The organism is Stenotrophomonas sp. 107298_Sma (genome assembly GCF_056480345.1).
Genome location: NZ_CM151094.1, coordinates 836493 through 891479, shown reverse-complemented (window position 1 = coordinate 891479; position 54987 = coordinate 836493). Strand labels below are relative to the sequence as shown.

The following is a 54987-nucleotide window of genomic DNA, read 5'->3' as shown; positions in this document are numbered from 1 at the left end:
CCGACCCACATCAGGAACATGGTGCCGGCGGTCAGCGCGACCACGGCGGTGAGCACGAAGCCCATGCCTGGTGCGTACACGACCGGAGCGCCCGACGGCGAGACCTGGCCCTGCAGGGCCAGCGCGATCGAACCGCCCTGCACCACTGCCAGCAGCACGGCGCCGATGCGCGAATACTGGGTGATCTTGCGGCGACCGGACTCACCCTCCTTCTGCATCGCCTTCAGGGCGGGGAAGATGTGCACGGCCAACTGCATCACGATCGATGCCGAGATGTACGGCATCACGTTCAGCGCGAAGATGCTGAAACGGTGCAGGGCGCCGCCCGAGAACATGTTGAACATGTCCACGATGCCGCCGCCCTGCTGTTGCATCATGGCAAGCATGGCATCGGGATTGACGCCCGGCACCGGCACATAGCAGCCGATGCGATAGACGATCAAAGCCCCGACGACGAACAGCAAACGTTGGCGAAGTTCAGTGAACTTGCCCATTCCGCCCGCGAGGTTACCGATGCCAGCTTGCGCCATGATTTTCTTACTCCGTTACGCTGCCGCCGGCAGCTTCGATCGCGGCCTTGGCACCAGCCGTGGCAGCGATACCCTTCAGGGTGAACGCCTTGGTCACTTCGCCCTTGACGACGACCTTGGCCTTCTTTGCAGTGCTCGGGACCAGCTTGGCAGCACGCAGGGCGGCGAAGTCGATCTCACCGGCCGGCAGCTTGTCCAGCGCGTACAGCAGCACTTCAGCGGTGTCCTTGGCGATCGGCGAACGGAAGCCGATCTTCGGCAGACGACGCTGCATGGGGGTCTGGCCGCCTTCGAAGCCAGCCTTGATCTTGCCGCCACCCTTACGGGCGAACGAACCCTTGTGGCCGCGGCCGGCAGTCTTGCCCAGGCCCGAGCCAATACCGCGACCGACGCGGGTGCGCTCGGTGCGGGCGCCCGGTGCCGGGCTCAGTTCATTGAGACGCAGAGTCATGATCGATTACTCCTCAACCTTGACGAGGTAGTGAACGGTGTTGATCAGGCCGCGAACCTGCGGGCTGTCCTTCAGTTCACGCACATCGTTCAGCTTGTTCAGGCCCAGAGCACGCACCGACAGGCGGTGACGCGACTGAGCACCACGCAGGCCACGCACCAGGCGCACCTTCACAGTCTTGTTGGACTCATTAGCCATGGTTGAGTTCCTCCACCTTCTTGCCGCGCTTGGCCGCGATGCGAGCCGGCGACTGCGCAGCAGACAGGCCCTTCACGGTGGCACGCACCAGGTTGATCGGGTTGCGCGAACCGGTGGCCTTGGCCAGCACGTTCTTCACGCCAACCGCTTCCAGCACGGCGCGCATGGCACCGCCGGCGATGACGCCGGTACCTTCGGAAGCCGGCTGCATGAACACGCGGGCTGCGCCGTGACCATCCTTGATGGTGTGCCACAGGGTGCCGTTGTTCAGGTCAACGCTGACCAGGTTCTTGCGAGCCTGCTCCATCGACTTCTGGATGGCGACCGGCACTTCGCGGGCCTTGCCATAACCGAAACCGACCTTGCCTTCGCCGTCGCCGACAACAGTCAGGGCGGTGAAGGTGAACTGGCGGCCACCCTTGACGGTCTTGCTGACGCGGTTGACCGCGACCAGCTTTTCGATCATGCCGTCGTCGACTTTCTCTTCGCGGTTACGGTCGCGATCGCGACCCCGCTGCTGACGTTCTTCTGCCATCTTGATTCCTTGGTTGTTTGGGTATGTACGGCTCGAGGCCGCTTATGGTTGTGGAGTGGCGCGTTGTACCGGTGGACCGCTGCAGAAGAGCGGCGCCGTCCAGCCTCACTCAGGCTGGCGAGCAGGCGGGCAGGAGACCAGAGGCCCCCTGCCCTTGTCCCTTAGAACTGCAGGCCGGCTTCGCGGGCGGCTTCTGCCAGGGCCTTGATGCGGCCGTGGTAGCGGTAGCCCGAACGATCGAAGGCAACCTTCTCGACGCCGGCGGCCTTGGCGCGCTCGGCAACGATACGGCCAACCTTGGCAGCAGCATCAGCGTTCTTGCCGTTCTTCAGGCCGTCCTTGATGTCGGCCTGGGTGGTGTTGGCAGCAGCCAGCACCTTGGAGCCGTCGGCGGTGAAGACCTGGGCGTACAGGTGCTGACCGGTGCGCAGCACCGACAGGCGGGCGACACCGAGCTCACGGATGTGGGCGCGGGTCGACTTGGCGCGACGCAGGCGGGCGATGTTCTTGTTCATTTTGATTATTCCTTGAAAGCTGAAGGATGGGCTTTTCCCTGAGGAGTCCGCACAGGGATGTGCGGGCTCTTGCGAGGGACTCGCACTTACGCCTTCTTGGCTTCCTTACGGATGATGACTTCGTCGGAGTACTTCACGCCCTTGCCCTTGTACGGTTCCGGCTTGCGGAACGCACGGATCTTGGCGGCAACTTCACCGACGACCTGCTTGTCAGCGCCCTGCACCAGGATTTCGGTCTGGGTCGGGGTGGTGATGGTGATGCCTTCCGGCGCCACGAACACGATCGGGTGCGAGAAGCCCAGCGACAGGCTGAGGTCCTTGCCCTGCATGGCGGCACGGTAACCCACGCCGACCAGCTCCAGCTTGCGCTCGAAGCCTTCGGAAACACCCTTGACCATGTTGGACAGGATGGCGCGGACGGTACCGGTCAGCGGGATCAGATCGACGCTTTCGGTGCTCAGGGTGGCAACGCCGTTCTCGACGTTGATGGCAATACCAGCCGGCTTGGCCAGCGACAGGGTGCCCTTCGGGCCCTTGGCGGTGACGTTGTCGTTCTGGACGTTCAGTTCAACCTTACCCAGGTCGATCGGCTTCTTGGCTACGCGGGACATAGTTCTACTCCTTTCGCCTTAGGCCACGAAGCACAGGACTTCGCCGCCGACGCCCAGCTGGCGCGCCTGCGCATCAGTCATGATGCCCTTGGAGGTGGAAATGATGGAGATACCCAGGCCGTTCATGACCTTCGGCAGCTCGCTCTTGCCGCGGTACTGGCGCAGGCCCGAACGCGAGAAGCGCTTCAGGGTCGCGATGACCGGCTTGCCTTCGAAATACTTCAGCACGATTTCCAGCTCGGACTTGTTGTTCTCGAGCGCGGTCACGCGCAGGTCGGTGATGTAACCCTCGTCCTTCAGGACCTGGGCGATCGCAACCTTGATCTTGGACGACGGGGCTTTCACCGTCTGCTTGCCAACCGCGGCCGCATTCTTGATGCGGACCAGCAGGTCGGCGATGGGATCAGTCATGCTCATATGAGTACCTTTGAGTGCACCGATATCCGCTTTCGCGAAAATCTGTTGTCTCCTGGAAACGGGCCAGGTCCCTTCATGCAGTGGGCCGGAAGCCCACCCCTACATCCCCGTTTGCGCAGGGCAAGACGCGGGATTATACGCCAAAAGAGCCCGACTTGCGTCGGGCTCTTCGGGTTTTTTCGCAGAGGGAAAGCTGAACGCCTTCCCTTCCCGGTTCAGGAGCCCCCGAGGGGGCCCCTGATCGCAGGACCGGCTGGGATTACCAGCTGGCCTTGCGCAGGCCCGGAACGTCGCCACGCATGGTGGCTTCGCGCAGCTTGTTGCGACCCAGGCCGAACTTGCTGTACACGCCACGCGGGCGGCCAGACAGTTCGCAACGGCTGCGGTGGCGGCTCGGCGACGAATCGCGCGGCAGCTTCGACAGCTTGGTGGCGGCCTCGATCTTCTCTTCGTAGGTCGCGTCCTGCGAGGACACGATCTTCTTCAGAGCCGCACGCTTGACAGCGTACTTTTCAGCCAGCTTCTTCCGCTTGATGTCGCGGTTGACCATGGAGGTCTTTGCCATTTCGGTTTCCTCGACGGATCAGTTACGGAACGGGAACTTGAACGCTGCCAGCAGCGCCTTCGCTTCCGCGTCGGTCTTCGCAGTGGTGGTGATGGCGATATCCATGCCGCGGATCGCGTCGACAGCGTCGAAGTCGATTTCCGGGAAGATGATCTGTTCCTTCACACCCATGTTGAAGTTGCCGCGACCGTCGAAGGAACGACCGGAAACACCACGGAAGTCGCGCACGCGCGGCAGCGAGATGTTGATCAGGCGGTCCAGGAACTCGTACATCTTGTGGCGACGCAGCGTGGTCTTGCAGCCGATCGGCCAACCATCACGGATCTTGAACGACGCAACCGAGATACGCGACTTGGTGACAACCGGCTTCTGGCCGGAAATCTTGGTCATGTCGCCGACGGCGTTTTCCAGGATCTTCTTGTTGGTGGCCGCTTCGCCGACACCCATGTTCAGGGTGACCTTGACCAGCTTCGGCACTTCCATCGGATTGGTGTAGCCGAACTGCTTCATCAGCGCCGGCACCACTTCTTCCTTGTAAAACTTTTCGAGACGGGAAGTCATCTTCACATTCCTCAGGCGTCGAGCGCCTCACCGCTGGAGCGGAACACACGCAGTTTGCGTCCATCCTCCAGCACCTTGAAGCCAACGCGTTCGCCCTTGCCCGAAGCCGGGTTCAGCACATTCACGTTGGAGATATGGATCGACGCTTCACGCTCGACCACGCCGCCGGCAACACCTGCCTGCGGGTTCGGCTTGGTGTGGCGCTTGACGATGTTCACGTTGGCGACGACCACACGGTCGCCGTCGACGCGGACGATTTCGCCCTGCTTGCCCTTGTCCTTGCCGGCGTTGACGACAACCTGGTCGCCCTTCTTGATACGGTTAGCCATGATTATCTCCTGTCGCTCACAGCACTTCGGGAGCGAGCGAGACGATCTTCATGAACTTCTCCGAACGAAGTTCACGCGTCACCGGCCCGAAGATACGGGTACCGATCGGCTCCTGCTTGCTGTTCAGCAGAACGGCAGCGTTGCCGTCGAAGCGGATCAGCGAGCCATCGGCGCGACGCACACCCTTGCGGGTACGCACCACGACGGCGTCATACACTTCACCCTTCTTGACCTTGCCGCGCGGAATTGCATCCTTCACGGTGACCTTGATGATGTCGCCGATACCGGCGTAACGGCGCTTGGAACCACCCAGCACCTTGAAGCACATCACCTGCTTGGCACCCGAATTGTCCGCGACGTCAAGGTAGCTCTGCATCTGGATCATGATTCAGACTCCTTATTCAGCCGCACGCGTGATGACTTCCACCACGCGCCAGTTCTTGGTCTTGGACATCGGAGCAATCTCGGTCACGCGGACGACATCGCCTTCCTTGCAGGCGTTGTCGGCATCGTGGGCGTGCAGCTTGGTCGAGCGCTTGATGTACTTGCCGTACAGCGCGTGCTTGACCTGACGCTCAACCAGGACGGTAACCGTCTTGTCCATCTTGTTGCTGACGACACGGCCTTCGACCGTGCGCAGCGCCTTGTTTTCAGTATTGTCGCTCATAGCGGCCATCCTTACTTCGTGCTGCCGAGCAGGGTCTTGACGCGAGCAATCTCGCGACGGACCCGGCGGATGTCGTGTGTCTTCGGCAGCTGGCCGGTGACCTGCTGCATACGGACAGAGAACTGTTCCTTACGCAGGTCGATCAGGTGGGCCTTGAGTTCGTCAGCCGACTTTTCACGGAGAGTTTTGAGTTCCATCAGCGCACCGTCCGGGTCACGAAAGTGGTGGTGACCGAGAGCTTGGCGGCGGCCAGGCGGAATGCCTCGCGTGCCACGTCTTCGGTAACACCCTCGATTTCATAGATCATGCGGCCGGGCTGGATCTGGGCCACCCAGTATTCCACGTTGCCCTTACCCGAACCCATTCGAACTTCGATGGGCTTCTTGGTGATGGGCTTGTCGGGGAACACGCGGATCCACATCTTGCCGCCGCGCTTCACGTAGCGGCTGATCGAGCGGCGGGCCGCTTCGATCTGACGCGCGGTCAGCTGACCGTGGGCGGTTGCCTTCAGGCCGTATTCGCCGAAGCTGACAGCGTTGGCGCTCCAGCTCAGGCCTTCGTTACGGCCCTTGTGTACCTTGCGGTACTTGGTTCGCTTGGGTTGCAACATTGTCGTTACCTCGCTTCACGGGCCGGGCGCTGACGGTCACCACGGTCGCCGCGATCGTGACGATCGTTGCGCGACGGGGTGTCGTCCTGCTTTTCCTGGCCAACCTGGGAGAAATCGAAGACTTCGCCCTTGTAGATCCAGACCTTGATGCCGATGATGCCGTAGGTCGTCTTGGCTTCAGCGAAGCCATAGTCGATGTCGGCACGCAGGGTGTGCAGCGGCACGCGGCCTTCGCGGTACCACTCCGAACGGGCGATTTCTGCACCGTTGAGGCGGCCACCAACGTTGACCTTGATGCCCAGGGCACCCAGGCGCATCGCGTTGCCCACCGAGCGCTTCATGGCGCGGCGGAACATGATGCGACGCTCCAGCTGCTGCGCGATCGATTCGGCAACCAGCTGTGCGTCCAGCTCCGGCTTGCGCACTTCGGTGACGTTGATGTGCGCCGGGACGCCCATCATCTCGCTCACTTCCTTGCGCAGCTTCTCGATGTCCTCACCGCGCTTGCCGATCACCACGCCCGGACGGGCGGTGTGGATCGTCACGCGAGCGGTCTTGGCCGGACGCTCGATCAGGATCTTGCTGATGCCGGCCTGAGCCAGCTTCTTGCGCAGCATTTCGCGAACTTTCAGGTCGGCTGCCAGGTAACCAGCGAACTCGGCCTTGTTGGCGTACCACTTGGAGTTCCAGTCCTTGGAAATGCCGAGGCGGATACCAATCGGATGAACTTTATGACCCATGGTCTTTTCCTTATCCGCTTACTTGGCGGCGCCCACAACCACAGTGATGTGGCTGGTGCGCTTGAGGATGCGGGTACCGCGGCCTTTCGCCCGCGCCATGAAACGCTTCAGGGTCGGACCTTCATCAACCATGATGGTCTGAACCTTCAGCTCGTCGACGTCGGCGCCCTGGTTGTTCTCGGCATTTGCAATAGCCGACTCCACCACCTTCTTGATCAGGTGGGCAGCCTTCTTGTCCGAGAACTTCAGCAGGTTGACCGCACGCTCGGCCGGCAGACCGCGCACCTGGTCAGCGACCAGACGAGCCTTCTGCGGGGAGATGCGCGCAGTGCGCAGGATGGCTTTCGCTTCCATTGTCATCTCTCCTTACTTGCCCGACTTCTTGTCACCACCGTGACCCTTGAAGGTCCGGGTGATGGCAAATTCGCCGAGCTTGTGGCCGACCATGTTCTCGTTGACGAGAACCGGGATGTGGTTCTTGCCGTTATGCACGGCAATGGTGACGCCTACCATGTCAGGCAGGATCATCGAACGACGCGACCAGGTCTTGATCGGACGCTTGCTACCCGCAGCGGCAGCCACCTTAGCAACCAGGTGGTGATCGACAAACGGGCCCTTCTTGAGTGAACGTGCCATGGTCGATTAGCCCCTACGATCGCGGACGATGAACTGCTGAGTGCGCTTGTTATGGCGCGTCTTGTAACCCTTGGTCGGGACACCCCACGGGGTGACCGGATGCGGGTTACCCTGGCCGGCCTTCGCCTCACCACCACCGTGCGGGTGGTCAACCGGGTTCATGGCTGCACCACGAACGGTCGGGCGGACGCCGCGCCAGCGCTTGGCACCGGCCTTGCCCAGCTTTTCCAGGCTGTGCTCGTCGTTGCCGACTTCGCCGATGGTTGCGCAGCACTCGACCGGAACCTTGCGCATTTCACCCGAGCGCAGGCGCAGGGTGGCGTAGATGCCTTCACGAGCCACCAGCTGCACGGCCGCACCAGCGGCGCGAGCGATCTGAGCGCCCTTGCCGGGCTTCAGTTCGATGCAGTGGATGGTGGTACCCACCGGGATGTTGCGCAGCGGCAGGGTGTTGCCCGCCTTGATCGGGGCGTCCGAACCGGCGATCACCTGATCACCCGCCTTCAGACCCTTCGGGGCGATGATGTAGCGACGCTCGCCGTCGACGTAGCACAGCAGGGCGATGTGGGCGGTGCGGTTCGGATCGTATTCGATGCGTTCCACACGCGCCGGGATGCCCAGCTTGTTGCGCTTGAAGTCGATGATGCGGTAGTGCTGCTTGGCACCACCACCGACGTGACGCACGGTGATGCGGCCATGGTGGTTACGACCACCCGAGCGGCTCTGCGACTCGACCAGCGCGGCGTGCGGAGCACCCTTGTGCAGGTCGGGAGTGACCACGCGCACGGCCGAACGGCGGCCGGGGGAAGTGGGCTTGAATTTCATCAATGGCATGGGATGTACCTCAGGCCTTGGCCGTTACATCGATCGACTGGCCGTCGGCCAGGCGAACGTACGCCTTGCGCCAATCGCCGCGGCGGCCAGCACGGTTACGGAAGGACTTGTTCTTGCCCTTGACGTTGACCACGTTGACTGCTTCGACCTTGACGTCGAACAGCTGCTCAACCGCGGCCTTTACATCGGCCTTGGTGGCTTCGTTCGAAACTTCGAAGACATACTGGTTGGAGAGTTCCTGCAGGCGCGCGGTCTTTTCGGAGACACGCGGGGCACGCAGCACGCTGAAGATTTTTTCGTTGCTGTTCATGCCAGCCACTCCTCGACCTTCTTGACCGCGTCAGCGGTGATGACGACCGTGTCGGCACCGACCAGCGACACCGGATCCAGGCCCTGGACGTCACGCACCTGCACGTACGGCAGATTGCGGGCGGACAGGTACAGGTGCTCGGAGGCTTCTTCAGTGACGATCAGCGGGCGCTTGCCCACTTCCAGGCCGGCCAGCTTGGCGATCAGACCCTTCGTGTTGGTCACTTCGACATCGAAGGACTCCACGATGGTCAGACGGCCTTGACGGTTCAGCTCGGACAGGATCGCGCACATGGCGGCACGGTACTGCTTACGATTGACCTTCTGCTCGAAGCTGCGCGGCTTTGCCGCGAAGGTGACACCGCCGCCGACGAAGATCGGAGCCGTCAGTGCGCCATGACGCGCGCCGCCGCCCTTCTGCTTCTTCGACTTCTTGGTGGTACCTGCCACTTCGGAGCGAGTCTTCTGCGCCTTGGTGCCGGCGCGACCGGCGTTGCGGTAGGCAACGACGACCTGGTGGACCAGATCTTCGCTGAAATCGCGACCGAACACGGCGTCGGAGACCGAGACCTTGTTGTTGCTACCCGTGATAACGAGTTCCATCGTCATCTCTCCTTATGCCTTGCTCGCCGGACGGACGATCACATCGCCACCCGCCGCGCCCGGAACGGCGCCGCGAACCGCGATCAGACCGCGCTCCACGTCGACCTTGACCACTTCCAGGTTCTGGGTGCTCTGCTGCACCGCGCCCATGTGGCCCGACATCTTCTTGCCCGGGAAAACGCGACCCGGGGTCTGGCGCTGACCCAGCGAACCCGGCGCGCGATGCGACAGCGAGTTACCGTGGGTTGCATCGCCCATACGGAAGTTGTGGCGCTTGATGGTGCCCTGGAAACCCTTACCCTTGGTGACACCCTGGACGTCGACGATCTGGCCGACTTCGAAGATGTCCGCCTTGACTTCGCCGCCAACGGCGAAATCGCCGAGCTGCGCGTCTTCAACGCGGAATTCCCACAGGCCACGGCCCGCTTCCACTTTCGCCTTGGCGAAGTGGCCGGCTTCCGGCTTGTTGACCAGGGCAGCGCGACGCGCGCCGACGGTCACCTGCACGGCGCTGTAGCCGTCGGTTTCGACGGTCTTGATCTGCGCGATGCGGTTCGGGGTTGCTTCGATCAGGGTCACCGGGATGGAACGACCATCTTCGGTGAACACGCGGCTCATGCCAGCCTTGCGGCCCACGAAGCCCAACGAATACTTCTTCGTCATGGTCGTAGTCCTCAGGTCAGCTTGATCTGAACGTCGACGCCGGCAGCCAGTTCGAGCTTCATCAGCGCGTCCACGGTCTTGTCATTCGGGTCAACGATATCGAGCACGCGCTTGTGCGTGCGGGTCTCGTACTGGTCACGCGCGTCCTTGTCGACGTGCGGGGAGACGAGAACGGTATAACGCTCGATCTTGGTCGGCAGCGGGATCGGGCCACGCACTTGCGCGCCGGTCCGCTTGGCCGTCTCAACGATCTCGCTGGCCGAACGGTCGATCAGACGATGATCGAACGCTTTCAGCCGGATCCGGATCTTTTGGTCCGCCATGGCGGTAGGTTCCTTCGTTAAAAGAGCGACAGACAAAGCCTCTGGGTTGCTTTGTCCCATGAAATTCCTGAATACAGACGGCCCGCACTCCTGCAGGCCGACAAGGTCAATCCATGGACCTCAAAAACGTAGGCAGACCCGTTTCCCGGTCTGCCCAGACGTAGAAGCATAATGGCACGCAAGGCAGCTGTCAACAGTCTCCTGTTGACGCCGCCTGAATGGCATTGACCCTTCCTGGTCCGGGGAACACAAGGCACATCCTGTGCCTGCTTTCCCATTTTGATACGCCCCGATGCCCTACCCAGGCAACATCGGGGCGCAGATACTACCAGATTACTCGATGATCTTCGAGACCACGCCGGCGCCGACGGTACGGCCGCCTTCGCGGATGGCGAAGCGCAGGCCTTCGTCCATTGCCACCGGGTTGATCAGGGTGACGACCATCTTGACGTTGTCACCCGGCATCACCATTTCGACGCCTTCCGGCAGCTGGGCTGCACCGGTGATGTCGGTGGTGCGGAAGTAGAACTGCGGACGGTAGCCGTTGAAGAACGGGGTGTGACGGCCGCCCTCATCCTTCGACAGCACGTACACTTCGCCTTCGAACTTGGTGTGCGGCTTGATCGAACCCGGCTTGGCCAGAACCTGGCCACGCTCGACGTCGTCACGCTTGGTGCCGCGCAGCAGCAGGCCAGCGTTGTCGCCTGCCTGACCCTGGTCCAGCAGCTTGCGGAACATTTCAACGCCGGTCACGGTGGTCTTCTGCACCGGACGGATACCGACGATTTCGATTTCGTCGCCGACCTTGATGATGCCGCGCTCGATACGACCGGTCACCACGGTGCCGCGGCCCGAGATCGAGAACACGTCTTCCACCGGCATCAGGAACGGCTTGTCGATCGCACGCTCCGGCTCCGGAATCCAGCTGTCCAGGGCGTCGACCAGCTTCAGGATGGCCGGCACGCCGATGTCGCTCTGGTCGCCTTCCAGCGCCAGACGGGCCGAACCCGCGATGATCGGGGTGTCGTCGCCCGGGAAGTCGTACTTGCTCAGCAGCTCGCGCACTTCCATTTCGACCAGCTCGAGCAGCTCGGCGTCGTCGACCATGTCGGCCTTGTTCAGGAACACGACGATGTACGGCACGCCGACCTGACGCGACAGCAGGATGTGCTCGCGGGTCTGCGGCATCGGGCCGTCAGCGGCCGAGCAGACCAGGATCGCGCCGTCCATCTGGGCAGCACCGGTGATCATGTTCTTGACGTAGTCAGCGTGGCCCGGGCAATCGACGTGGGCGTAGTGACGCTTCTCGGATTCGTATTCGACGTGCGCGGTCGAGATCGTGATACCACGAGCCTTTTCTTCCGGCGCGGCGTCGATCGAGGAGTAGTCCTTGAACTCGCCACCGAAGCGCTCGGCACCGATCTTGGTCAGTGCGGCGGTCAGCGTGGTCTTGCCGTGATCGACGTGACCGATGGTGCCGACGTTGACGTGCGGCTTGGTGCGCTCGAACTTACCCTTTGCCATTGTTGTATACCTTGATTTTGTAAGTGGTTTTCAGGAGAGGCTGAGCGAGGCTCAGCCCTTCTTCATGACGGCTTCGGCGATGTTGTTCGGCGCCGGCTCGTAGTGATCGAATTCCATGGTGAAGGTGGCACGGCCCTGGGTCTGCGAACGCAGCGCAGTGGCGTAGCCGAACATTTCACCCAGCGGGATCATCGCGTTGATGATGCTGGCCGAACCGTCACCGGTGGTGTCGGAACCCTGCAGCACGCCGCGACGACGGCTGACGTCGCCCATCACGTCACCCTGGTAATCCTCCGGGGTCACGATCTCGACCTTCATGATCGGCTCCAGCAGAACCGGCTTGGCCTTGGCGAAGCCCTGCTTGAAGGCCATCGACGAAGCGAGCTTGAACGCCATTTCCGAGGAGTCGACGTCGTGGTACGAGCCGAACACCAGCTTGACCTTGACATCCACCACCGGGAAGCCAGCCAGCGGACCGCTGGTGATGGTTTCGCGCAGGCCCTTTTCGATCGAAGGAATGAATTCCTTCGGGATCACGCCGCCGGTGATGTCATTGACGAACAGGAAGTCATCCTTGATCGCCGGGGCCAGCTTGGCATCGGCACGGTCTGCAGCGGTCAGCGGCGACAGCTCGATCACGACGTGACCGTACTGACCCTTACCACCGGACTGCTTGGCGTGCTTGTAGTCCGACTTGACGTCGGCCAGGGTGATGGTTTCGCGGTAGGCCACCTGCGGCGCGCCGACGTTGGCTTCAACGTTGAACTCGCGCTTCAGGCGGTCGACGATGATGTCCAGGTGCAGCTCGCCCATGCCCGAGATGATGGTCTGGCCGGATTCTTCGTCGGTCTTGACGCGGAACGACGGATCTTCCTGCGCCAGGCGACCCAGAGCCAGACCCATCTTTTCCTGGTCCGACTTGGTCTTCGGCTCGACAGCCATCGAGATCACCGGCTCCGGGAACGTCATGCGCTCCAGGATGATCGGCTGGTCGATCGAGCACAGGGTGTCACCGGTGGTGGTGTCCTTCAGGCCCACGGCAGCGGCGATGTCACCGGCCAGAACTTCCTTGATCTCTTCGCGGTTGTTCGAATGCATCTGCAGGATGCGGCCGATGCGCTCCTTCTTGCCCTTCACCGAGTTCAGCACGGTGTCGCCACCGTTCAGGGTGCCCGAGTAGACGCGGAAGAAGGTCAGCGCGCCGACGAACGGATCGGTGATGATCTTGAAGGCCAGCGACGAGAACGGAGCCTTGTCGTCCGACTTGCGGCTCATGGCGACGTTTTCGTCGTCCACGTCGGTACCGGTCACGTCCGGCACGTCGACCGGCGACGGCAGCAGCTGGATCACGCCGTCGAGCATGGCCTGCACGCCCTTGTTCTTGAACGCCGAGCCGCAGTACATCGGCACGATCTCGGTGGCCAGGGTGCGGGTACGCAGCGCGTTGATGATTTCAGCCTCGGCCAGCTCTTCGCCGCCCAGGTACTTTTCCATCAGCTCTTCGTTGGCTTCAGCCGCGGCTTCGATCATGAAGGTACGGGCTTCTTCAGCCTTTTCCTGCAGGTCGGCCGGGATGTCGCCGTATTCGAACTTCATGCCCTGCGAGGCTTCATCCCAATGGATGGCCTTCATCTTCAGCAGGTCGACAACGCCCTTGAAGCCCTCTTCAGCGCCGATCGGCAGCTGCATCGGCACGGCGACGGCGCCGAGCTTTGCCTTCAGCTGGTCACGGACCTTGTAGAAGTTGGCACCGGTGCGGTCCATCTTGTTGACGAACGCGATGCGCGGCACCTTGTAACGGTTGGCCTGGCGCCACACGGTTTCCGACTGCGGCTGCACGCCACCGACGGCACACAGCACGAACACCGCACCGTCGAGCACGCGCAGCGAACGCTCGACTTCGATGGTGAAGTCAACGTGCCCGGGGGTGTCGATGATGTTGAAACGGTGCTCCGGCAGGGACTTGTCCATGCCCTTCCAGAACGCGGTGGTCGCAGCGGACTGGATCGTGATGCCACGCTCCTGCTCCTGCTCCATCCAGTCCATGGTGGCGGCGCCGTCGTGCACTTCACCGATCTTGTGGCTCTTGCCGGTGTAGAACAGGATGCGCTCGGACGTGGTGGTCTTGCCGGCATCGATGTGGGCCATGATGCCGAAGTTACGGTAACGCTCGATGGGAGTGGAACGGGCCACGGGGAGCCTCTCAGATTTCTTGGATTTCGGATGGCCGAACGCCGCCTTGCGGCGGCCTTCGGATTGGCGCAGTCCTTCCGGGACCGCGAGGCAGCACCGTAATGGTGCTGCCCTGCCTGTTTTACAAGGCCGTCAAACTCACCAGCGGTAGTGGGCGAATGCCTTGTTGGCTTCGGCCATGCGGTGGGTTTCTTCGCGCTTCTTGATGGCGCCACCACGGTTTTCCGAGGCGTCGATCAGTTCAGCAGCCAGCTTCTTCGGCATGGTGTTCTCACCACGCTTGCGCGCGGAGTCGATCAGCCAGCGCATGGCCAGGGCCATCTTGCGCGACGAACGCACTTCGACCGGCACCTGGTAGGTGGCGCCGCCGACGCGACGCGACTTCACTTCGACCGCCGGAGCAACGTTGTCCAGCGCCTTCTGCACCAGTTCAATGGCGTTGGCGCTGCTGTTCTTCTCGGTGATCACGTCCATGGCGCCGTACACGATCTTTTCGGCGACGGACTTCTTGCCGCTCTGCATGACCATGTTGATGAAGCGGGCGATGGTTTCGCTTCCGTGCTTCGGATCGGGCAGGACGGAACGCTGCGGAGTATTACCCTTACGCGACATATGCTCTCTCCTTAGGCCTTCGGACGCTTGGCGCCGTACTTGGAACGGGCCTGGCGACGCTTGGCGACGCCGGCGGCGTCGAGCGAGCCACGAACGGTGTGGTAACGCACACCCGGCAGATCCTTGACGCGACCGCCACGGATCAGGACCACGGAGTGCTCCTGCAGGTTGTGGCCTTCACCACCGATGTAGGAGATCACCTCTTCCTGGTTGGTCAGGCGAACCTTGGCAACCTTGCGCAGAGCCGAGTTCGGCTTCTTCGGAGTGGTGGTGTAAACGCGGGTGCAGACGCCACGGCGCTGCGGGCACTTGTCGAGCGCCGGCGAGGCACTCTTGTACGTAGTAGCTTGCCGCGGCTTGCGGACCAGCTGGTTGATCGTCGCCATCAGTAGGTTCTTCTGATTGGTGGCCGGAAATCCGGCCAGAGATGCGGAAATGTTAAAGCAGGCCAAAATTCTGGCCTGCTGAGACAGACGATTGTAGCAACCTGCCAGGAAAGCAGTCAAACGCCTCCTGTCAAGCCCGTTCCTGATCCTGGAACGTTACTGGGGGGCCTCCATGTACCCCGTTCAGGTTGGCAGGGTGGATCGCGGACGATCCCCCCTGCCCTTTCCCAATCCCATCGATGAACCGATGGGGTGGTCCGGCCTCTCGGCCGGACCTGATACCTCATTCTTCGCCAGACGCCTGTTCAGCTTCGGCTTCAACGGCCGGCGCCTCGACTGCAGCCGGGGTGCCGGTCAGGGCCTGCATCTCCGAGTCGGTCAGACCCGAAGCGCCGCGGCGGCGGTTGCTGTGGTACGACAGACCGGTACCGGCCGGGATCAGGCGGCCGACGATCACGTTTTCCTTCAGGCCGCGCAGGTTGTCCTTGGTGCCGCGGACGGCAGCCTCGGTCAGCACGCGGGTGGTCTCCTGGAAGGAGGCCGCCGAGATGAACGACTCGGTAGCCAGCGAGGCCTTGGTGATACCCAGCAGCACCGGATCGAAGCGGGCGATCAGCTCGTTGCGGGCACCGAGGCGTGCATTCTCCTCGATAACGCGCTGGCGTTCGACCTGTTCGCCGTTCAGGAACTTGCTGCTGCCCTGATCGGTGATCTCGACCTTGCGCAGCATCTGGCGGGTGATCACCTCGATGTGCTTGTCGTTGATCTTCACGCCCTGCAGGCGGTACACGTCCTGGATTTCCTTGACCAGGTAGGCAGCCAGCGGCTCGACACCCAGCAGGCGCAGGATGTCCTGCGGGCTCGGCTCGCCGTCCACGATGGTTTCGCCCTTGGTCACGTGTTCACCTTCGAACACGATCACCTGGCGGTACTTCGGAATCAGCTCTTCGTGCTCCGAACCATCGGTGTCCTTGATGATCAGGCGCTGCTTGCCCTTGGTGTCCTTGCCGAAGCTGATGATGCCCGAACGCTCGGCCAGCACCGCCGGATCCTTCGGCTTGCGCGCTTCGAACAGATCGGCCACGCGCGGCAGACCACCGGTGATGTCACGGGTCTTGGAGGCTTCCTGCGGGATCTTGGCAACCACGTCGCCCACGCCGACAGCGGCGCCGTCCTGCAGGTTGACGATCGAGCGCGGCGGCAGCAGGTACTGCGCCGGCAGATCGGTACCCGGAATGGTCAGGTCGTTGCCCTTGGCGTCGACGATGCGGACGATCGGGCGCAGATCCTTGGCCTGGGCGCCGCGGCGCTTCGGATCGGTGATCTCGCGCGAGGCCAGGCCAGTCAGCTCGTCGGTCTTCTCGATGACGGTGACGCCGTCGATGAAGTCGATGAAGCGGATGAAACCGGCCACTTCCGAAACGATCGGGTGGTTATGCGGATCCCAGTTGGCCACGGTCTGGCCAGCCTTCACTGCATCGCCATCCTTGGAGGCGATCATCGAGCCGTACGGCAGCTTGTAGCGCTCACGCTCACGGCCGTGAGCATCGAGCACCGAGATTTCGCCCGAACGCGACACTGCCACCAGCGAGCCATTGGCATGCTCGACCGACTTGAGGTTGCTGAACTTGACCGAGCCGGTGGTCTTGACGGTGATGTTGTCGACCGCAGCCGCACGCGACGCCGCACCACCGATGTGGAACGTACGCATGGTCAGCTGGGTACCCGGCTCACCGATGGACTGTGCGGCGATGACGCCGACCGCTTCACCGATGTTGACGATGTGGCCACGGGCCAGATCGCGGCCGTAGCAGCGACCGCAGACGCCGAAGGCGGATTCGCAGGAGATGGTCGAGCGGACCTTGATGGTCTGCACGCCGGCATCTTCCAGCTTGGCCACCCAGGCTTCGTCGAGCAGGGTGTTGCGGGTGACGATGGGATCTTCGTCGTTGCCCGGCAGGAACACGTCCTCGGCAACCACGCGACCCAGCACACGATCCTTCAACGGCTCGACCACGTCGCCGCCTTCCACGATCGGGGTCATGATCAGGCCTTCGGTGGTACCGCAATCCACCTCGGTGATCACCACGTCCTGCGCCACGTCGACCAGACGACGGGTCAGGTAACCCGAGTTCGCGGTCTTCAGCGCGGTATCGGCCAGACCCTTACGGGCACCGTGGGTGGAGTTGAAGTACTCCTGCACGTTCAGGCCTTCGCGGAAGTTCGCCTTGATGGGCGTCTCGATGATCGAGCCATCCGGACGCGCCATCAGGCCGCGCATACCGGCCAGCTGACGAATCTGCGCCTGGCTACCACGGGCACCGGAGTCGGCCATGATGTACAGCGAGTTCATCGACTTCTGGTCGATGGTCTCGCCCTTGGCATTGACGACCTTCTCGGTACCGATGGTGTCCATCATCGCCTTGGCGATGCGCTCGTTGGTGCGCGACCAGATGTCGACCACCTTGTTGTAGCGCTCGCCAGCGGTGACCAGGCCCGACTGGTACTGCTCCTGGATTTCCAGCACTTCGGCTTCGGCCTCGGTGAGGATGCCCTTCTTCTCGTCCGGGATCAGCATGTCGTCGATGCCGATCGAGACGCCGGCGCGGGTCGCGTAGGCGAAGCCGGTGTACATCAGCTTGTCGGCGAACACGACCGTGTCCTTCAAGCCCAGCTGGCGGTAGCTGGAGTTGATCAGGCGGCTGATGTTCTTCTTGGTCAGCTCGGTGTTGGCCAGCGCGAACGGCAGGCCTTCCGGGAGGATTTCAGCCAGCAGGGCGCGACCGATCGTGGTGTCCACGATCGAGGTCTTGTTCTGCTTGATGCCGTCTTCGTCGGTCACCACCTCGGTGATGCGGACCTTGACGCGTGCGTGCAGTTCCACCACGCGGTTGTCGTAGGCGCGCTTGACTTCGGCGATGTTGGCGAAGGCCATGCCCTCGCCCTTCTTGTTTTCCAGCGAGCGGGTCATGTAGTACAGACCCAGCACGACGTCCTGCGACGGCACGATGATCGGCTCGCCGTTGGCCGGCGACAGGATGTTGTTGGTCGACATCATCAGCGCACGCGCTTCCAGCTGGGCTTCCAGCGAGAGCGGCACGTGGACGGCCATCTGGTCACCGTCGAAGTCGGCGTTGAACGCGGTGCAGACCAGCGGGTGCAGCTGGATGGCCTTGCCTTCGATCAGCACCGGCTCGAACGCCTGGATGCCCAGACGGTGCAGGGTCGGCGCACGGTTCAGCATCACCGGATGTTCGCGGATGACCTCTTCCAGGATGTCCCAGACTTCGGCTTCTTCGCGCTCGACCAGCTTCTTGGCGGCCTTGATGGTGGTGGCCAGGCCACGACGCTGCAGCTTGGCGAACACGAACGGCTTGAACAGTTCGAGCGCCATCTTCTTCGGCAGGCCGCACTGGTGCAGGCGCAGGTACGGACCGACCACGATGACCGAACGGCCCGAGTAGTCGACGCGCTTGCCGAGCAGGTTCTGGCGGAAGCGGCCCTGCTTGCCCTTGATCATGTCGGCCAGCGACTTCAGCGGGCGCTTGTTGGTGCCGGTGATGGCACGGCCGCGACGGCCGTTGTCCAGCAGCGCATCGACCGATTCCTGCAGCATGCGCTTTTCATTGCGCACGATGATGTCCGGCGCGCTCAGTTCGAGCAGGCGGCGCAGGCGGTTGTTGCGGTTGATGACGCGGCGGTACAGGTCGTTCAGGTCGGAGGTGGCGAAGCGGCCGCCATCCAGCGGAACCAGCGGACGCAGGTCCGGCGGCAGCACCGGCAGCACGGTCATGACCATCCACTCCGGACGGTTGCCCGATTCCAGGAAGGCTTCGATCAGCTTGATGCGCTTGGTGAGGCGCTTGAGCTTGGTTTCCGAACCGGTGCTGGCGATTTCTTCGCGCAGGCGGGTCATTTCCGACTGCAGGTCGATGGTGCGCAGCAGCTCGTACACGGCCTCGGCGCCCATGGCGGCGTCGAAGTCGTCACCGTGCTCCTGGCGGGCCTGGAGGTACTGTTCTTCGGTCAGCAACTGGCGGCGCTCCAGGGCGGTCAGGCCCGGCTCGGTCACCACGTACGCTTCGAAGTACAGCACGCGCTCGATGTCGCGCAGGGTCATGTCCAGCATCAGGCCGATGCGCGACGGCAGCGACTTCAGGAACCAGATGTGTGCGACCGGCGAAGCCAGGTCGATGTGGCCCATGCGCTCGCGGCGCACCTTGGCCAGGGTCACTTCGGTGCCGCACTTCTCGCACACGACACCACGGTGCTTCATGCGCTTGTACTTGCCGCACAGGCACTCGTAGTCCTTCACCGGGCCGAAGATGGCGGCGCAGAACAGGCCGTCACGTTCCGGCTTGAAGGTACGGTAGTTGATGGTTTCCGGCTTCTTCACTTCGCCGAAGGACCACGAACGGATCAGGTCCGGCGAGGCCAGCGCGATCTTGATCGCGTCGAAGTCCAGCGTCTGGCGCTGCTGGTTGAAGAGGTTGAGCAGGTCTTTCATGGTGTTCTCCAGAAGGAGGAATGCTGTGTCGATGGGCTTTCAGTTGACTGCCAGCGGCGCGGCGGCGGACCGCCGCGCCGGCATGGATCAGTTGTCTTCCAGTTCCATGTTGATGGCCAGCGAGCGGATTTCCTTCACGAGCACGTTGAAGGATTCCGGCATGCCCGCGACCATCTCGTGCTCACCGTCGACGATGTTCTTGTACATCTGGTTGCGGCCCTGCACGTCATCGGACTTCACCGTCAGCATTTCCTGCAGGGTGTAGGCCGCGCCGTAGGCTTCCAGCGCCCAGACTTCCATTTCACCGAAGCGCTGGCCGCCGAACTGCGCCTTGCCGCCCAGCGGCTGCTGGGTGACGAGCGAGTAAGGACCGGTCGAACGCGCGTGCATCTTGTCGTCGACCAGGTGGTTCAGCTTCAGGTAGTGCATGTAACCGACGGTGGTGTGGCGATCGAACGCTTCACCGGTGCGGCCGTCGTACAGCTGGGTCTGGCCACTGCTCGGCAGGTCGGCCAGTTCCAGCATGCGCTTGATTTCCGCTTCGGTGGCGCCGTCGAACACCGGGGTGGCCATCGGCACGCCGTCGGTGAGGTTACGGGCCAGACGCAGCAGCTCCTCGTCGCTGAACTGCGACAGGTCGACACGGTTGGCCACGTTGGTGTCGTCGTGGTTGTAGATGTCGTCCAGGAACTTGCGCAGGTCGGCGACCGCAGCCTGGGCTTCCATCATCGCCTGGATCTTGCGACCCAGGCCCTTGGCTGCCCAGCCCAGGTGCACTTCCAGAATCTGGCCGATGTTCATACGCGACGGCACGCCCAGCGGGTTCAGCACGATGTCCACGGTTTCGCCCGAGGCCATGTACGGCATGTCCTCGACCGGCACCACGTTGGACACCACACCCTTGTTGCCGTGGCGGCCTGCCATCTTGTCGCCCGGCTGGATGCGGCGCTTCACGGCCAGGAACACCTTGACCATCTTCAGCACGCCCGGGGCGAGGTCGTCGCCAGCGGTGATCTTGCCGCGCTTGTCGGCGAAACGACGCTCGAATTCCTTCTCGTGCGCCTGGATCTGCTTCTGGGCGCGCTCGATGGCTTCCGAAGCGTCTTCGTCCTTCATGCGCAGGGCGAACCAGTCAGCCTTCTTCAGGCCGTCCAGGAAGGCGTCGGTGATGACGTCGCCCTTCTTCAGGCTGGCGCCACCGTTGACCACCTTGCCCACGATCTGCGAACGCAGACGCATGTAGATGGCCGCTTCCAGGATGCGGAACTGGTCGTCGAAGTCCTTCTTGACGCGCTTGATTTCAGACTCTTCGATCTGACGGGCGCGCTTGTCCTTCTCGATGCCGTCGCGGGTGAAGACCTGCACGTCGATGACGGTGCCATCCATGCCCGGCGGCACGCGCAGCGAGCTGTCCTTCACGTCCGACGCCTTCTCGCCGAAGATCGCGCGCAGCAGCTTCTCTTCCGGGGTCAGCTGGCTTTCGCCCTTCGGGGTGACCTTGCCGACCATGATGTCGCCGGCGCGGACTTCGGCACCGATGTACACCACGCCGCTTTCGTCCAGGCGGTTCAGCGCCTGCTCGGAAACGTTCGGGATGTCGGCGGAGATTTCCTCCGGCCCCAGCTTGGTATCACGCGCGACGCAGGTCAGCTCTTCGATGTGGATCGTGGTGTAGCGATCCTCTTCCACCACGCGCTCGGAAAGCAGGATGGAGTCTTCGAAGTTGTAGCCGTTCCACGGCATGAACGCGATCAGCATGTTCTGGCCCAGAGCCAGTTCGCCGATGTCGGTGGACGGACCGTCGGCCAGCACATCGCCGCGGGCGATGATGTCACCCACCTGGACCAGCGGACGCTGGTTGATGCAGGTGTTCTGGTTCGAACGGGTGTACTTGACCAGGTTGTAGATGTCGACGCCGGCGTCGGTGGCACCGACGATTTCTTCCTCGACCACCTTGACCACGATGCGGGCGGCATCGATCTGCACGATCTCGCCACCACGACGGGCGTTCACGGTCACACCGGAGTCACGCGCCACGGCGCGCTCGATGCCGGTACCGACCAGCGGCTTCTGCGCACGCAGGGTCGGCACGGCCTGACGCTGCATGTTGGCGCCCATCAGTGCACGGTTGGCGTCATCGTGCTCCAGGAACGGAACCAGCGCGGCCGCGATCGACACGGTCTGCATCGGCGAGACGTCCATGAAGTGGACTTCCGCCGGCGGCTTCAGCAGCGATTCGCCCTGGAAGCGGCAAGGAACGAACTGTTCGGTCAGCACGCTGTCGGCATTGGTCAGCGCGTTGGCCTGCGCAATGACGTATTCGTTTTCTTCGATGGCCGACAGGAACTCGACTTCGTCATAGACCTTGCCGTCCACGACCTTGCGGTACGGGGTCTCGAGGAAACCGTACTGGTTGGTGCGGGCGTACACGGCCAGCGAGTTGATCAGGCCGATGTTCGGGCCTTCCGGGGTTTCGATGGTGCAGACGCGGCCGTAATGGGTCGGGTGCACGTCGCGCACTTCGAAGCCGGCGCGCTCACGGGTCAGACCGCCCGGCCCCAGGGCCGAGACGCGACGCTTGTGCGTGACTTCCGACAGCGGGTTGTTCTGATCCATGAACTGCGACAGCTGCGAGGAGCCGAAGAATTCCTTGATCGCCGCAGCCACCGGCTTGGCGTTGATCAGCTCCTGCGGGGTCAGGCCTTCCGACTCCGCCATCGACAGGCGTTCCTTGACCGCGCGCTCGACGCGGACCAGGCCCACGCGGAACACGTTCTCGGCCATTTCACCGACCGAACGCACGCGACGGTTGCCCAGGTGATCGATGTCATCGACCACGCCGCGACCGTTGCGGATCTCGGTCAGGACCTTGATCACGTCCAGGATGTCCGAGCTGTCGCCGTGGGCGGCAACCAGTCGCTTGGACTCTTCGTCGTTGCGCTCGCCGTAGTACTTGCGGTCGTACAGCACGGCTTCGCCGGTGGTTTCCTTGCGGCCCACGCGACGGTTGAACTTCATGCGGCCGACCGCAGACAGGTCGTAGCGCTCGAAGGTGAAGAACAGGTTGTGGAACAGGTTCTGCGCGGCGTCCTTGGTCGGCGGTTCGCCCGGACGCATCATGCGGTAGATCTCGACCAAGGCTTCCAGCTGGGTCTTGGTCGGGTCGATGCGCAGGGTGTTGGACAGGTACGGGCCACGATCCAGATCGTTCACCCACAGGGTGCCCACGGCATCCACACCGGCCTTGCGGAAGGCCTGCAGCTGCTCGTCGGTGATCTCGTCGTTGGCCTGGGCCAGCAGTTCGCCGGTCGAAGCATCGACCACGTCGTGCGACAGGATGCGGCCGACGATGTAGTCGTCCGGCACGGCCAGGGCGGCGATGCCCGAGGCTTCCAGCTGCTTGATGTGGCGCGCGGTGATGCGCTTGCCGGCTTCCACGATGACCTTGTCGCCGTCGGCGAGGTCGAAGCCCAGGGTTTCGCCGCGCAGGCGCTCCGGCACCAGCTCCAGCTGGACGCCTTCATCCGGGTTGATGTGGAAGGTGTTGATCTCGAAGAACTCGGCCAGCATCTCTTCGTTGCTGTAGCCAAGCGCGCGCAGCAGGATCGACACCGGCAGCTTGCGACGGCGGTCGATACGGGTGAACAGCGCGTCCTTCGGGTCGAACTCGAAGTCCAGCCAGGAACCGCGGTAAGGAATGATGCGGGCGCTGTACAGCAGCTTGCCCGAGCTGTGGGTCTTGCCACGGTCGTGGTCGAAGAACACGCCCGGCGAACGGTGCAGCTGCGAAACGATGACGCGCTCGGTGCCGTTGACGATGAAGGTGCCGTTTTCGGTCATCAGCGGGATTTCGCCCAGATAGACCTCCTGCTCCTTCACGTACTTGATGGCCTTGGTCGACGACTCACGGTCGTAGATCACCAGGCGCACGGTCACGCGCAGCGGCGCGCCGTAGCTCATGCCACGCTGGCGGCACTCACGCTCGTCGAAGACCGGTTCGCCCAGCTTGTAGCCGACGTATTCCAGGGCAGCATTGCCGCTGTAGCTGGCGATCGGGAAGACCGACTTCAGCGCAGCGTGCAGGCCGTGGTCCGTGCGCTTGGCCGGATCGACGTTTTCCTGCAGGAATTCACGGTAGGAATCCACCTGGATGGCGAGCAGGAACGGCACTTCGAGAATCGAACGCTGCTTGCCGAAATCCTTGCGGATACGCTTTTTTTCGGTGAACGAATAGGACGTCATGAGGTCTTCCACCTTGTTGTGCGGATCGTGCGCCCACGATCCGAAGGGAACTTGAAATTGTCAGTTGGAAGTCGCTGGTATTGCCGGCACCAGCACGCCTTCTCCCGCTACTTCCAACTGCCAACTCGTCTGCTACCACGCCCCTGCTGCCGCGCTCCGCGCTGGCTTGCCGGGGTTTGACTGCAGCCCGTGTTGGGCTTTTTTCTGCATCTGGAACGGTAGAGTCGACTGTTAGTCGACCTTTTTCACAGCAGTCGACTAACAGTCGACTCTACCCGCACCGCAACAACGACCAAAGGCCGGGGGCTTACGCCCCCAGCCTTGGCTGCATCGCCGTGAATCGATGACGATGCAAAGGAAGTGCTTACTTGACTTCGACAGTCGCGCCAGCAGCTTCCAGGTCCTTCTTCATCTTCTCGGCTTCGTCCTTCGAAGCGGCATCCTTCAGGACGCCACCGGCTTCGGCCAGGTCCTTCGCTTCCTTCAGGCCCAGGCCGGTGATGGCGCGGACGGCCTTGATGACTTCGACCTTCTTGTCGCCGGCCGACTTCAGGGTGACGGTGAACTCGGTCTGCTCTTCAACAGCAGCGGCCGGGCCAGCGGCAGCAGCCACGGCAACCGGAGCAGCGGCGGAGACGCCGAACTTCTCTTCGATGGCCTTGACCAGCTCCATCACTTCCATCAGGGACTTCTCGGCGATGGCGTCGACGATCTGTTCGTTGGTAAGGGACATGATTAATACCTTTGGATGATTTTCTGGGTTGAGGTTCCGTCAGGAACCACGGTAAGTCGAAACTCAGGCGGTCTCGGCGGCCGGCTCAGCAGCGTCGGCGGCGACGTCGCCACCATTCTGCTTGTCGCCAATTGCCTTGATGGCGCGGGCGAACATCGTGACCGGCTCGGTCAGGACGCGGGCCAGCATTGCCAGGGCCTGGTCGCGGGTCGGCAGCGAGGCCAGCACGTCGACATGGCTTGCCGGGAACACTTCACCACCGATGGCGACGACCTTAGCCTTCAGCTTGTCGTTGCCCTTGGCAGCTTCCTTGATCAGGCGACCGGCTGCGCCGGGCTCCTCAAGCGAGAACGCGTACAGCAGCGGACCAACCATCTGGTCCTGGGCGACTGCGAACTCGGTGCCTTCAACGGCGCGCGAAGCCAGGGTGTTCTTGACAACCTTCAAGAAAACACCGGTTTCACGAGCCTGCTTGCGCATCGCGGTCATCTGGGCGACCGTGGTGCCAGCGTATTCGGCTGCGATCAAGGAGTGGGCCTTGGCGGCGATGTCTGCCAGCTCGGCGACTACTTCTTGCTTCTGGGACAGATTGAGAGCCATTGCACTCCTCCTATTGAACTCCGCTTACGGCTCCTGCCGTGTGCGGTCCTGTGCAGCATCCGTCCTGGACGCCGGGAACATCGGAATGATGCTCCGGGGGGTGGGCCGTTCCAGACCTGGAGGCAATCAGGGAAATCCCAGACATGCGTGAACCAGAAAAACTCCAGAAGGGCACCATCTACGCAGGGTGATTCCGGGGAATCGATTAAGCGCTCATGACTGCTCCGGCGGCGACTCCCTGCCAGTTCGAGCTTCCGTGCCCGTCGCCGGTATTGCCATGACCGCGCCTGCGGTCTTTGACGGCTACCACCGGCGATGTGCTGCCGGCGATGCCTTCAAATGTCACGGTCACGGCACCCAGGGCACCGTGACCGCTTGAAACAATTACTTCAGGGTCAGCGACGACTGGTCGACGGTGACGCCCGGGCCCATCGTCGAGCTGACCGAAACCTTCTGCAGGTAGGTGCCCTTCGAGGTGGCCGGCTTGGCCTTGATCAGGTCCAGCAGCAGCGCGGTCAGGTTCGACTTCAGCGCGTCTTCGGCGAAGTCGGCCTTGCCGATGGTGCAATGGATGATGCCGGCCTTGTCGGTGCGGTAGCGCACCTGACCCGACTTGGCATTCTTCACGGCTTCACCCGGGTTCGGGGAAACGGTGCCGACCTTCGGGTTCGGCATCAGGCCGCGCGGGCCCAGCACGGTGCCCAGCTTACCGACAACGCGCATGGCATCCGGGGTCGCGATGACGACGTCGTAGTTCAGATCGCCGGCCTGCATCTTCTCGGCCAGATCGTCCATACCGACGGCTTCGGCGCCAGCGGCCAGGGCTTCGTCAGCCTTGGCACCGGCCGGAGCGAACACGGCGACGCGGACCGACTTGCCGGTACCAGCCGGCAGCACGGTGGAGCCACGGACCTGCTGGTCGGACTTCTTCGCATCGACGCCCAGGCGCACGGACACGTCGATCGACTCGACGAACTTGGCCTTGGTGGCGGTCTTCAGGATGTTGATCGCGTCCTCGAAGGCGTATGCCTTGCCCGGAACGACAGCGGCCTTGATGGCCTTCTCACGCTTGGTCTGTGCCATCTTCTTAACCCTCCACCACGAGGCCCATGGAACGGGCAGAGCCAGCAATGGTACGCACGGCGGCGTCCAGGTCGGCGGCAGTCAGATCCGGTTCCTTCGCCTTGGCGATCTCTTCCAGCTGCTTACGGGTGACCTTGCCGACCTTCTCGGTGTTCGGGCGCTTGGAGCCCGACGAGATGCCAGCGGCCTTCTTCAGCAGAGTGGTGGCCGGGGTGCTCTTGGTGATGAAGGTGAACGTACGGTCCGAGTAGGCCGTGATGATCACCGGAACCGGCAGACCCGGCTCGAGCTTCTGCGTGGCAGCGTTGAACGCCTTGCAGAATTCCATGATGTTCAGGCCGCGCTGACCCAGCGCAGGACCGACCGGCGGCGAGGGGTTGGCCTGACCGGCCTTCACCTGCAGCTTGATGTAACCGACAACTTTCTTTGCCATGAGTATGCTCTCCGGGTGCTAGCGCCTTGCGACAACAGGCTCCCCATCGGACCGGGAATCACGCGTCCCGGCATCGCGTTTTGAAATCATGCTGAAGGCCACCTTGCGGCGGCCTCGTCCTGCTGGCTTCCCAGCGGGGAGCCGCGCACTATATCAGGTTTTTTCTTCACATGCCTGAAGCGGCACATAAACGAAGGAAACCGGGCAAGGCCCGGTTCCTTCTGTAGAGTCGAGCCATGCTCGACTGCACCGCCATCCAGACCCCGCAGTCGAGCATGGCTCGACTCTACAGCCGGATCAGACGGCCTTTTCGACCTGGCCGAACTCGAGCTCGACCGGAGTGGCACGACCGAAGATCAGCACCGAGACGCGCAGACGGCTCTTCTCGTAATTGACTTCTTCGACCACGCCATTGAAATCGTTGAACGGACCGTCGGTGACACGGACCATCTGGCCCGGCTCGAACAGCACCTTCGGACGCGGCTTCTCGACACCTTCCTGAACGCGATTCAGGATGGCTTCGGCCTCGGAATCGGCGATCGGCAGCGGACGATCGGCGGTACCGCCGATGAAGCCCATGACGCGCGGGGTTTCCTTGACCAGGTGCCAGCTTTCGTTGTCGATGCGCGGAATGCCCGCCTCTTCGTGGGTCTCGATCTGGACCAGCACGTAACCCGGGAAGAACTTGCGCTCGGAGCGGCGCTTCTGGCCGGCGCGCATCTCGATCACTTCCTCGGTCGGAACCAGGACGTCGCCGAAGCGCTCTTCCATGCCGTCACGGACGATGCGATCGCGCAGGGCCTGCGCCACCGACTTCTCGAAGCCCGAATAGGCGTGAACGACGTACCAACGCTTCATGCAATTCTCCTTAGCGGCTCAGGAACCACTGAGTCAGTTTCTGGATCAGGAAGTCGAAGCCACCCAGCAGCAGGCTGAGGATAAGGACCACGACGATCACGACCCAGGTCATGCGGACGGCTTCCTGGCGCGTCGGCCAGACAACCTTGCGCAGTTCAAAGCGCGACTCGGAGAGGAATTCGCGGGTGTCGCGCCCCTTGCCGGTCAGCATGAACACGCCGATACCGCCAACCAGACCGACCACAACCGCCAACGCACGCAGCTGACCCGCCCACGCACCCAGCTGGGCGGCGCGACCGGAGTCGGCGGAGAACCAGAACCAGACGAACAGACCCGCCAGCACCAGCAGTGATGCGGCAACGTACTTGACGATATCCCCGCCGTTGGCGGAGTTGTCCTTGGAATGTTCGATCTTGCTATTCATCCGGCTGTGTCTGCTTTAGCGGCCCAGGCCGCTGGATAAGGTGGGCAGATGGCACGCCAGGAGGGACTCGAACCCCCAACCTGCGGTTTTGGAGACCGCTGCTCTGCCAATTGAGCTACTGGCGTACGTGATAAAACTTGCCTTCCCTTAGACGGCGAAGGCGGACCGAGGTTCCCGGCCCGCCATTCGCGTAACCGGCGGCGCTATGCAACCGCCGGTACTGCAGGCTTACTCGATGATCTTCGAGACCACGCCGGCGCCGACGGTACGGCCGCCTTCGCGGATGGCGAAGCGCAGGCCTTCGTCCATTGCCACCGGGTTGATCAGGGTGACGACCATCTTGACGTTGTCACCCGGCATCACCATTTCGACGCCTTCCGGCAGCTGGGCTGCACCGGTGATGTCGGTGGTGCGGAAGTAGAACTGCGGACGGTAGCCGTTGAAGAACGGGGTGTGACGGCCGCCCTCATCCTTCGACAGCACGTACACTTCGCCTTCGAACTTGGTGTGCGGCTTGATCGAACCCGGCTTGGCCAGAACCTGGCCACGCTCGACGTCGTCACGCTTGGTGCCGCGCAGCAGCAGGCCAGCGTTGTCGCCTGCCTGACCCTGGTCCAGCAGCTTGCGGAACATTTCAACGCCGGTCACGGTGGTCTTCTGCACCGGACGGATACCGACGATTTCGATTTCGTCGCCGACCTTGATGATGCCGCGCTCGATACGACCGGTCACCACGGTGCCGCGGCCCGAGATCGAGAACACGTCTTCCACCGGCATCAGGAACGGCTTGTCGATCGCACGCTCCGGCTCCGGAATCCAGCTGTCCAGGGCGTCGACCAGCTTCAGGATGGCCGGCACGCCGATGTCGCTCTGGTCGCCTTCCAGCGCCAGACGGGCCGAACCCGCGATGATCGGGGTGTCGTCGCCCGGGAAGTCGTACTTGCTCAGCAGCTCGCGCACTTCCATTTCGACCAGCTCGAGCAGCTCGGCGTCGTCGACCATGTCGGCCTTGTTCAGGAACACGACGATGTACGGCACGCCGACCTGACGCGACAGCAGGATGTGCTCGCGGGTCTGCGGCATCGGGCCGTCAGCGGCCGAGCAGACCAGGATCGCGCCGTCCATCTGGGCAGCACCGGTGATCATGTTCTTGACGTAGTCAGCGTGGCCCGGGCAATCGACGTGGGCGTAGTGACGCTTCTCGGATTCGTATTCGACGTGCGCGGTCGAGATCGTGATACCACGAGCCTTTTCTTCCGGCGCGGCGTCGATCGAGGAGTAGTCCTTGAACTCGCCACCGAAGCGCTCGGCACCGATCTTGGTCAGTGCGGCGGTCAGCGTGGTCTTGCCGTGGTCGACGTGACCGATGGTGCCGACATTGACGTGCGGCTTGGTGCGCTCGAACTTACCCTTGGCCATGGCTGCTTATCTCGAATTCGTCTGAGAGGTGGTGCTTAAGATGGTGCTCACGAAAGGAATCGAACCTTCGACCTCTTCCTTACCAAGGAAGTGCTCTACCGACTGAGCTACGTGAGCCGAGTTTTGCATTATGACATGAACTCGATAATATTCAAAGTTCATTCAATGGAGCGGGAGACGGGAATCGAACCCGCACCATCAGCTTGGAAGGCTGAGGTTCTACCATTGAACTACTCCCGCGCCGGGAATGTCACAACGTGAAACTGGTGGAGGGAGGTGGATTCGAACCACCGAAGGCGTAAGCCAGCAGATTTACAGTCTGCCCCCGTTGGCCGCTTGGGTATCCCTCCTTACCACCCCATTCCGTGCCGCCGAAGCGTTGCGGTGTGTGGTGGTGAGCCCGCAATTCTGGAGATGAAGCGGAGACCTGTCAACGCTTTTTTTCACTTTTTTTCACATGCGTCGCAAAGCCATTGATACGCAAGGCTATTGCGCGGGCACTGCCAGGGACTCGCTGGCGAAAATTGCGACATGGGGGATTCCGTCCGACCCGATCCAGCCGCGGTACATGCCCTGGGTGTTGAACGGCGCCGCCATTTTCCCGTCTGCGGCCAGCACGATGGCACCACCGTCGCCACCCATCTGCGGAATCGTTTCGTTGATCACGCCCTTGCCGGCCTGCTCCGGCGTCTGCCCCTGGTAGCGCATGCGCGCGCAGATCTCGTGCGCGGCCGCGGTACGGATGTAGTACTCGCCCCAACCGGTACCGGACACCGCACAGCGGGCATCGGCCCAGGTACCGGCACCAATGATCGGCGAGTCGCCGACACGGCCGTAGCGCTTGTTGGTCATGCCACCGGTGGAGGTGCCGGCGGCGAGATGGCCCTGCGCATCCAGCGCAACCGCGCCGACGGTACCAAAGTGCTTTGCGGTCTCCAGGTCAGCATGCGCCTGGCCGCTGGCCTCTTCCTTCAGTGCCCGCTGCAGCTGCTGCCAGCGCTTGTCGGTCCGGAAGTACGAGGGATCGACCAGGGTCATGCCCTGCTCCACCGCGAAGGACTCGGCGCCCTGCCCGACCATCATCACGTGCCGGGACTTCTGCATCACCGTCTGTGCCAGCAGGATCGGATTGCGCACCCGCTGCACGCCGGCCACCGCACCAGCGGCCTGGGTCGCGCCATCCATCACCGCCGCGTCCAGCTCGTTGTGGCCATCGTGGGTGAACACCGCGCCCTTGCCGGCGTTGAAGGTCGGATCGTCCTCCAGCACGGTGATCGCTGCGGTGACCGCTGCCAGCGCCGGACGGCCGGCGGCCAGCTCCGCATGCCCCTTCAACAGGGCCGCCCGCAGCGCGTCACGCGCAGCCTTTTCCTCGGCCGGCGACAGGTCCTTGCGCTCGACACCGGCGCCACCGTGGATGACCAGCAGCGGTGAGGTGGCCGGCGCGGCCTGGGCAAGCATGGGCAGGGACAACAGTGCGGACAGCGCCAGGCGCAGTTTCATCGGGTACGTCTCCAGCAGAACGAGGGAATGGATTGCAAGGTAGTGCCGGCCGCTGGCCGGCAAGGGGCGTATCAGGGAAGTGAGTTGCCGGCCAGCGGCCGGCACTACCGAAGCGTGAACTCAATCTCGCCGTCGCTGATGTCGGCCACCGCCTGATAGCCGGCCTCGGCCTGGAAGTCGTCCAGGCGCATGCGGCTGCCGCTGGCGACCACGGTCACCGGCACGGCGTGGAAGCGCAGCGGCTCGCCTTCGACCAGGCGATCGGCATCACGGCCGGGGCTGACCACCCAGACCTTGCCTTCGCCATCAGCGCTGTAGACCTGCGCCTGGCCATCCGGCTCCACGCACAGGGCGGTGTCTTCATCGACGCCGATGCCGACGATGTCCGGGTCGCCACTGTCCTGTACGGCGCGGGCGACGAACACGATCAGGCGGCCGAGGCGGTCGCGCTTGTCGAAGTGGGTATCGGTGACCACGCGCTGCAGATAGGGCATCTGCAGGAAGCCGCTGTCCATGGTCACCGCGCTGCCCTTCGGGTCGGCCAGCGCACCGGCGGAGGTGACGCTGCCGCCATCCATCGCGCCATAGGCATAGCCGCCCAGGATCGCCAGCCCGGCGCTGGTGCCGGCAATCGGCTTGCCGGCGCGCACGTGGGCATTGAGTGCGCGGTTGAGCGCGGTGCCTTTCCAGAAGCGGATGTAGCGCGACTGGTCGCCGCCGGCAATGAAGATGGCGTCGGCCGCAGCGACCACGCGCAGTACCGCCGGATCGTCGGCGCCACGGCGATTGTCGAAGACCAGGGTCTGCACGGCGGTGGTGCCGCCGATGTCCCGGTACAGGCGGTCCTGCAATTCATCGCTGCCCGACGCGCGCAGGATCAGCACACGGCCGTTGCCGGCCTGCTTCAGCCACCACTGGAAGGCCTCGGGCACCCACTCGCCGCCCCCCATCAGCATCATCGCTGGCGCGCGCGGACCAGGCCGGGGGGCTTCCAGATCACCGACTTCGTAATAGGCGAAACCGGGGCCCTGCAGGTCCTGCGCAGGCGCCGCCAGCGGCCAGGCCAGGGCCAGCAGCGCCAGCCAGGAAAAGGGGCCGTGCAGGGTTCTGTGGAGGCGTCGCATCTTGATCTCCCTGAACAAAATCGACTTGCAAGCGTTTTCACTCTTTGCCAGATAGGAACCCAGTAGTCAAGGACATAAAAAAGGCGTTAAATGCGCGCGCCCATTCCAGAAATCTGAATGGGGGACAGGGCCCCACCTCTGCGGGCCGGCTTCATTTCTGAGAATTCCTCATGCGTAGAAAGGCGATGGCGTGGTCGATCCAGCTGGCGTTGATGGGCGTGGCTGCTTCCGCGGCGGCCCAGGCTCCGGCTTCCTCTTCGGTTCAACAGCTGGACGCGGTGCAGGTCACCGGTTCGCGCATTCCGCGCGCCCAGGTTGAAGGCCCCGCCCCGATCACGGTGATCAGCGCCGAGCAGATCCGCTCCAGCGGCTTCACCACCGTGCCCGACGTACTGCGGTCGATGACCCAGAACGGCGGCGAGACGCAGAGCCAGCAGTCGTCCAGTGGCGCCGACTTCTCGCCGGGCGCCCAGCAGGTGGACCTGCGCGGCCTGGGCCCGAACCACACGCTGGTGCTGGTCAACGGCCGCCGCATCGCCGATTTCCCGATGCCGTTCAAGGGCCGCAGCAACTTCACCGACGTCTCCAACATCCCGCTGGGGATGATCGAACGCATCGAAGTGCTGACCGGCAGCGCCTCGGCCATCTACGGCTCGGATGCAATCGCCGGCGTGGTCAACTTCATCCTGAAGAAGAAGGCCGACGGCACCACCGTCGACATGCGCATGGGCACCACCAGCGAAGGCGGTGGCGAGTCGTTCGACGTGAGCATCGCCAGCGGCTTCAGCCACGGCAACTTCAATGCGGTGTACAGCGTTGAGCTGCAATCGCAGACCCCGCTGTGGGCCTACGAGCGCGACATCCAGGATTCGACCCAGGACGGCCCCACCGAAGGCTCGCGCATCGCCCGCCGCGCATATCTGCGCACCGACTACAACGACGACTACCTGGACCCGGGCGCGGCCACCTGCGAAGCGCTGGCCGGGCAGAACCAGGGCAGCACCTACCGTGCCTATCGGCCGAAGTACGGTTACTACTGCGGCAGCGACAGCTCGATCGGCTACGGCACCATCCTCAGCAAGCGCCGCGGCGCCAATGGCTACGCCTCGCTGAGCTACGACTTCGACAACGGCCAGCAGTGGTTCGCCGATGTGCAGCTGGGCTACCACACGATGTCGCTGATGCGCGACGTCACCAAGTGGGGCCGCATGGATGCCACTGGCGATGAGTCGGGCTACTTCAACAACCAGGCCACCGGCGAGGTCGAGTTCTGGCAGCGCCAGTTCTCGCCTGAAGAAATGGGCGGCCTGCGCAATGCGATGGTACGCAGCACGCAAAAGACCCTCAGCGTGACCACCGGCTTCAAGGGCAATCTGGCCGGCAACTGGGACTACGAAGCGGCCCTGAGCCACTCGCAGTACCAGTCGAGGATCAGCTGGGCGCAGATCATCGCCGCCAAGGCCAATGACCTGTTCCTGGGCCCGCAGCTGGGCGTGGACGATGACGGCTTCCCGATCTACAACGCCGACCCGTCACGCCTGTACCGGCCGCTGACCCGCGCCGAGTACGATTCGATCGCCGCACGCACCACCTACACCCCGAAGTCGCGCACCGAGACGGCTGCCTTCACTGTGACCAACTCCGCACTGTTCGGCCTGCCGGGCGGCGACGCTGGTTTCGCCGCGACCGTGGAAGTGGGCCAGCAGGCGTATTCGCTGAACCCCGATCCGCTGGCCACCCAGTACTACTACTACAGCTGGAAGGATTCGGACGGCAAGGGCTCACGCAACCGCTGGGCCACCGCCGCAGAGCTGCGCATGCCGCTGCACGAGACGGTCAACCTGAGCGTGGCCGGTCGCTACGACCAGTACCGCTATTCCGGCAACACCATCGGCAAGGCGACCTGGAGTGGCGGCCTGGAATGGCGCCCGATCGACACCCTGCTGGTGCGCGGTTCATACGGCACTGCCTTCCGCGCGCCGGACCTGCACTATGTATTCGCCGGCCCGGGCAATGACGAGACCAGCGCCGAGGACCTGTACAGCTGCCGCGCCGACGGCGCCACCGACTGTTCCGACTACGAGCGCAACCTGATCCGCAGCCGCACCGGCAACCGCCAGCTCGACCCGGAAACCAGCACCTCGTGGAGTGCGGGCCTGGTCTGGTCGCCGGCGATCGGCCTGGACCTGTCGCTGGACTGGTTCGACATCGACATGCGCAAGCAGGTGCAGGACATGGACGTGCGCACGATCCTGGCCAGCGAAGCGAACTGCCGCCTCGGCAGCGTCGACATCAATTCGCCGACCTGCGTGGACGCGCTCGACCGCATCACCCGCACCAGTGATGGCCGCCTGTACGGCGTGCGCGTCGCCCCGATCAACGTCGCCCGCGAATCGACCTCCGGCATCGACGTCGGCCTGCGCTACCGCCTGCAGACCGGCATCGGTGATTTCATCCTCAGCGGCACCCACACCTGGGTGAAGAAGCACGATTTCCAGCGCTACCCCGGTGATCCGATCCAGGACCAGTTCGCGGTCAACAGCAACTTCGACATCCCGCGCACCAAGACCAGCCTGAGCGTGACCTGGGAGAAGGCTGCATGGTCGGCCACGGTCTACGGTTCGCGCCTGGGCAAGCTGCCGACCTCGGACAGCTACGACCAGGTGTTCAAGTGGGACAGCGGTGACAGCCCGTACATCAAGGCGACCTACCGCTACAACGCGTCGCTGCAGTACCGCTTCGACGATCATTCGCGCCTGTCGCTGTCGGTGGTCAACGTGTTCAACAAGATGCCGCCGAAGGACGCCACGTACACGGCGTACCCGTACTACGACGTGTCCTGGTTCGACAGCATCGGCCGCACGATCAACCTGCAGTACACCCACAAGTTCGGCGGTAGCGCGCTGTAAGGCATGCCGCATTGCAGAACGTGGACGACAAGGCCCGCCATTGGCGGGCCTTGTTGTTTGGGAACCTGGCTCTGGTAGATGCCCACCTTGGTGGGCACTGATCTGCCACGCGCCCACCAAGGTGGGCGACTACCAGAGCGGGCCACGCGGGTTTTCCACACCGCACGTGGAAAGCGATGGGAACTTGGTGTGGACAAGTGGGCGCGATCCTTGTCTCACAGGCGTTTCCGGGCGTGGTGACTTTTTGTCCATGCCCTTCGACTGTTTTCCACACCGGACGTGGAGAGCGATGGGAACTTGGTGTGGACAAGTGGGCGCGAGCATTGCAGCGCAAGCGTTTCGAAGCGTGGTGAAATTTTGTCCACGGCCCGACTGCACTGATCGGGGTCGGAGCCCTTTCCCGTGGAAAGGGATCCGACCCACGGTTTTCCACATCCGGCGTGGAAAGCGATGGGAGTTTGCTGTGGACAAGTGCCGGCGAGCATCACACAGCAAGCGTTTCGCAACGTGGTGTTTTTTTGTCCATCTCCGGAAACGCGAACGCCCCGCACAAGGCGGGGCGTCCGGGGTCGATCCGATGCAGCTGGATCAGACGTTGAAGCGGAAGTGCAGGATGTCGCCTTCCTGCACACGGTATTCCTTGCCTTCCAGGCGCAGGCGACCAGCTTCCTTGGCACCGGCTTCGCCCTTGTACTTGATGAAGTCGTCATACGCGATGGTTTCGGCGCGGATGAAGCCCTTCTCGAAGTCGGTGTGAATGACCGCGGCAGCCTGCGGGGCGGTGGCACCCTTGCGCACGGTCCACGCGCGGACTTCCTTCACGCCAGCGGTGAAGTAGGTCTGCAGGCCGAGCAGGCTGTAGGCCGCGTTGATCACGCGGTTCAGGCCCGGCTCGCTCAGGCCCAGATCGGCCAGGAAGGTATCGCGGTCTTCGTCATCGAGCTGGGACAGCTCTTCTTCGATTGCGGCCGACACCGGCACCACCTGCGCGCCTTCGGCGGCGGCATGCGCGCGCACGGCGTCCAGGTGCGGGTTGTTCTCGAACCCGTCTTCCAGCACGTTGGCGATGTACATCACCGGCTTCAGGGTCAGCAGGAACAGGTCGCGCACCAGCGCCCTCTCTTCCTCGTCCAGGCCAACCGAACGGCCGGACTTGCCGTCCGACAGCGCCGCCTGCAGCTTGGCCAGCACCGGCTTGCGCGCCGCTGCGTCCTTGTCACCGCCCTTGGCCGCGCGCTCGGCACGGTTCAGCGCCTTCTCGACGCTGTCCAGGTCGGCCAGCGCCAGTTCGGTATCGATGGTTTCGATGTCCGAGATCGGGTCGACCTTGTTGTTGACGTGGATGACGTCGGCGTTCTCGAAGCAGCGCACCACGTGGGTGATCGCATCGACTTCGCGGATATGTGCCAGGAACTTGTTGCCCAGGCCTTCACCGCTGGCGGCACCGGCCACCAGGCCGGCGATGTCGACGAACTCGACCGCGGTCGGGATGACCTTCTGCGGGTTGATGATCGCTGCCAGCTCGTTCAGGCGCGGATCCGGCACCGGCACGATGCCGACGTTCGGCTCGATGGTGCAGAACGGGAAGTTCGCCGCGGCGATACCCGCCTTGGTCAGCGCATTGAACAGGGTCGACTTGCCGACGTTGGGCAGGCCGACGATGCCGCATTTGATACCCATGGGTGACAGCTCTCTGGGGTGAAAGTGATTGGTGAAACAGCGCGCGCGCTGCTTGGCCAATCCATCTCGGTGTTCAACATCTGCCAACCAAGGTTGGCAACTACCGGGGCCGATTGATGCCCGTTGCCGACCACCGGCCGGTACCCACCGGTTATTTCGGAGTGTGCAGGCGCTTCATCGCTTCGCTGAAATCGCCCTGCACCGCCAGCGGCAGCACGTCGATCGCATCGTCGATGGCGCGCGAAATCAGTACTTCATCGTCCTTGGAAGGGCGTCCCAGCACCCAGCCCACCACGCGGTCCTTGTGGCCGGGATGGCCGATGCCCACGCGCAGGCGGTGGAACTTGCCGTGGCCGAGCAGGCGGATGGTGTCGCGCAGGCCGTTCTGGCCGCCGTGGCCGCCGTCGAACTTCAACCGCGCCACGCCGGGCGCCAGGTCCAGTTCGTCGTGTGCCAGCAGGGTTTCTTCCGGCTCGATCTTCCAGAACCGCTGTGCGGCGGTGACCGACTTGCCACTGAGGTTCATGAAGGTGGCAGGCTTGAGCAGCCACACCGTCTGCCCGGCGATCTCGACCTTGGCGGTCTCACCGAACAGCTTGCTGTCCACATTCCATCGTGCACCGGCTTTTTCCGCCAGAGCCTCAACGAAATGAAACCCGGCATTGTGCCGGGTCCGGGCGTGCTCCGATCCGGGGTTGCCCAGACCGACGATCAGTCGCAATCCTGCCATCGTTCCATCCAGATACGGCGCCTGCCCCGAAGGACAGGCGCCGCGGGGTATTACTCGGCCGCTGCTTCTTCAGCGTCGGCAGCATCCTGCTTGCCGTGCTTGGCAGTGACGATGGCGTCGTCGTGGTCCTTGCCCAGCGCCAGCGCCGGGATTTCCACGCCCTTCGGCAGCTTGATGTTGGACAGGTACACCACGTCGCCAGCGTTCAGGTCGGCCAGGTCGACTTCAATCGACTCCGGCAGGTCCTTCGGCAGGCAGCTGATGGTCACTTCCTTCAGTTCGTGGGCGACCACGACGTCGGCAGCCTTGCCAGCCGGCGAGGTGTCTTCGTTGATGAAGTGCAGCGGAACCGAAGCGGTCAGCTTCTCGTTCTCGTTCACGCGCAGGAAGTCCAGGTGCATGATCAGCTGCTTGTACGGATGGCGCTGCATGTCACGCAGCAGCACCTTCTGCACCTGGCCGTCCAGGTTCAGGTCCAGGATCGAGGCATAGAACCACTCGTTCTGCTGGGCCAGCCAGATTTCGTTGTGGTCCAGGCTGATGGCGACCGGCTCGGCGTTGCCGCCGTACACGATCGCCGGGATCACACCAGCGTGACGCAGGCGGCGGCTCGCACCCTTACGCTGCAGTTCACGCTTGGTGACCTTGATTTCATGGGTCTTCGACATTTTCGACTACTCAGGTTGTTGCCTTGCCTTGCGGCTTGGCGGTTGAAGGCGCTTCCGCGACCAGAAGCGCCCGGTGTGTCCCTGCCGTTGCCGGCGGGGACGAAAAATCAGTCGACGTACAGCGAGCTGACCGACTCACCGAAGGCGATGCGGCGCATCGTCTCGGCCAGCATTTCCGCCACGCTCAGCTGGCGGATCTTGCTGCACACCCGCGCTGCGTCCTTCAGCGGGATGGTGTCGGTCACCACCAGCTCGTCGAGCTGGGAATTGGTGATGTTGTCCACCGCCGGGCCCGACAGCACCGCGTGGGTGCAGTATGCGGCGACCTTGAGCGCACCGCGCGCCTTCAGGGCAGCGGCAGCGGCGCACAGGGTGCCGGCGGTATCGACGATGTCATCGACCATCACGCAGGTCTTGCCTTCGACGTCACCGATGATGTTCATCACGGTGGAGACGTTGGCGCGCGGGCGGCGCTTGTCGATGATCGCCAGGTCGGCGTCATCCAGACGCTTGGCCACCGCACGGGCGCGGACCACGCCACCCACGTCCGGCGACACCACGATCAGGTTCTCGGTGCCGTAGGCGCGCCAGATGTCGGCCAGCAGCAGCGGGGACGCATACACGTTGTCCACCGGGATATCGAAGAAGCCCTGGATCTGGTCGGCGTGCAGGTCAACGGTCAGCACGCGATCAGCGCCAGCGGTGCTGAACATCTTTGCGGCCAGCTTGGCGGTGATCGGCACGCGCGAGGAACGCATGCGGCGATCCTGGCGCGAGTAGCCGAAGTACGGCACCACGGCGGTCACGCTGGCCACCGATGCGCGCTTCAGCGCGTCGATCAGCACCAGCAGTTCCATCAGGTTTTCCGCGCTCGGCGCACAGGTCGGCTGGATCACGAACACGTCCTGTTTGCGGACGTTCTCTTCGATTTCCACCTGCACTTCACCATCGGAGAAGTGCGAGACCAGCGCCTTGCCCGGGCGTACTCCCAGTTCCTTGCAGATGTTCTGCGCCAGACGTTTGTTGGCGTTGCCGGAAAAGACCAGCAGGTTCGGGGACTCTTGCATCATGATTGTCTCGGGCGGGGACGAGTGGCGGGGATCCGGTAGCGGCAAGGACCGCTTCGGCCCCTGCTGCTTACAACACCGCGGTTGTTTCCACGTCCCGCGCGGTCGATGCGCTGGATGGCGCGGACACAGCCGCATTGGCAGGGGCGGGAGGATTCGAACCTCCGAATGCCAGGATCAAAACCTGGTGCCTTGGGCCTCTTGGCGACGCCCCTGCATTGATGAATCAGTGTTGCTCGAGTGCATCCAGCAGTGGCGAACGTGCAACGCCCGCGGCCACCCTTGCCCGCAACTCCTTCGGCAACTCCGCTCGCCCCTGCTCTGCGGCAGCCTGCGAATCGAACTCGACGAAACAACCACTTCCGGACCCGGTCAAACGTGCCCTGCCAATACCGCTCAACGCGGCAAGCACCGCCTCTACGGCAGGCTCGCGGCGGCGCAGCACCGGCTCGAACACGTTCCCGACCAGAGCGCCGGAAGCGAAGTCGTCTATTTTCGCCTGTGGGCAGTCGCGCGTCAAATCCGGATCAGCAAACAGCGCCGGGGTGGGGACATGAACCCCAGGTTCGGCGATGACATACCAGGCCGGCGCCAGCGTGATCGGCTGCAAGCGCTCACCGACCCCTTCGGCCCAGGCATTGTGGCCACGCACGAATACCGGCACGTCGGCACCCAGGCGCAGCCCCAGCGCGGCCAGCGCGTCTTCGTCCAGACCGGCCTGCCACAGCCGGTTCAGTACCACCAGCACGGTGGCGGCATCGGACGAACCGCCGCCGAAACCACCACCCGCAGAAACATGTTTTTCAACGATTATGTCCACACCTTGCGCGACATTCACCACATCTTTAAGCAGGCGTGCGGCACGTACTGCCAGATCATCGGCCTCGGAAACGCCGGCCAGGCCTTCGCCTTCACGGCGAACCTGGCCGTCTTCACGCAGGCGCAGGCCAATGCGATCCCCCCAGTCCAGCAGGCGGAACACAGTCTGCAGCTCGTGGTAACCGTCGGCACGACGGCCGATGATGTGCAGGAACAGGTTCAGCTTGGCCGGGGCCGGCCACCAGGACCAGCCCGCATCGTCGACTGCCCCGCTCATGGCGCGCCCTGCCCCCACTGGTCCACCAGCAGGCGCACCTTGGCATCGCCATTGCTGGCCTCGATCCGGCGCGGCAGCGCCGGGCGCCCGGCCTCGGCGGGGTACCATTCCAGGTACTGCACCTGCCAGCCCATCTGCTGCATGCGGCGCGGCCGGCCTTCACCGTCGCGCTCGACCTTCTCCGGACCGGCAGCATCGCCGGCCACCAGGCCACGGATCCACTCCGGCAGCTGGTTGACCGGAATGTCCCAGCCGGTCGCCTCGAGCAGCAGCTGCTGGGCGTCCTCACCGTCACGGGTGCCACCGGCCAGCCCTTCCAGGCGGCCGGCCTCGGAATGGGTATCGCCGGTCAGCTTCCAGCTCTGCCGGGTCACCGGCGCGCTCAATTCGACCACATAGCGGCGGCCGTCCTGCTTCCAGTCGATGCGGCCACTGCCGCCATCCTTGCCCTTGCTGACCGCGACCCGGCCCTGGAAGGCCCAGTCCGGCTGCGCATGCAGTGCGGCCACGCGCACGGTCTCGGCCTGCGCAGCTTCAGCCGACACCGTCTCGACTACGGCAGGCGCCGGGGTCTTCTGCGTGCCCACGGTGGTGCAGGCGGTGACCGCCACGGTCGCGACCGCCAGCAGCAGCGGCCGGATCAGGGAAACACTCATGGATTGAATTTCTCGCGGGCGCGCAGCAGCGCGCGGTTTTCAGGGTCGAGCTTGGCCGCCTCTTCGAAGAAATGGCGGGCCTCATCGTGCTTGCCCAGCACCCACAGCACTTCGCCGACATGGGAAGCGATCTCCGGGTCCTTGGCCAGGGTCCAGGCACGGCGCAGCTGCACCAGCGCCTCTTCCTTGCGGCCCAGGCGATACAGCACCCAGCCGTAGCTGTCGACGATGGCCGCGTTGTCCGGCTCGGCGACGCGGGCGCGGTCGATCAGCTCCAACGCTTCCTGCAGGCGACCGGTACGGTCGGCCAGGGTGTAGCCGAGCGCGTTGAGGGCCGGCACGTTTTCCGGGTCGGTCACCAGGATCTTGCGCAGGTCGGCCTCGGCACGCGGGATATCGTCACGGCGCTCCCAGGTGAGCGCACGGGCGTACAGCAGGCCGTTGTCATCCGGGTACGCTGCCAGACCGCGGGCCAGCGCATCCAGTTCACCGGCACTGTCGTCGGCGCGCTGGCGCAGCTCGGCTTCCAGCAGGTAGGCGTCGCGGCGCACGTCGTCGTCGACCACCGCATCTGACTGGATCGCATGCACTTCATCCAGCGCCAGCGGCAGGCGCCCGGCCAGGGCCTGGGCGTTGGCCGCGCGCAGGCGCGCTTCGCTCAGCTCATCGCCACCGGGCACGCTGTGGTACCACTGCACCGCCTCGGGATAACGCTTCAGGTACTCGGCGATCTTGCCCAGCAGCAGGCGCTGCGCCGGGTCCGGCTTGGCCGCCTGCCGCGACAGTTCGTTGTACAGGTTGGACAGCGCGGCTTTGTCGCCCTGCTTGGCCAGCAGCGAAGCGCGCATGCCCCAGGTCTGCACGTCCTGCGGCCCGAACGCCAGCACACGCTCGGCGGCCGACGGCTGGCCAAGGCTGTCGTAGGCGATGGCCACCGCGTTACGCAGTTCAGGGTCCTGGCGGGTTTTCGGTTCGACGTCCTGCAGCAGCGACAGCGCCTTGCCGGTCTCGCCAGCCTGCTGCAGCTGGCTGGCGCGCAGCAGCGCCACGCGCGGCTCCTCGGGGAAGCGCTTGACCACTTCATCGATCATGCGCCGCGCCAGCTCGGGCTTGTCCATGCGCAGGGCGAGACGACCGAACTCCTGCCAGGCCTCGATCTTCGACGGAATGGCGTTGGCGTCGACCAGCTCGCCCAGCACCTGCGCCGGCACCGCCGGGTCGCGGCCGCCACCGATCAAGGCCGCCAGGGCGAACTTCCAGCCACGCTCGTCAGGGTCGGCCAGCAGCGCCTGCAGTTCGCTGCGGGCCGCCTTCACGTCGCCCTGGCGCATGGCCAGCGCGCCGGCGGCGCTGCGCATGGTCAGCGAGCGCGGCGCCCGCTGTTGCCACAGGGCCAAGCCCTTGGCCGCGCTGGCATCATCGTTGGCAAGCATGGAAATACGGGTCGCACGCTCGGCCAGGCCGGCGTCGCCGTCGGTCTGCTGGGCGGCCTGCAGGTACCAGCGCGCAGCCTCGGCCAGCTTGCCGGCCTGCAGCGCGAATTCACCGGCCATCACCGGTTCCAGCGCCAGTTCCTCAGTGGCCGGGGCCCGCACGGGGGCCTTGGCCGGCACCGCCGCCAGGGCCTGGCCGCAGGCCAGGGACAGCAGCAGAACACTGGGGATGCGAATCAATGCGGGCATCGTCGGCATCGGGGCCTTAAAATGTCGTCCAATGGCCAGCAGCTTATCGCAAGCAACTGAACAATGACCCTGTGGGTGCTCGGACTGAATCACCAGACCGCACCGGTGGAACTGCGCGAACGCGCGGCCTTCGCCGGTGAGGCGTTGCCGCGCGCGCTCGGTTCGCTGCGCGATACCCCGCAGATCGCCGAGGCGGTGCTGCTGTCTACCTGCAACCGCACCGAGCTGTACGCGGTGGCCGACTCGGCACAGGCGCTGGACCAATGGCTGCACACCCAGGCCGGCGACCTGCAGGGCTACCTGTACCAACATGCCGATGCCGAAGCGGTACGCCACCTGTTCCGGGTCGCCACCGGGCTGGACTCGATGGTACTGGGCGAACCGCAGATCCTCGGACAGGTGAAGGATGCCTGGTCGACCGCGCGCGATCATGGCCTGCTTGGCCAGCGCCTGGATCGGTTGTTCCAGCAGACCTTCTCGGTGGCCAAGCGCGCACGCACCGACACCCAGGTGGGCGCCAACCCCGTATCTGTGGCATCGGCCGCAGTGCGACTGGCGCAGAACGCGTTCGCGCGCCTGGACGATTCCACCGTGCTGCTGGTCGGCGCCGGCGAGACCATCGAGCTGGCTGCACGCCACCTGAGTGAAGGCAAGGTGCGGCGGCTGCTGATCGCCAACCGTACCCTCGCCCATGCGCAGGAGCTGGCCAGCCGCCACGGCGGTGTGGCCCTGCCGCTGACCGAACTGGACCGCCACCTGAGCGAGGCCGACGTGGTGTTCTCGGCCACTGCCGCACGCGAGCCGGTGATCCATCGCGAGATGGTGGCCAAGGCGCTGCGCACGCGCCGGCACAAGCCGATGCTGCTGTTCGACCTGGCCGTGCCGCGCGACATCGAAGCCGAGGTCGCCACGCTCAACGATGCCTTCCTGTACACCGTGGACGATCTCGAGCGGGCGGTGGAAGACAACCGCCGTGGCCGCCGCGAGGCCGCCGCCGAGGCCGAGGCGATCATCGACCTGCAGGTGTCGCGCTTCGTCGAGACCCAGCAGGCCAGCGCCCACCAGGCGCCATTGCGGCAGCTGCGCGCGTTCGGCGAGGCCACCCGCACCGAACTGCTGGAGCGCGCGCGCCAGCAGCTGGCCAACGGCAAGCCGGCTGACGAAGTGCTGGAACTGCTCGCCCATGGCCTGACCAACCGCCTGCTGCATCCGCCGACCGCTGCGCTGCGCGCGGCCGCGCTGAGTGGCGACGCCGACCTGACCCGCGCCGCCGAGCGCCTGTTCCCGGCCACGCCGGGTTACCGCCACCCACCCGTGAGACCCGATGACGCCGACCCTGCGCCGTAAGCTGGAAGCGCTGGCCGAGCGCCGCGAAGAACTGGAACGCCTGCTCGCCGAACCCGATGTGGTCGCCGACAACACCCGTTTCCGCGACCTTTCGCGCGAATTCGCCCAACTTGAGCCGATCGCCACCGCCCTCGCCGATGAAGCCCGTGCCAAGGCCGACCTGGCCGCGGCCGAAGGCATGCGTGCCGACCCCGACCTGCGCGAGCTGGCCGACGAAGAGATCGCCGACGCCCAAGCCCGCCTGCAGGAGCTGGAACAGGAACTGGCACTGCTGCTGGTGCCGCGCGACCCACGCGACGAAGGCAACCTGTTCCTGGAAGTGCGTGCCGGTACCGGTGGCGACGAAGCAGCAATCTTCGCCGGCGACCTGTTCCGCATGTACGCCCGCTATGCCGAACGCCAGGGCTGGAAGGTCGAGATCGAATCGGACAACCCCGGCGAACATGGCGGCTACAAGGAAGTGGTGGCGCGCGTGGTCGGCCGTGGCGCGTTCTCGCGCCTGAAGTTCGAATCGGGCACGCATCGCGTGCAGCGTGTACCGGCCACTGAATCGCAGGGCCGCATCCACACCTCGGCGGCGACCGTGGCGATCATTCCCGAGGCCGATGAAGTCGATGACATCGTCATCAATCCGGCGGACCTGAGGGTGGATACGTTCCGCTCGTCCGGCGCCGGTGGCCAGCACGTCAACAAGACCGAGTCGGCCATCCGCATCACCCACGTGCCAACCGGCGTGGTGGTGGAATGCCAGACCGAACGCAGCCAACACGCCAACCGCGACAAGGCGATGAAACGCCTGAAGGCGCAGCTGCTGGACGCCGAGCGCCAGCGCCAGGATGCGGCACAGGCCGAGTCGCGGCGCCTGCAGGTCGGCAGTGGCGACCGCAGCCAGCGCATCCGTACCTACAACTTCCCGCAGGGCCGGATCACCGACCACCGCGTGGAAGGCCTGACCCTGTATGACCTGCCGAACATCCTCGCCGGCGATCTCGATCCGCTGCTGCAGCGGCTCAGCCACGAACACCAGGTCGACGCCCTGGCCCAGCTGTCGGCGAGCTGAGCACGATGACGGCCTGGCAGCAGCGGCAACAACTGCAACAGGCGATCGCTCGCCAGCCCGGCGACTTTGTCGCCTGGGTGATGCTGGCCGACCTTGAACTGGAAGCCGGCGACATCGCTGCTGGCGAACAGGCCGCGCGCCGTGCGTTGCAGCTGCGTCCGAACCATCCCGAAGCGCTGGCGCGATTGGGCCGCGTGGCGTGGATGGCCGGCGCACATACCGACGCCGCGACGCTGCTCGGCCAAGCCTCGGCGCTGGCACCGCAGCATCCAGGCATCGCGCTGTGGCTGGGCCACGCGCTGGAAGATGCCGATGATGCCGAGGGCGCATCGGCCGCCTATCGGCGCGCGCACACCCTGATGCCGGCCGAGCCCTACATCGCCGCCCAGCGGCTGGCCTGGCAGCGCCGCCTGTGCGACTGGCAGGACGTGGACGCGCTGGCTGCACAGGTGCGCGGTGCGTTGGCCTCCGGACAGGGTGTTGTCGAACCGTTCGCCTTCCTCAGCGAGGACGCCAGCGCCGCCGAACAGCTGGCCTGTGCGCGTGCACGTGCTGCGGTGGTTGCTTCGGGGGTGCGTCCCCTTCCTGCCGTAAAGGCGCGCGGGCACGGCCCCTTGCGCGTCGGTTTCCTTTCCAATGGTTTTGGCGCCCATCCCACCGGGCTGCTGACTGTAGCCCTGTTGGAGCAACTGCGCCTTGACCCGACGCTGCAACTGCATCTGTTCGCACTGAACCGCGACGACGGCAGCCGCATCCGCCAGCGCCTGCAGGCGGCGACGCATCTGCACGACGTGGCCGGCCTGCGCCATGCCGACATCGCCACCCGCATCCGCGCGCAGGGCATCGACCTGTTGTTCGACCTGCGCGGTTGGGGCGGCGGCGGTGCGCCGGAAGTGCTGGCGATGCGTCCTGCCCCGCTGCAGCTGAACTGGCTGGCCTACCCCGGCACATCGGGTGCGCCGTGGATGGATGCGGTGATTGGCGATGACTTCGCGCTACCACCATCGCTGGAACCGCATTACAGCGAACGCGTGCTGCGCCTGCCGCGTGCGTTCCAGCCCTCGGACAACACGCGTGCGCTGGAAGCCGCGCCGACGCGTGCGGACTGCGGCCTGCCCGAGCACGGCGTGGTGTTCTGCTGCTTCAACAACAGCTACAAGCTCAATCCGCGCAGCATGGGCCGCGCCTTCGCCGTGCTGCAGGCGGTACCCGGCAGCGTGCTGTGGCTGCTGTCCGGGCCCGGTCAGGCCGATGCCCGCCTGCGCAGCACCGCACAGGCCGCTGGCCTGGACCCGGCACGCCTGGTGTTCATGGCCAAGCTGCCGCATCCGCAGTACCTTGCACGTTATCAGCTGGCCGATCTGTTCCTGGACACCAACCCGTACAACGCGCACACCACAGCATCGGACGCACTATGGGCCGGCTGCCCGGTGCTGACCTGCCCCGGCGAGACCTTCGCCTCGCGCGTGGCCGGCAGCCTCAACCACCATCTGGGGCTGGCACGGATGAATGTCGCCGACGATGCAGCGTTCATCACTACCGCCAGCACGCTGGGCAATGACCCGGCGGCACTGGCGGCGTTGCGCGCAGAACTGGGACAGGCACGCGAAGGCAGCGGCCTGTTCGACATGGCCGGATTTGCCCACGACCTTTCAGCGCTGCTGCAGCGGCTGGCCGGCGAGCATGGGTGGCAGGGCCTCGACATCGCCTGAGCGATCCCTGCGCTACGCTCGGGCTTCCTCCCCGCAGGGTGTGACGATGGCCAAGCTCAAGCGCAAGGAATACGACGAACTGCTGCAGCCACTGCAGCTGGAGCTGACCGCGATGGCGCGCTGGGTGCAGCACAGCGGGCAGCGCCTGCTGGTGCTGTTCGAAGGCCGCGACACCGCAGGCAAGGGCGGCGCGATCCAGGCCATCAGCCAGCACCTCAACCCACGCCAGTGCCGGGTGGTGGCGCTGCCCAAGCCTACCGACCGCGAAGCCACGCAGTGGTACTTCCAGCGTTATGCCTCGCATCTTCCGGCGGCCGGCGAGATCGTGCTGATGGATCGCAGCTGGTACAACCGCGCCGGCGTCGAACGAGTGATGGGGTATTGCAGCGAGGCCGAGTACCAGCAGTTCCTGCGCCAGTCGCCGGTGTTCGAACAACTGCTGGTGGATGACGGCATCCTGCTGTTCAAGTACTGGCTGTGCGTGGATCAGGAGCAGCAGGAGAAGCGCTTCGCCGAGCGCCATGTCGATCCACTGAAGGGCTGGAAGCTGTCACCGGTGGATCTGAAATCACGCAGCAAGTACAGCGCGTACACCGAAGCGCGCGAGGCGATGCTGCGTGCCACCCATCGCGCGGATGCGCCGTGGACGCTGGTGGATTTCAACGACCAGCGGCTGGGGCGGCTGACCCTGGTACGCAACCTGCTCGACCGGTTGCCGGACACCCGGGTGGATGCACCGTTGCCGGAGCTGCCGAAGCTGAAGGGCAAGCTGCATCGCGAGCACTACGATGTACTGAAGCCGATCGAGGACTTCCCGGTCGAAGATTAGGGTGGGTCGGCAGGGCCTGCGGCCCTGCACCTGCTACGAACCAAGGCAACAGCAACAGCCGAAGCAGAAGCGGGTTACCTGTGGGTAGGCGGGGCGGTGTCGGAGTGCGGGGTGTCAGCCGCATGGATGCGGCTGCCAAGCCTACATGGACGTACTTGCGGCGTCCCCGCACTCCGACACCGCCCCGCCACCACACGGAAATCGCGCTTTGGCTGCTGCTGTTGCCGTTGCTTGAATGTTTCGGCGAGTGCAGGGCGCAGCCCTGCCGATACCCAACCTACTTGGCCGCCGCGATCTGCTCTTCGATGTCGGCGGCGGTCACCGGGCCAAGGAAGGTGTGGGCCAGCTTGCCCTGCGGATCCAGCAGATGCGTCAACGGCAGGCCTCGCGGCGTGGCGAAGTCCGCCGGCGGATCGAACGGATCCACGATCACGATCGGATAGGTCACCGGATGCTTGGTCAGGAACGACTGCATCTCCGGCACTTCGATGTCCTCGTAGGCCAGACCAACCACTTCGATGTTGCTGCGCATCGCATGCAACGCCGACAGCTCCGGCATCTCCTTGCGGCACGGTGCACACCAGGTCGCCCAGAAGTTCACCACCACCCACTTGCCACGATGCGCGGCCAGATCGTAATCACTGCCGTCCACCGCCTTCATCTTCAACGTCGGGAACTCGGCGGTGATGCGCTCGGCCGGGGTCTCATCCACTGGCGCCGGCGTGGTCGGCGTTGGTGCCTGTGCCGGCGGCTGGCTGCTGGCCGGGGTCGGCTCCTGCGCCGGCTTGCAGGCCGACAGCGCCAGCAGCAGGGCCAGCGGGAGCATCAGCGGCAACGAGGTCTTGCGGGTCATGGTGCGTCTCCAGAATCGGTGTAGATGTCGCTGACCTTGCGCTTGAGGCGCTCGCGCAGGGGCAGTCGCAGGTCGTCCAGGGCCGCCAGTGCGGCGCGGCCCAGGGTGTCGTCGCGGTACGGCAGGTGCTGCTCGGCCACTGGAATGCGCAGCTGGGTGCATTCGTACAGGTCAGACAGGCTGACCTGCTCCAGATCGCGCGCGAGCAGCCATTCACCGCGCTCATCACGGCGCAGCAGGCCGATTTCCTGCAGGTTGCAGGCCAGGTCCTGCAGCAGCGAATCGGTCAGCATCGGCTCCAGCCGCAGGATCTCGTCGTCGGCCAGGCCTTTGCCCTTCGCGCGTGCATGGTGGAAGCGTCCCAGCAGGCGCAGCAGGCCGTAGAACTCGTAGCCCTGCGGCAGGCGCAGCTCGACCGGCTGGTACCGGAACGCTGCCATCGACGAGGACAACGACGCGCCCAGCAGCACCGCCACCCAGCACAGATAGATCCACAGCAGCAGGATCGGTACGAAGGCCACCGTGCCATAGAGCTTCTGGTACGACTGGAAGCTGCCCAGGTAAGCACCAATGCCCCACTTCACCAGTTCCAGGATGACTGCGGCGAGGATCGCACCGGGCACCGCATGCCGCCATTTGACCGTGTGGTGCGGCACCACCCGGAACATCAGCGTGATGCAGACGAATTCGATCAGGATCGGCGCCAGCCGCAGCGCCAGGTCGGCCAGCCAGCGGCCCTCCTGGGTCCCGAACAATGGCATCGCAAAGACCCGCGCCGACACTGCCAGCGAGGCGGCGGCGAGCATCGCGCCCAAGGTCAGTACGGTCCAGTAGACCAGGAAGCGGGTCAGCTTGGGCCGGGTCGAGCCCACGCGCCAGATCTGGTTGAAGGTCTCTTCAACACTGTTGAGGGTGATCAGCAGCGACACCACCAGCGCGATGAAGCCGGCCGCGGTGAGCTGGCCGGCACTGGCCGAGAACTGCCGCAGGTAGCCCTCGGCGGCGCGCGCGGCGTTGGGCACGAAGTTGGAGAAGACGTAATCGCTGAGCTGGTCGCTCCAGCGGTCGAAGACGGGGAAGGCCGAGAGCACGCCGAACACCACGATCGCCAGCGGCACCAGCGCGAACACCGTGGTGTAGGCCAGCGCCGCCGCTGCCTGGAACAGGCGGTCGTCGAGGAAGCGATGCCACAGGAAGCGGCCGAAGCTGATGGCGCGTGCGCGATCCCGCGCGCGCTCCATCCACAGGTTGAGCGTATCCAAAGGTTCCATCGGCGAAAGGGTACCCGATGCGGAATGGTCGCAGGATAGCCATACTGGTGGCCACACGACGAGGAGAAGTGGTCACGATGGGCGAGATTCTGGTGCTGTACTACAGCCGGGGCGGTTCAGTGGCACGGCTGGCGCGCCAGATCGCGCGGGGCATCGGCGAGGTTCCGGGCATGGCAGCGCGGCTGCGCACGGTGCCGCCGGTGGCCGCCGTCACCCAGACCGCGCAGCCGCCGGTACCCGACGATGGCGCGCCCTACGTTAGCGTTCAGGACCTGGTCGAATGCCAGGGCCTGCTGCTGGGCAGCCCGACCCGCTTCGGCAACATGGCCGCGCCGGTGAAGCACTTCCTGGATGGGCTGGGCGCCGAATGGGTCAACGGCACTCTGTCCGGCAAGCCGGCCGGCGTGTTCACCTCCACCGCCTCGATGCATGGTGGCCAGGAATCGACCCTGCTGTCGATGCAGGTACCGCTGCTGCACCACGGCTGCGTGATCGTCGGCATCCCGTTCACCGAGCCGGCGCTGAGCCATACCACCAGTGGTGGCACGCCCTATGGCGCCAGCCATGTGGCCGGCGCGGCCGATGACCCGCAGCCGACCGACGACGAGGCCGTTCTGGCCCGCGCGCTGGGACGCCGCGTGGCTGACATCGCACAGCGGTTGGCCCGATGAACCGCCCGCCGCGCACGGTCCTGCTGCTGGCCCTGATGGGGCTGGCGGCGCTGTTCGCCGGCTGGTTCATCAATGACAAGCACTGGCTGGCCACCCAGCTGGTGTTCACCGCACCGCCGCTGGCACTGGCCGTGGCGCTGCGCCTGGGCTGGCGCAAGGCTGGCTTCTGGGCCTCGGTGCTGGCGCTGGGCTGGTTCAGCCATGGCGTGATGAGCGCCTGGAGCCACCCGCAGACGCGCTGGCTGGCGCTGATCGAGATCGCGCTGGCGCTGCTGGTGATCTTCAGCGCCAGCCTGCCCGGGCTGCGCGCCCGCTTCGGCAAGCGACGCTGACGCTGCGGCCGCCGGGCCGTATCATCTATGTTCCTGGCCCCGCGCCGCTGTACCTGTCCTGGTTTCGCGCATGCACATGATGGAAGAGCTCCTGGTCGTCACCACCGGTGGCACGATCGACAAGATCTACTTCGACGACAAGTCGGACTACCAGATCGGCGACCCCCAGATCGGCATGATCCTGCGCGAGCTGGGCGTGACGTTCCGCTTCAACGTGATTCCGATCCTGCGCAAGGATTCGCTGCACATCAACGATGAGGACCGCGAGCTGATCCGCGCCACCATCGCCGCGCAGCCGACCCGCCACGTGCTGGTGACCCACGGCACCGATTCGATGGTGCAGACCGGCCAGGTGCTGGCGACGATTCCGGAGAAGACCATCGTGATGACCGGTGCGCTGAGCCCGGCACGTTTCCGCGGGTCGGATGCCGAGTTCAACATCGGCTGTGCGATCGGTGCAGTGCAGTCGCTGCCGACCGGCGTGTACATCGCGATGAACGGCCGGATCTTCGATCCGCAGCACGTGCGCAAGAACGTGGCCGCGAACCGCTTCGAATCGGTTTGAGGAACAGCGTGCCGACCAGGGTCGGCACCTACCCAAAGAGAAAACGCCCCGGCCGGAGCCGGGGCGTGCCCATGGAGAGGGGCTTGGGCTCAGTACTGGGCGTTGAGGGTCAGGCCCGAGAAGGTGCTGTAGGCCTTCACCCGCACATACCAGGTGCCGGCGGCCGGACTGTTGATGGTGCAGGTCTCGCTGTTGCCACTCAGGTACGGACGGCAGGTATACGCGGTATCGGTCGGGGCACTGCCCTGGCGCACGTACAGGTCGGCATCACCGCTGCCGCCACTGATCGCCACGCGCAGCTGGGTGCTGCCAGCCGGAACGTTGACCGTGTAGCTCAATGAGGCGCCACTGGCAGCGCCCAGGCCGGTGACCGGGACGTTGTTCTGCAGCACGTTGCCGCCCGGGTTCGGGCCACCGCCGTTGATCGCCGCAGCCACGGCCGCGTCGGCGTCGATGATGCCGGCGCCGCAACCACCCGAGCAGGCGCCCGGCAGCGGACGTGCAGTGCTCTTGATGATGCTCTCCACCTGCGCCGGGCTCAGCGGGCTCGGGGCAACGGACTGCATCAGTGCGACCACGCCGGCAACGTGCGGTGCCGCCATCGAGGTGCCGTTGTACGAAGCGTAGCTGGCGCTGCCCGGGGTGGTGGTGCCGCTGTTGAGGGTGGACAGGATGCCCTGGCCCGGTGCCGAGATGTCGATGCCGTTGCCATAATTGGAGAAGCTGGCACGCGCACCGGCCGAGGTGGTGGCTGCCACCGCGATCACGTTCGGGCAGTTGGCCGGCACCGACGAGGACACGTTGGTGTTGCTGTTGCCGGCTGCGACCACCACGGTGGTGCCACGGCCGACAGCGCCATTGATCGCGTTCTGGTAGGTGGTCGAGCAGCTGCCGCCACCGCCGAGCGAGAGGTTGATCACTTCGGCCGGATTGGCATTGGCCGGCACGCCGCTGACGCTGCCGCCGGAAGCCCACACAATCGCGTCGGCGATGTCGGAGGTGTAGCCGCCGCACTTGCCGAGCACACGCACCGGCACGACCTTGGCGTTGAACGCGGTACCGGCCACGCCGGTGCTGTTGTTGGTCACCGCCGCCACCGTGCCGGCGACGTGGGTACCGTGCCAGCTGGAGTTGGAACCCGGATAGCCGGCCTGGCACTCGTTGTCGCCGTACCAGTCACCTTCATCGTTCGGGTTGTTGTCGCGGCCGTTGCCGTCGCGCGCCATCGCGGCGTCGCTGATGAAGTCATAGCCGGGCAGGATGTTGGCGTTGAGATCGGCATGGTTGGTGATGCCGGTATCGATCACCGCGACTACGACGCCGGTGCCGGTGGCCTTGTCCCAGGCCGGCCGGATGTTGATGCCGGCATTGGAGGTGCCGAAGCCCCATTGCTCGCTGAAGCGGGTGTCGTTCGGGGTCAGCGTGGCGCGCATGATCTGGTCGACTTCGACGTATTCCACGTTCGGGTCGGCGGCCAGCTTGCGCATCAGCTGCTCGGATTCGGCCTGGTCGAGCGGACGATCGGTCTTGACCAGGGTCGGGCCGACGGCCAACTTGCGGACCTGCTGCAGGCCCAGCGCGCGGCCCTGGCTGCTGGCCAGGCCGGCGGCGGCACTCTTCAGTGAAGAGGCCAGTGCGGTGGTATTGGCCACCGGGGCACTGCCGTCGCGGTACTTCACGATGAAACGCTGGTGGGTCTGCGCGGACTGCAGGCCGCTGAGCTGGACGTCACCGGCCAGCGCAGGCGTGGCCAGCAGCAGCGATGACAGAACGGACGCACCAAGGACCACCCACACTCGACGCACACGCGGTTGCGTTACCTGGGACATCGTATTTCCCTTTCTTGTGGTGTGAATGCCGGAATCGGCAGAAGCACCGGCCCGAACCATGGGCTGGCTTGCATTGGCGAGGTTCGAAGTCCGGCGAGTCAGCGGATCCCCCTAACGATCCGCCGTGCAGATGACGCTAATGACCAAAACCGGACACCACAAGATTTTCAGCGTCTTTTCAGCAAGATGAAATGTTCGTTCTGAGACTTTTCGGGTCGAGGGTTTGTGAAGGTGAAGGAACTTTCTCGTGCCCTGCACGCACCTGACTGGGTCATCACGTGTCCTGTGATGACTTTGCCGACATCGGCGTCCACGCCCCCCGCAACGACCGCGCAGCATCCAGGCGGTGCCCCGGCCGGCCCTCGTCGGACGCGCTGACTACTTCGCCCGCGGAACGTCCGCTGGCCGGATGCGCTGCCCTTTGACCGGCTCGCCGCGTGCAACCGGCTGGCCATCGGCGATGTAATCGGAGAACTGTGCCGGCAACGCTTCGCCGACACCGAACACCGGCCCGGCCTGCAGCTGGTAGTGCAGGTGCGGTTCGGAGGAATTGCCGCTGTTGCCACAGTCACCGAGGTGCGCGCCGCTGCGGACAACCTGCCCCTGCGCGACGCGCACGCTGCCCTGGCGAAGGTGCGCCAGCACCGAGTACTCCTCGTTGCCGTGATCGAGAATGACGCGGTTGCCGGTGAGCTGGGCGGCATTCATCTGACCCGGCACGTTGTCGGCCACACCCTCGATCACGTCCACCACCGTACCGTCAGCCGGCGCAAGGATCGGGCGACCGAAGCAGTAGTAGTCATCATTGCGCAGGCCATCGCCACGGTGCGAGCGGCCATCGCGGACCACCAGCAGATCCAGCGCGAAGCGCTGACCGGCATGGGCCGCATGGTAGTTCTGTTCGACGCTACGCCCGCCCCAGAATACGAAGTACTCATCCTCGAACGGCAGTTGCAGCCGTGTGCGGGTCTGGTAGTCGAGGAACCCGCTCGCCGCGGCCTGTGGCGGCGTGGTCTGGAGCGGGCGGATGTAGAAGCCGCCGATCCGCCCGTCGGCATCGATGGCCCACAGCACCTGGATGATGGCCGGGCTCCTGGCGAAGCGCGCCTGTCGCAGATAGGTGTCGAATCCATCAACCTTCTCGACCTTCTCACTGACCAGCTCGGTTTCTGCGCCCCAACCCGCCAGCACCTGCTCGCGCAGCGTCACCAGGTTCTGCGGGGACTGCAGCCCCGCCCGCATCTGCGGCGTCATCCGTTCCCACAGGGCGTCGATGTGCCCTTCGTAGAACTGCGTGGTCAGCGCAGCTCCCTGTTGGCGCGGATCTGCGGCCGCGGCCACGCCTGTGAGGGCAGAAAAGGAAACAACCAGAACCGCAAACAGGCGCGGGAGCAATGTCATGTCAGGAGTCCTTTCGATCCGGATCGGGAATGCCGGCAACGATCGCCGCCAGCTGCGTGCGGTACTCGGCCAGGGCAGTGCGGCCCATCGGCGTCAACTGCAGGGTGGTCAGTGGGCGCTTGCCGCGGAACGACTTGTCGATGGCGACCAACCCTGCCGCTTCAAGCTTGCTCAGATGGCTGGAGAGGTTGCCCTTGCTCAAACCGCTGAGATGCTCGACAAATCCGAACTCGGCGGATTCGGCACCTGCCAGGATCGACAGGATCAGCAGGCGTGCTGGCTCATGGATCAAGCGATCGAGCTGGAGCAGCGCTCGGGAATCAGGCAGCTGGGTCATTCGACATTCGTCCGCGCCGCCATGAACGCGCGCATCTCCACCTGCAGCCGCTGGAAGCGCTGGTGGTCACGCCAGCCGGCCACGATCAGTGCGATGGATGCCAGCGGGAACACGACGGTGCTCGCGCCGAAGCCATACGCCTGCCCGGTGAAGGCCAGCGCGGCCTGGCACAGCAGGAATACCCCCACAATGAACTCCAGCGGCGTACGCAGCCAGCGCCACACCACCCAGGGCAACAGTGCCACCACGACCAGGTAGCCAATCGCGCGCAGGTCCCAGGGGCGTTCGCCCATCGGCGCCAGCCGGGTCAGCACGCTGCCGATCACCAGCACGCTCACCAAGGCGGTGAAGGCGATGAAGAAGCGCTGGAAGTTGCGCTCGGCCGGCGTCACCTGCTCCTCGACCTGGCCCAGACGCTGGTAGTAGCGACGCGCCAGCCACTGCTTGCCGACGATCCACAGCACCGGTACGGCGATCAGCACGACGCGCAGCGTCAGGGTGGTCGGCAACAGCGCGCCCGCAAGGAAGGAGGCCAGACAGGCAACACCGCCCGC

58 protein-coding genes and 5 tRNA genes (2 of these 63 running past the window's edge) are annotated in these 54987 nt (G+C 64.5%); 8 read left to right on the top strand and 55 right to left on the bottom strand.

The genetic code is table 11. The features are described from left to right. The 41 genes from secY to ACZK2G_RS03930 form a co-directional block, all read right to left on the bottom strand. On the bottom strand, positions 1–530 hold the start of the coding sequence (gene secY, locus ACZK2G_RS04130; RefSeq protein ID WP_004145436.1) for a preprotein translocase subunit SecY. 838 nt of this gene lie to the left of the window's left edge; the window shows 530 of its 1368 coding nt (coding positions 1–530); its start codon is at positions 528–530; its stop codon lies off the left edge, out of view. Between the two features lie 7 nt (positions 531–537). Beyond that, a complete protein-coding gene (gene rplO, locus ACZK2G_RS04125; protein ID WP_004154498.1) occupies positions 538–981 on the bottom strand; it encodes a 50S ribosomal protein L15 in 444 nt (147 codons plus the stop codon). Between the two features lie 6 nt (positions 982–987). Then, positions 988–1179, bottom strand: coding sequence for a 50S ribosomal protein L30 (gene rpmD / locus ACZK2G_RS04120; RefSeq protein WP_004145412.1), 192 nt, complete (start codon positions 1177–1179; stop codon positions 988–990). After that, on the bottom strand, positions 1172–1714 hold the full coding sequence (rpsE, locus tag ACZK2G_RS04115; RefSeq protein WP_004145411.1) for a 30S ribosomal protein S5: 543 nt from the start codon (positions 1712–1714) through the stop codon (positions 1172–1174). Before rpsE ends, rpmD begins: the two co-directional genes overlap by 8 nt. Positions 1715–1875: 161 nt before the next feature. Continuing rightward, complete coding sequence (gene rplR / locus ACZK2G_RS04110; protein WP_174238316.1) at positions 1876–2235, bottom strand: 50S ribosomal protein L18; 360 nt, start codon at positions 2233–2235, stop codon at positions 1876–1878. Between the two features lie 80 nt (positions 2236–2315). After that, positions 2316–2840 carry a 50S ribosomal protein L6 gene (gene rplF / locus ACZK2G_RS04105; RefSeq protein ID WP_004145389.1) on the bottom strand — a complete coding sequence of 175 codons (525 nt, stop codon included), beginning with the start codon at positions 2838–2840 and terminating at the stop codon, positions 2316–2318. Positions 2841–2858: 18 nt separating this feature from the next. Further along, a complete protein-coding gene (gene rpsH / locus ACZK2G_RS04100) occupies positions 2859–3257 on the bottom strand; it encodes a 30S ribosomal protein S8 (RefSeq protein WP_004145387.1) in 399 nt (132 codons plus the stop codon). A gap of 259 nt (positions 3258–3516) precedes the next feature. Further along, complete coding sequence (gene rpsN / locus ACZK2G_RS04095) at positions 3517–3822, bottom strand: 30S ribosomal protein S14 (RefSeq protein WP_004145363.1); 306 nt, start codon at positions 3820–3822, stop codon at positions 3517–3519. Positions 3823–3840: 18 nt separating this feature from the next. Next, positions 3841–4383 (bottom strand): 50S ribosomal protein L5, encoded by a 543-nt coding sequence (gene rplE / locus ACZK2G_RS04090; RefSeq protein ID WP_004145361.1) that lies wholly within the window; start codon positions 4381–4383, stop codon positions 3841–3843. Between the two features lie 11 nt (positions 4384–4394). Beyond that, a complete protein-coding gene (gene rplX / locus ACZK2G_RS04085; protein ID WP_004145359.1) occupies positions 4395–4712 on the bottom strand; it encodes a 50S ribosomal protein L24 in 318 nt (105 codons plus the stop codon). Between the two features lie 16 nt (positions 4713–4728). Further along, on the bottom strand, positions 4729–5097 hold the full coding sequence (rplN, locus tag ACZK2G_RS04080; RefSeq protein WP_004145357.1) for a 50S ribosomal protein L14: 369 nt from the start codon (positions 5095–5097) through the stop codon (positions 4729–4731). 12 nt (positions 5098–5109) lie between these two features. Next, a complete protein-coding gene (gene rpsQ / locus ACZK2G_RS04075) occupies positions 5110–5379 on the bottom strand; it encodes a 30S ribosomal protein S17 (RefSeq protein WP_004145355.1) in 270 nt (89 codons plus the stop codon). 11 nt (positions 5380–5390) lie between these two features. Beyond that, on the bottom strand, positions 5391–5576 hold the full coding sequence (gene rpmC / locus ACZK2G_RS04070) for a 50S ribosomal protein L29 (protein ID WP_004145353.1): 186 nt from the start codon (positions 5574–5576) through the stop codon (positions 5391–5393). Continuing rightward, the gene (rplP, locus tag ACZK2G_RS04065) at positions 5576–5989 is read right to left on the bottom strand and encodes a 50S ribosomal protein L16 (RefSeq protein WP_004145352.1); all 414 of its coding nucleotides are present in this window, start codon (positions 5987–5989) and stop codon (positions 5576–5578) included. Before rplP ends, rpmC begins: the two co-directional genes overlap by 1 nt. 5 nt (positions 5990–5994) lie before the next feature. Next, positions 5995–6729 carry a 30S ribosomal protein S3 gene (gene rpsC / locus ACZK2G_RS04060; RefSeq protein ID WP_004145350.1) on the bottom strand — a complete coding sequence of 245 codons (735 nt, stop codon included), beginning with the start codon at positions 6727–6729 and terminating at the stop codon, positions 5995–5997. Between the two features lie 18 nt (positions 6730–6747). Continuing rightward, positions 6748–7083 carry a 50S ribosomal protein L22 gene (gene rplV / locus ACZK2G_RS04055; RefSeq protein ID WP_004145348.1) on the bottom strand — a complete coding sequence of 112 codons (336 nt, stop codon included), beginning with the start codon at positions 7081–7083 and terminating at the stop codon, positions 6748–6750. 12 nt (positions 7084–7095) lie between these two features. Then, on the bottom strand, positions 7096–7365 hold the full coding sequence (gene rpsS / locus ACZK2G_RS04050) for a 30S ribosomal protein S19 (RefSeq protein WP_004145340.1): 270 nt from the start codon (positions 7363–7365) through the stop codon (positions 7096–7098). A 6-nt stretch (positions 7366–7371) separates the two neighbouring features. Further along, positions 7372–8199: a 50S ribosomal protein L2 gene (rplB, locus tag ACZK2G_RS04045; protein WP_004145339.1), complete on the bottom strand. Its 828-nt coding sequence runs from the start codon at positions 8197–8199 to the stop codon at positions 7372–7374. A 10-nt stretch (positions 8200–8209) separates the two neighbouring features. Beyond that, complete coding sequence (gene rplW, locus ACZK2G_RS04040) at positions 8210–8509, bottom strand: 50S ribosomal protein L23 (protein ID WP_004145338.1); 300 nt, start codon at positions 8507–8509, stop codon at positions 8210–8212. After that, positions 8506–9111 carry a 50S ribosomal protein L4 gene (gene rplD, locus ACZK2G_RS04035; RefSeq protein ID WP_004145337.1) on the bottom strand — a complete coding sequence of 202 codons (606 nt, stop codon included), beginning with the start codon at positions 9109–9111 and terminating at the stop codon, positions 8506–8508. The genes rplW and rplD overlap by 4 nt, the downstream gene beginning before the upstream one ends. Positions 9112–9123: 12 nt before the next feature. Next, positions 9124–9774 carry a 50S ribosomal protein L3 gene (rplC, locus tag ACZK2G_RS04030; protein ID WP_004145336.1) on the bottom strand — a complete coding sequence of 217 codons (651 nt, stop codon included), beginning with the start codon at positions 9772–9774 and terminating at the stop codon, positions 9124–9126. 11 nt (positions 9775–9785) lie between these two features. After that, positions 9786–10097 (bottom strand): 30S ribosomal protein S10, encoded by a 312-nt coding sequence (gene rpsJ / locus ACZK2G_RS04025; RefSeq protein ID WP_005408208.1) that lies wholly within the window; start codon positions 10095–10097, stop codon positions 9786–9788. A gap of 333 nt (positions 10098–10430) precedes the next feature. After that, a complete protein-coding gene (gene tuf, locus ACZK2G_RS04020; RefSeq protein WP_012510154.1) occupies positions 10431–11621 on the bottom strand; it encodes an elongation factor Tu in 1191 nt (396 codons plus the stop codon). Positions 11622–11672: 51 nt separating this feature from the next. After that, positions 11673–13814 (bottom strand): elongation factor G, encoded by a 2142-nt coding sequence (gene fusA, locus ACZK2G_RS04015; protein WP_065722846.1) that lies wholly within the window; start codon positions 13812–13814, stop codon positions 11673–11675. Positions 13815–13952: 138 nt separating this feature from the next. Next, positions 13953–14426: a 30S ribosomal protein S7 gene (gene rpsG, locus ACZK2G_RS04010; protein ID WP_004145321.1), complete on the bottom strand. Its 474-nt coding sequence runs from the start codon at positions 14424–14426 to the stop codon at positions 13953–13955. Between the two features lie 11 nt (positions 14427–14437). Beyond that, the gene (gene rpsL, locus ACZK2G_RS04005; protein ID WP_004145320.1) at positions 14438–14812 is read right to left on the bottom strand and encodes a 30S ribosomal protein S12; all 375 of its coding nucleotides are present in this window, start codon (positions 14810–14812) and stop codon (positions 14438–14440) included. 283 nt (positions 14813–15095) lie between these two features. Further along, positions 15096–19319: a DNA-directed RNA polymerase subunit beta' gene (gene rpoC / locus ACZK2G_RS04000; protein ID WP_046988087.1), complete on the bottom strand. Its 4224-nt coding sequence runs from the start codon at positions 19317–19319 to the stop codon at positions 15096–15098. Between the two features lie 87 nt (positions 19320–19406). Continuing rightward, the gene (gene rpoB / locus ACZK2G_RS03995) at positions 19407–23561 is read right to left on the bottom strand and encodes a DNA-directed RNA polymerase subunit beta (protein ID WP_046988086.1); all 4155 of its coding nucleotides are present in this window, start codon (positions 23559–23561) and stop codon (positions 19407–19409) included. A 364-nt stretch (positions 23562–23925) separates the two neighbouring features. Next, complete coding sequence (gene rplL, locus ACZK2G_RS03990) at positions 23926–24294, bottom strand: 50S ribosomal protein L7/L12 (RefSeq protein WP_004145253.1); 369 nt, start codon at positions 24292–24294, stop codon at positions 23926–23928. A 63-nt stretch (positions 24295–24357) separates the two neighbouring features. Continuing rightward, positions 24358–24894: a 50S ribosomal protein L10 gene (gene rplJ / locus ACZK2G_RS03985; protein WP_004145252.1), complete on the bottom strand. Its 537-nt coding sequence runs from the start codon at positions 24892–24894 to the stop codon at positions 24358–24360. Positions 24895–25278: 384 nt separating this feature from the next. Beyond that, complete coding sequence (gene rplA / locus ACZK2G_RS03980; protein WP_004145250.1) at positions 25279–25977, bottom strand: 50S ribosomal protein L1; 699 nt, start codon at positions 25975–25977, stop codon at positions 25279–25281. A 4-nt stretch (positions 25978–25981) separates the two neighbouring features. Continuing rightward, entirely contained in the window at positions 25982–26410 is a 429-nt protein-coding gene (gene rplK / locus ACZK2G_RS03975) for a 50S ribosomal protein L11 (protein ID WP_004145248.1), read from the bottom strand. A gap of 297 nt (positions 26411–26707) precedes the next feature. Beyond that, complete coding sequence (gene nusG / locus ACZK2G_RS03970) at positions 26708–27268, bottom strand: transcription termination/antitermination protein NusG (RefSeq protein ID WP_004145203.1); 561 nt, start codon at positions 27266–27268, stop codon at positions 26708–26710. Between the two features lie 10 nt (positions 27269–27278). Continuing rightward, entirely contained in the window at positions 27279–27692 is a 414-nt protein-coding gene (secE, locus tag ACZK2G_RS03965) for a preprotein translocase subunit SecE (RefSeq protein WP_004145202.1), read from the bottom strand. Positions 27693–27741: 49 nt separating this feature from the next. Continuing rightward, positions 27742–27817 (bottom strand) — tRNA-Trp (locus tag ACZK2G_RS03960). Between the two features lie 103 nt (positions 27818–27920). Further along, on the bottom strand, positions 27921–29111 hold the full coding sequence (gene tuf, locus ACZK2G_RS03955) for an elongation factor Tu (protein WP_012510154.1): 1191 nt from the start codon (positions 29109–29111) through the stop codon (positions 27921–27923). 41 nt (positions 29112–29152) lie between these two features. Further along, a tRNA-Thr gene (locus tag ACZK2G_RS03950) sits at positions 29153–29228 on the bottom strand. 49 nt (positions 29229–29277) lie between these two features. Beyond that, positions 29278–29351: transfer RNA gene (locus tag ACZK2G_RS03945), tRNA-Gly, on the bottom strand. Positions 29352–29375: 24 nt separating this feature from the next. Beyond that, positions 29376–29461, bottom strand: a tRNA-Tyr gene (locus ACZK2G_RS03940). 136 nt (positions 29462–29597) lie between these two features. Beyond that, the gene (locus ACZK2G_RS03935) at positions 29598–30614 is read right to left on the bottom strand and encodes an isoaspartyl peptidase/L-asparaginase family protein (RefSeq protein WP_046983096.1); all 1017 of its coding nucleotides are present in this window, start codon (positions 30612–30614) and stop codon (positions 29598–29600) included. Positions 30615–30718: 104 nt separating this feature from the next. Beyond that, positions 30719–31738 (bottom strand): cyanophycinase, encoded by a 1020-nt coding sequence (locus tag ACZK2G_RS03930; RefSeq protein WP_337302147.1) that lies wholly within the window; start codon positions 31736–31738, stop codon positions 30719–30721. A 170-nt stretch (positions 31739–31908) separates the two neighbouring features. Between ACZK2G_RS03930 and ACZK2G_RS03925 the strand changes: the two genes are divergently transcribed. After that, positions 31909–34647, top strand: a complete 2739-nt coding sequence (locus ACZK2G_RS03925; RefSeq protein ID WP_478474742.1) for a TonB-dependent receptor plug domain-containing protein — start codon at positions 31909–31911, stop codon at positions 34645–34647. Positions 34648–35235: 588 nt separating this feature from the next. Here ACZK2G_RS03925 and ychF read toward each other — a convergent pair. The 8 genes from ychF to ACZK2G_RS03885 form a co-directional block, all read right to left on the bottom strand. Next, a complete protein-coding gene (gene ychF / locus ACZK2G_RS03920; RefSeq protein ID WP_046983098.1) occupies positions 35236–36327 on the bottom strand; it encodes a redox-regulated ATPase YchF in 1092 nt (363 codons plus the stop codon). 151 nt (positions 36328–36478) lie between these two features. Then, complete coding sequence (gene pth, locus ACZK2G_RS03915) at positions 36479–37057, bottom strand: aminoacyl-tRNA hydrolase (RefSeq protein WP_004144977.1); 579 nt, start codon at positions 37055–37057, stop codon at positions 36479–36481. 50 nt (positions 37058–37107) lie between these two features. Further along, positions 37108–37725 (bottom strand): 50S ribosomal protein L25/general stress protein Ctc, encoded by a 618-nt coding sequence (locus ACZK2G_RS03910; RefSeq protein WP_046983099.1) that lies wholly within the window; start codon positions 37723–37725, stop codon positions 37108–37110. Between the two features lie 107 nt (positions 37726–37832). After that, a complete protein-coding gene (locus ACZK2G_RS03905; protein ID WP_005415400.1) occupies positions 37833–38792 on the bottom strand; it encodes a ribose-phosphate diphosphokinase in 960 nt (319 codons plus the stop codon). Between the two features lie 138 nt (positions 38793–38930). Next, a tRNA-Gln gene (locus ACZK2G_RS03900) sits at positions 38931–39007 on the bottom strand. Between the two features lie 11 nt (positions 39008–39018). Next, entirely contained in the window at positions 39019–39888 is an 870-nt protein-coding gene (gene ispE, locus ACZK2G_RS03895; protein ID WP_478474741.1) for a 4-(cytidine 5'-diphospho)-2-C-methyl-D-erythritol kinase, read from the bottom strand. After that, positions 39885–40544 carry a lipoprotein insertase outer membrane protein LolB gene (gene lolB, locus ACZK2G_RS03890; RefSeq protein WP_046983101.1) on the bottom strand — a complete coding sequence of 220 codons (660 nt, stop codon included), beginning with the start codon at positions 40542–40544 and terminating at the stop codon, positions 39885–39887. The genes ispE and lolB overlap by 4 nt, the downstream gene beginning before the upstream one ends. Then, the gene (locus ACZK2G_RS03885; protein WP_253079247.1) at positions 40541–42226 is read right to left on the bottom strand and encodes a tetratricopeptide repeat protein; all 1686 of its coding nucleotides are present in this window, start codon (positions 42224–42226) and stop codon (positions 40541–40543) included. Before ACZK2G_RS03885 ends, lolB begins: the two co-directional genes overlap by 4 nt. 63 nt (positions 42227–42289) lie before the next feature. Between ACZK2G_RS03885 and hemA the strand changes: the two genes are divergently transcribed. The 4 genes from hemA to ppk2 are packed head-to-tail and all read left to right on the top strand — an operon-like array spanning position 42290 to position 47174. Beyond that, the gene (gene hemA, locus ACZK2G_RS03880) at positions 42290–43573 is read left to right on the top strand and encodes a glutamyl-tRNA reductase (protein ID WP_046983103.1); all 1284 of its coding nucleotides are present in this window, start codon (positions 42290–42292) and stop codon (positions 43571–43573) included. Beyond that, the gene (gene prfA / locus ACZK2G_RS03875) at positions 43551–44633 is read left to right on the top strand and encodes a peptide chain release factor 1 (RefSeq protein ID WP_046983104.1); all 1083 of its coding nucleotides are present in this window, start codon (positions 43551–43553) and stop codon (positions 44631–44633) included. Before hemA ends, prfA begins: the two co-directional genes overlap by 23 nt. Positions 44634–44638: 5 nt before the next feature. Beyond that, on the top strand, positions 44639–46345 hold the full coding sequence (locus ACZK2G_RS03870) for an O-linked N-acetylglucosamine transferase, SPINDLY family protein (protein WP_478474739.1): 1707 nt from the start codon (positions 44639–44641) through the stop codon (positions 46343–46345). 46 nt (positions 46346–46391) lie between these two features. Beyond that, the gene (gene ppk2 / locus ACZK2G_RS03865; protein WP_478474738.1) at positions 46392–47174 is read left to right on the top strand and encodes a polyphosphate kinase 2; all 783 of its coding nucleotides are present in this window, start codon (positions 46392–46394) and stop codon (positions 47172–47174) included. A 277-nt stretch (positions 47175–47451) separates the two neighbouring features. Here ppk2 and ACZK2G_RS03860 read toward each other — a convergent pair whose 3' ends face one another. Further along, on the bottom strand, positions 47452–48027 hold the full coding sequence (locus tag ACZK2G_RS03860) for a TlpA family protein disulfide reductase (RefSeq protein WP_295380478.1): 576 nt from the start codon (positions 48025–48027) through the stop codon (positions 47452–47454). Continuing rightward, the gene (locus ACZK2G_RS03855) at positions 48024–49298 is read right to left on the bottom strand and encodes a YihY family inner membrane protein (RefSeq protein WP_046985223.1); all 1275 of its coding nucleotides are present in this window, start codon (positions 49296–49298) and stop codon (positions 48024–48026) included. Before ACZK2G_RS03855 ends, ACZK2G_RS03860 begins: the two co-directional genes overlap by 4 nt. A gap of 77 nt (positions 49299–49375) precedes the next feature. Here ACZK2G_RS03855 and wrbA point away from each other — a divergent pair, with 77 nt between their 5' ends. The 3 genes from wrbA to ACZK2G_RS03840 all read left to right on the top strand — a co-directional run bounded on the left by wrbA (position 49376) and on the right by ACZK2G_RS03840 (position 50866). After that, on the top strand, positions 49376–49969 hold the full coding sequence (gene wrbA / locus ACZK2G_RS03850; protein ID WP_046985222.1) for an NAD(P)H:quinone oxidoreductase: 594 nt from the start codon (positions 49376–49378) through the stop codon (positions 49967–49969). Further along, positions 49966–50301 (top strand): DUF2069 domain-containing protein, encoded by a 336-nt coding sequence (locus ACZK2G_RS03845; protein WP_046985221.1) that lies wholly within the window; start codon positions 49966–49968, stop codon positions 50299–50301. The genes wrbA and ACZK2G_RS03845 overlap by 4 nt, the downstream gene beginning before the upstream one ends. Positions 50302–50380: 79 nt before the next feature. Further along, complete coding sequence (locus ACZK2G_RS03840; protein ID WP_046985220.1) at positions 50381–50866, top strand: asparaginase domain-containing protein; 486 nt, start codon at positions 50381–50383, stop codon at positions 50864–50866. An 89-nt stretch (positions 50867–50955) separates the two neighbouring features. Here the strand turns inward: ACZK2G_RS03840 and ACZK2G_RS03835 are convergent, their stop codons facing one another. The 4 genes from ACZK2G_RS03835 to ACZK2G_RS03820 all read right to left on the bottom strand — a co-directional run. Then, positions 50956–52695, bottom strand: a complete 1740-nt coding sequence (locus tag ACZK2G_RS03835; protein WP_004144921.1) for a S8 family peptidase — start codon at positions 52693–52695, stop codon at positions 50956–50958. A gap of 378 nt (positions 52696–53073) precedes the next feature. After that, entirely contained in the window at positions 53074–54096 is a 1023-nt protein-coding gene (locus ACZK2G_RS03830; RefSeq protein WP_046985219.1) for a M23 family metallopeptidase, read from the bottom strand. Between the two features lies 1 nt (position 54097). Further along, entirely contained in the window at positions 54098–54433 is a 336-nt protein-coding gene (locus ACZK2G_RS03825) for a transcriptional regulator (protein WP_046985218.1), read from the bottom strand. Next, positions 54430–54987, bottom strand: partial view of a hypothetical protein gene (locus tag ACZK2G_RS03820; protein ID WP_253078071.1) — the 3' portion only. Its footprint extends 99 nt past the window's final position; only the last 558 of its 657 coding nucleotides appear in the window; its start codon lies off the right edge, out of view; its stop codon occupies positions 54430–54432. The genes ACZK2G_RS03825 and ACZK2G_RS03820 overlap by 4 nt, the downstream gene beginning before the upstream one ends.

What these genes read in the sequence shown, in the direction of transcription:
- rplO (WP_004154498.1), bottom strand. Translation starts at nt 981, where the DNA reads ATGACTCTGCGTCTCAATGAACTGAGCCCGGCACCGGGCGCCCGCACC.
- rpmD (WP_004145412.1), bottom strand. Translation starts at nt 1,179, where the DNA reads ATGGCTAATGAGTCCAACAAGACTGTGAAGGTGCGCCTGGTGCGTGGC.
- rpsE (WP_004145411.1), bottom strand. Translation starts at nt 1,714, where the DNA reads ATGGCAGAAGAACGTCAGCAGCGGGGTCGCGATCGCGACCGTAACCGC.
- rplF (WP_004145389.1), bottom strand. Translation starts at nt 2,840, where the DNA reads ATGTCCCGCGTAGCCAAGAAGCCGATCGACCTGGGTAAGGTTGAACTG.
- rpsH (WP_004145387.1), bottom strand. Translation starts at nt 3,257, where the DNA reads ATGAGCATGACTGATCCCATCGCCGACCTGCTGGTCCGCATCAAGAAT.
- rpsN (WP_004145363.1), bottom strand. Translation starts at nt 3,822, where the DNA reads ATGGCAAAGACCTCCATGGTCAACCGCGACATCAAGCGGAAGAAGCTG.
- rplE (WP_004145361.1), bottom strand. Translation starts at nt 4,383, where the DNA reads ATGACTTCCCGTCTCGAAAAGTTTTACAAGGAAGAAGTGGTGCCGGCG.
- rplX (WP_004145359.1), bottom strand. Translation starts at nt 4,712, where the DNA reads ATGGCTAACCGTATCAAGAAGGGCGACCAGGTTGTCGTCAACGCCGGC.
- rplN (WP_004145357.1), bottom strand. Translation starts at nt 5,097, where the DNA reads ATGATCCAGATGCAGAGCTACCTTGACGTCGCGGACAATTCGGGTGCC.
- rpsQ (WP_004145355.1), bottom strand. Translation starts at nt 5,379, where the DNA reads ATGAGCGACAATACTGAAAACAAGGCGCTGCGCACGGTCGAAGGCCGT.
- rpmC (WP_004145353.1), bottom strand. Translation starts at nt 5,576, where the DNA reads ATGGAACTCAAAACTCTCCGTGAAAAGTCGGCTGACGAACTCAAGGCC.
- rplP (WP_004145352.1), bottom strand. Translation starts at nt 5,989, where the DNA reads ATGTTGCAACCCAAGCGAACCAAGTACCGCAAGGTACACAAGGGCCGT.
- rpsC (WP_004145350.1), bottom strand. Translation starts at nt 6,729, where the DNA reads ATGGGTCATAAAGTTCATCCGATTGGTATCCGCCTCGGCATTTCCAAG.
- rplV (WP_004145348.1), bottom strand. Translation starts at nt 7,083, where the DNA reads ATGGAAGCGAAAGCCATCCTGCGCACTGCGCGCATCTCCCCGCAGAAG.
- rpsS (WP_004145340.1), bottom strand. Translation starts at nt 7,365, where the DNA reads ATGGCACGTTCACTCAAGAAGGGCCCGTTTGTCGATCACCACCTGGTT.
- rplB (WP_004145339.1), bottom strand. Translation starts at nt 8,199, where the DNA reads ATGCCATTGATGAAATTCAAGCCCACTTCCCCCGGCCGCCGTTCGGCC.
- rplW (WP_004145338.1), bottom strand. Translation starts at nt 8,509, where the DNA reads ATGAACAGCAACGAAAAAATCTTCAGCGTGCTGCGTGCCCCGCGTGTC.
- rplD (WP_004145337.1), bottom strand. Translation starts at nt 9,111, where the DNA reads ATGGAACTCGTTATCACGGGTAGCAACAACAAGGTCTCGGTCTCCGAC.
- rplC (WP_004145336.1), bottom strand. Translation starts at nt 9,774, where the DNA reads ATGACGAAGAAGTATTCGTTGGGCTTCGTGGGCCGCAAGGCTGGCATG.
- rpsJ (WP_005408208.1), bottom strand. Translation starts at nt 10,097, where the DNA reads ATGGCGGACCAAAAGATCCGGATCCGGCTGAAAGCGTTCGATCATCGT.
- tuf (WP_012510154.1), bottom strand. Translation starts at nt 11,621, where the DNA reads ATGGCAAAGGGTAAGTTCGAGCGCACCAAGCCGCACGTCAACGTCGGC.
- rpsG (WP_004145321.1), bottom strand. Translation starts at nt 14,426, where the DNA reads ATGTCGCGTAAGGGTAATACTCCGCAGCGTTCCGTCCTGCCCGATCCG.
- rpsL (WP_004145320.1), bottom strand. Translation starts at nt 14,812, where the DNA reads ATGGCGACGATCAACCAGCTGGTCCGCAAGCCGCGGCAAGCTACTACG.
- rpoC (WP_046988087.1), bottom strand. Translation starts at nt 19,319, where the DNA reads ATGAAAGACCTGCTCAACCTCTTCAACCAGCAGCGCCAGACGCTGGAC.
- rpoB (WP_046988086.1), bottom strand. Translation starts at nt 23,561, where the DNA reads ATGACGTCCTATTCGTTCACCGAAAAAAAGCGTATCCGCAAGGATTTC.
- rplL (WP_004145253.1), bottom strand. Translation starts at nt 24,294, where the DNA reads ATGTCCCTTACCAACGAACAGATCGTCGACGCCATCGCCGAGAAGTCC.
- rplJ (WP_004145252.1), bottom strand. Translation starts at nt 24,894, where the DNA reads ATGGCTCTCAATCTGTCCCAGAAGCAAGAAGTAGTCGCCGAGCTGGCA.
- rplA (WP_004145250.1), bottom strand. Translation starts at nt 25,977, where the DNA reads ATGGCACAGACCAAGCGTGAGAAGGCCATCAAGGCCGCTGTCGTTCCG.
- rplK (WP_004145248.1), bottom strand. Translation starts at nt 26,410, where the DNA reads ATGGCAAAGAAAGTTGTCGGTTACATCAAGCTGCAGGTGAAGGCCGGT.
- nusG (WP_004145203.1), bottom strand. Translation starts at nt 27,268, where the DNA reads ATGAAGCGTTGGTACGTCGTTCACGCCTATTCGGGCTTCGAGAAGTCG.
- secE (WP_004145202.1), bottom strand. Translation starts at nt 27,692, where the DNA reads ATGAATAGCAAGATCGAACATTCCAAGGACAACTCCGCCAACGGCGGG.
- tuf (WP_012510154.1), bottom strand. Translation starts at nt 29,111, where the DNA reads ATGGCCAAGGGTAAGTTCGAGCGCACCAAGCCGCACGTCAATGTCGGC.
- ACZK2G_RS03935 (WP_046983096.1), bottom strand. Translation starts at nt 30,614, where the DNA reads ATGAAACTGCGCCTGGCGCTGTCCGCACTGTTGTCCCTGCCCATGCTT.
- ACZK2G_RS03930 (WP_337302147.1), bottom strand. Translation starts at nt 31,738, where the DNA reads ATGCGACGCCTCCACAGAACCCTGCACGGCCCCTTTTCCTGGCTGGCG.
- ACZK2G_RS03925 (WP_478474742.1), top strand. Translation starts at nt 31,909, where the DNA reads ATGCGTAGAAAGGCGATGGCGTGGTCGATCCAGCTGGCGTTGATGGGC.
- ychF (WP_046983098.1), bottom strand. Translation starts at nt 36,327, where the DNA reads ATGGGTATCAAATGCGGCATCGTCGGCCTGCCCAACGTCGGCAAGTCG.
- pth (WP_004144977.1), bottom strand. Translation starts at nt 37,057, where the DNA reads ATGGCAGGATTGCGACTGATCGTCGGTCTGGGCAACCCCGGATCGGAG.
- ACZK2G_RS03910 (WP_046983099.1), bottom strand. Translation starts at nt 37,725, where the DNA reads ATGTCGAAGACCCATGAAATCAAGGTCACCAAGCGTGAACTGCAGCGT.
- ACZK2G_RS03905 (WP_005415400.1), bottom strand. Translation starts at nt 38,792, where the DNA reads ATGCAAGAGTCCCCGAACCTGCTGGTCTTTTCCGGCAACGCCAACAAA.
- ispE (WP_478474741.1), bottom strand. Translation starts at nt 39,888, where the DNA reads ATGAGCGGGGCAGTCGACGATGCGGGCTGGTCCTGGTGGCCGGCCCCG.
- lolB (WP_046983101.1), bottom strand. Translation starts at nt 40,544, where the DNA reads ATGAGTGTTTCCCTGATCCGGCCGCTGCTGCTGGCGGTCGCGACCGTG.
- ACZK2G_RS03885 (WP_253079247.1), bottom strand. Translation starts at nt 42,226, where the DNA reads ATGCCCGCATTGATTCGCATCCCCAGTGTTCTGCTGCTGTCCCTGGCC.
- hemA (WP_046983103.1), top strand. Translation starts at nt 42,290, where the DNA reads ATGACCCTGTGGGTGCTCGGACTGAATCACCAGACCGCACCGGTGGAA.
- prfA (WP_046983104.1), top strand. Translation starts at nt 43,551, where the DNA reads ATGACGCCGACCCTGCGCCGTAAGCTGGAAGCGCTGGCCGAGCGCCGC.
- ACZK2G_RS03870 (WP_478474739.1), top strand. Translation starts at nt 44,639, where the DNA reads ATGACGGCCTGGCAGCAGCGGCAACAACTGCAACAGGCGATCGCTCGC.
- ppk2 (WP_478474738.1), top strand. Translation starts at nt 46,392, where the DNA reads ATGGCCAAGCTCAAGCGCAAGGAATACGACGAACTGCTGCAGCCACTG.
- ACZK2G_RS03860 (WP_295380478.1), bottom strand. Translation starts at nt 48,027, where the DNA reads ATGACCCGCAAGACCTCGTTGCCGCTGATGCTCCCGCTGGCCCTGCTG.
- ACZK2G_RS03855 (WP_046985223.1), bottom strand. Translation starts at nt 49,298, where the DNA reads ATGGAACCTTTGGATACGCTCAACCTGTGGATGGAGCGCGCGCGGGAT.
- wrbA (WP_046985222.1), top strand. Translation starts at nt 49,376, where the DNA reads ATGGGCGAGATTCTGGTGCTGTACTACAGCCGGGGCGGTTCAGTGGCA.
- ACZK2G_RS03845 (WP_046985221.1), top strand. Translation starts at nt 49,966, where the DNA reads ATGAACCGCCCGCCGCGCACGGTCCTGCTGCTGGCCCTGATGGGGCTG.
- ACZK2G_RS03840 (WP_046985220.1), top strand. Translation starts at nt 50,381, where the DNA reads ATGGAAGAGCTCCTGGTCGTCACCACCGGTGGCACGATCGACAAGATC.
- ACZK2G_RS03835 (WP_004144921.1), bottom strand. Translation starts at nt 52,695, where the DNA reads ATGTCCCAGGTAACGCAACCGCGTGTGCGTCGAGTGTGGGTGGTCCTT.
- ACZK2G_RS03830 (WP_046985219.1), bottom strand. Translation starts at nt 54,096, where the DNA reads ATGACATTGCTCCCGCGCCTGTTTGCGGTTCTGGTTGTTTCCTTTTCT.
- ACZK2G_RS03825 (WP_046985218.1), bottom strand. Translation starts at nt 54,433, where the DNA reads ATGACCCAGCTGCCTGATTCCCGAGCGCTGCTCCAGCTCGATCGCTTG.